Raw genomic sequence first — 57,671 nt, 5'->3', positions numbered from 1 at the left:
GCGGCACGGATGCGCTCGGCGAGGTTGCCCTGCGGCACCAGTTCCAGTTCGATTTCGCCCGCCCGGTAGGCGGTGTCGAAGTGCCAGGAGTCGGACTGGCGCGGGAACGAGCAGATGATCTTCTTGACCCGGCGCTCCTTGATCAGCAGCGCCAACCCGGCGTCTGCCTGGCCGGCGTTGTTGTTCACCACCGTCAGGTCAGTGGCGCCGCAGTCCATCAGCGCGTCGATCAGTTCCATCGGCTGGCCGGCGTTGCCGAAGCCGCCGATCAGGACCGTGGCGCCGTCTTGGATGCCGGCCACGGCGTTCTGGGCAGTAGCAGCAAATTTTGCCATGCTGGCTTACCTCCTTAGTTCTTGGTTGAGTTGACGTTTTCCAGCACGACGGCGAGGCCTTGGCCCACGCCGATGCAGATCGCGGCCACGCCCCAGCGTTCGCCCGATTCCTGCAGCCGGCGTGCCAGCGTGCCGAGGATGCGGATGCCCGAGGCGCCCAGCGGGTGGCCGATGGCCACCGCGCCGCCCCACGCGTTCACGATGGCGGGATCGATGTCCCAGTTGTCGATGCAGGCCAGCGACTGCGCTGCAAAGGCTTCATTGAGCTCGACGGCGGCGACATCCGACCAGCTGATGCCCGCCCGCTTGACGGCCTGGTTCGCGGCCTCGACCGGAGCGAAGCCGAAGAACTGCGGCTCCAGGGCGGAGGCGCCGCGGCCGGCGATCCGGGCCAGCGGCTCGGTTCCCAGCAGCCCGGCGGCAGCCTCGCTGCCCAACCAGGCCGCGGACGCGCCGTCGTTCAGCGGCGATGCGTTGCCTGCCGTCACCGTGCCGCCCTCGGGGCCGTCGGCGACGGGCCGGAAGACGGTCTTCAGCCCGGCCAGCACTTCGGCGGTGCTGGTGGGGCGGATGGATTCGTCGCGGTTCAGGTCGGTGCCCGGGACCTGCACCACCATCGAATCGTATTTGCCTTCGTTCCAGGCGGCGTCGGCCAGGCGGTGCGAGGCCGCGGCAAACTCGTCCTGCCGCTCCCGGCTGATGCCGTGCCGCTCACGCAGCTGCTCGGTGGCCTCGCCCAGGGACACGGTCCATTCCTGCGGCATCTTCTTGTTCACCAGCCGCCAGCCCAGCGTGGTGGACGCCAGGGTCATGTTGCCCGCCGGGTAGGGCTTCTCGGTCTTCGGCAGCACCCAGGGCGCGCGGCTCATCGACTCGACGCCGCCGATCAGCACCAGGTCGCCTTCGCCGGCGTTGATCTGGCGGGAGCCAATGATCGCCGCGTCCAGGCTGGAACCGCACAACCGGTTCACCGTGGTGCCCGGAATGGAGGTGGGCAGGCCGGCCAGCAGCGTGGCCATTCGCGCGACGTTGCGGTTCTCTTCGCCGGCGCCGTTGGCGTTGCCGAAGATCACCTCGTCGATGCGCTCCGGGTCCAGGCCCGGCGCGCGGGCAACTTCCGCCTTGACCACTTCGGCGGCCAGGTCGTCCGGCCGGACGCCGGCCAGCGCACCGCCGAACTTGCCGAACGGGGTGCGGACGGCGTCATACAAATATGCCTGGTTCATTCGAGGCTCCTTCGTGGCGCACTTCTGGCGTGCGCCGTGGGTTACAGCAAACGGCCCGGTCCAGCGCTGTGGCTGGACCGGACCGCTCCATAGACATGATGGGGATCCGCGCAGGAACCCTCCGCGGCGGCTTCACCAGCCCCGGGACAGGGACCCATGAACATCCGCTAAAACCTCGGAAGTGTTCGCTTCACGAACGCATGTACGTTATATGAACTATATCGAGGCGCTGTGATCCTCGTCAAGGCTGGCGAAAACGCCCTTGGCCACCTTGAACGCCACGTTGGCGTCCGGCACGCCGCAGTAGATCGCGGACTGCAGCACCACTTCCTTGATTTCGTCCCGGGTCATGCCGTTGGTCAGCGCCGCACGCACATGCATGGCGAATTCCTCCCAGTGGCCCTTGGCGATCATGGCGGTCAGCGTGATGGCGCTGCGCGTGGTGCGCGGCAGCCCCTCCCGGGTCCAGATGGTCCCCCACGCGTAGCGCGTGATCAGTTCCTGAAAGTCCTGGGTGAACTCATCGATCGAGCTGTTCGCACGGTCTACGTGCGCGTTGCCCAGGACCTGCCGGCGGACGGCCATGCCGTCGTCGTAGACCTCCTGCTGGGTCTTGGCGGGATCGAAGGTGCGGTTGTCGCTCACGGCGGGTACTCCTTGGGTAGTTTCAGTCAAGAATCCGGCTGCTCTCAGGCAGCCAGGAAGAAATCGCGCAGCAGCGCCGCGGTTTCTTCGGGCGCTTCGGCGGGCGCCTGGTGGGCGGCGGAATCGACGACGGCGGAGCTGCCCTGGCGCACGCCGGTGGCCACTGCTTTGGCGAACTCGGGCGGGCAGACCTCGTCCAGTCCGCCGGCGATGGCGATCACCGGGGTGGTGATTTCGCCGAGCCGTTCGCGGACGTCGAAGCCGGCCAAGGCCTCGCAGCAATGCGCGTAGGCGAAGCGGTCGGCGTTCTGCAGTGTGTGCAGCAGCCGGGTGGTGCGTTCGGAGTGCTTCTCGATGAAGCCCGGCGCGAACCAGCGCTGCGCCGAGCCGACCACCATGGTGGGCGTGCCCGCATTGCGGACAGTCTCCGCGCGCTCCAGCCAGCCGGACGGCTCGCCGATTTTGGCGCCGGAGCACACCACGCCCAGCCCGGCGAAGCGGTCCGGATAGTCCAGGCCCAGCTGCAATGCCAGTTCACCGGCCATCGAGACGCCGGCGAAGTAGACCTTTGCCTGGGCGTCGATGTCACCGGCCGTGGCCAGCTTGTCCAGCATGGCCACCACGCCCTGGGCGAGTTCGGCCATCGTAAACGGCTCGGTCGAGGCCGGGCTGGCCCCGTGGCCGGGCAGGTCCACGCCGACTACCTGAAAGTCCTGAAGATGTGGCACGGTGTCGATCCAAAGCGCCTTGGCTCCGGTGCCCAGGCCGGCGCCTGCCAGCAGCACGGGCTTGCCTTTGCCCTCGGACAGCAAGGTGGGGGTGATGTCGGGAACGCTCACGAATGGCTCCATTCTGCATAGTGGGAAGTGATCCGGTCGATCAGTTCGCTGCTCTGGCCGATGTAGCCTGCCGGATCCAGCAGTTCGGCCAGCGCCGCGTCGCTCAGTTCGTCGGTGGGCACCGCATCGCGCAGCAACTGTGCCAACGTGCCCTGGTTGGCCAGCGACTGGTTGACCAGGCTCTGGACCTTGGACTTGCCGGCGCCCGGGGATCCGCCGTCCAGCAGCGGCGCCACGGTGGCCATGATCCGTTCGCTGACCACCAGCTCACCGGTGATCGCCAGGTTGCGGCGCATGCTTTCCGGCTGGACCACCAGGCCCTCGGCGAGTTCGGCCAGCTTGGCGGCTGCCCCGCCGGCCAACCGGAGCAGCTGGCGCAGCGCCTGCCACTCGACGTGCCAGGAACCGTCCGGCCGCTCGTCGATGGCACCGGCGGCCGCGGCCTGGATCTGGGCCAGATGCCCGGGACCGGCCAGTGCGGCACTGCGGATCAGCACAGACAGCACCGGATTCTGTTTCTGCGGCATCGCCGAGGATCCGCCGCGGCCTTCGGCGGCGGGCTCGGAGACTTCGCCGAGTTCGGGCCGGCTGAGCAGCAGCACGTCGTTGGCGACCTTCCCGGCGGCGGCCAGCACGTCGGCCAGCGCCGCGGCCAGCGCGGTGACCGGCAGCCGGTTGGTTTGCCACGGCGCCACCGGGTCGGCCAGCCCCAGCCGTTCGGCGAGGCGGGCCGCCAAAGCCAGCGCACCGCCGTCGTTGTTCGGCGCAGCGCTGCCTGCCGCGGTTCCGGCGGATCCTTCGCTTTCCGCTGCGGTTGTGGCCGCGGGGTTGGCGGGCCGGTTGGCCAGTTCCGTCAGCGCGGCCATGGTGCCGGCCGCACCGCCCCATTGGAGGGGCAGTTCCCCGGCAACCTGCTCCAGCCGGACACCGGCCTGGGCGACGCCGGAGAGCCAGTTGGCGGCCTTGAGCCCGAAGGTGGACGGCAGCGAATGCTGGGTCAGCGTCCGGGCCACGGTGATGGTGCCGCGGTGCTCTTCCGCCTGCCGCGCCAGAGCGGCGGCGGCGGACTTCAGGTCGGTGACAATGCCGGCCAGCGTGCGGCGCGCCATCAGCATCATGGCGCTGTCCAGGATGTCCTGGCTGGTGGCACCCTGGTGGATCGCCGAAGCGGCGGCCGGGTTGTGCTTCTTGGTCTCCGCGCGCAGGTCGGCGAGCAGCGGGATGACCGGGTTGCCGCCGCCCTGGGCACGCTCGGCCAAGCCTGCGGCGTCGTAGAGATCCGCCCGAGAGGCCTGCTCGACGGCGGGAACGGCATCCGCCGGTACCCGGCCGGCGCCGGCCAGCACGCGCGTCCATTCGAGCTCCACGTCGAGCATGGCCTGGATGAATTGGTAGTCGCTGGTTAAACGGGATGCTGCTGTCCCGGCCGAAACCGGAGACAGCAGCCCGAAATCAGCGTGGTCCGCTGGATTCATGGATCCCTAGATTCCCGGGTAGGTCAGGAAGACGGTTTCGCCTTCGCCCTGCAACCGGATGTCGAACCGCAGGTCGCCGTTCGGCTCGCGCTCGGCGATCAACGTCTTCCGCCGCTCTTCCGGCAGCGAGGACAGCAGCGGGTCGTTCGCCAGCGCCTCGGTGTCCTCCGGGAGGTAGATCCGGGTGAACAGCCGGTTCAGCAGGCCACGGGCAAAGACCACCATGGAGATGAACGGTGCCTTGCCCTGCTCGGTGGCGCCCGGGTTCACCGTGGTGAAGGTGTAGTGGCCGACGTTGTCCACGGCTACCCGGCCGAAGCCGGTGAAGGTGTGGTCGTCGCGGACCAGCGAACCGGTCTCCCGGGAGATCTCGCCGCGCTCGTCGGCCTGCCAGATCTCCAGCATGGAGTCGGGAATCGGGCTGCCGTTGCCGTCCGTCACCACGCCGTGCAGCCGGATGGATCCGGTGTGCGCGCGGTGGACCAGCTGGCTGTCCTTCTCATAAGGCAGCGCGAAGCCGTAGAACGGGCCGATGGTCTGGCCCGGGGTAGCTACCAGTTTGGTGGTGGACTCGCTCATCAGTGCTCCTCGCCTTCTTCCATCCAAGTGCGGTTGCTGCCGGAAAGGACGATGTCCCAGCGGTAGCCGGTGTTCCATTCGTGGCTGGTCACCGAATGGTCGTAGGTGGCGACCAGACGGTCGCGCGCATCCTGGTCGGTGATCGCCTGGTAGATCGGATCCAGCGGGAACAGCGGGTCGCCCGGGAAGTACATCTGGGTGATCATGCGCTGGGTGAAGTCGGTGCCGAACAGCGAGAAGTGGATGTGCGCCGGACGCCAGGCGTTGTGGTGGTTCTTCCACGGGTACGGGGCCGGCTTGATGGTGGTGAACTTGTATTCGCCGTTGGGTCCGGTGATGCAGCGGCCCACGCCGGTGAAGTTCGGGTCGATCGGTGCCGGGTGCTGGTCCCGCTTGTGCACGTAGCGGCCGGCCGCGTTCGCCTGCCAGATTTCCACCAGCTGGTTGCGCACGGGGCGTCCGTCGCCGTCCAGGACGCGGCCCTGCACAACGATCCGCTCGCCCAGCGGTTCGCCGTTGTGCTGGATGGTCAGGTCGGATTCCAGGATGTGCACGTCCCGCTCACCGAACGCCGGGCTCCACAGCTCGATCGTCTCCGGATCCGCATGGTGCAGGTCCTTGGTGGGATGGCGCAGCAGCGAGGAACGGTAGGGCGCAAAGTCGATGCGCGGCTGCGTTTCCTGGGCTTCTCCGGCTTCAACGCCCTTGCGGTAGGCCTCGTGGATGTCGGTGATTTCCTGGTTGATCGTCTCCTGCGAATCCGCGGTGGCGGCAGGATCCAGCACGTGGCTGTCGTCAAACGTCTCGCCGTCGAAAGCCTCGTCCTGAGCAGTAGCGTCGCTCATCGAGAACTCCTTTCTGTTTTTCGGGTCTGGTGGTTCAGGGTACGGGCCCGCGTTGGCTGATGCCGCAGGCGGGTGGTGGGTTACTTGTGCGGCCAACCGGTGTAGGACTCGGCCAGGTACTGCTGACCGAAGCGGGACCCGGTCACCGTGGCCAGCTCGCCCAGGGCACGCTTGGTTTCGAACGGTGACGCGTCCTCGCGGGTGTGCAGCATGCTGGTCATCCAGTAGGAGAAGTTCTGCGCCTTCCAGACCCGCTGCAGGGCCAGGTCCGAGTAGCCCTCCAGCAGCGCGTCGCTGCCGGTGGCGTAGAACGAATCGATGGCTTCGAACAGCACCTTGACGTCCGCGAAGGCCAGGTTCAGACCCTTGGCGCCGGTCGGCGGCACCGTGTGTCCGGCGTCGCCGGCCAGGAACATCCGGCCGTGGGACAGCGGCTCACGGACGAAGGACCGGAAGGCCAGCACGGTCTTGTCGAAAATCGGGCCCTGCTTCAACTGGAAGCCGTCCGGGCCGTCCACCCGCTTCTGCAGTTCGGCCCAGATCCGGTCGTCGCTCCAGTCGTTCACGTTCTCGGCCGGATCGCACTGGAAGTACATCCGCTGGACGGTCTCGCTGCGCTGGGAGATCAGCGCGAAGCCGTGCGGGGAGTTGGCATAGATCAGTTCCGGGGCGCTCTTCGGGGCCTCGGTCAGGATGCCGAACCACGCGAACGGATACTCGATCTTGTAGTCCTGCTCCCCCGTCACCGCACGGCGGCAGAAACTGCGGGAGCCGTCGGCACCGACCAGGATGTCGCAGTGCACCTCAAATGCGGCGCCGTCCTTGTCGCTAAAGCGGAACTTGGGCGTGGTGGTCTCCAGGTCAAGCACCTCGGTGACCTCGGCCTCGTAGCGCACGTCGCCGCCGTCGCGCTTGCGGGCAGCGGCCAGGTCCACGAAGACCTCGTTCTGCGCATACAGCGTCACGGTTGCGTCCACCAGGTCCTTGAAGTCCAGCGGGTGCGACTCGCCGTTGAAGCGCAGGTCGATGCCCTCATGCTCGTCGCCCTCGGTGAGCACCCTGCCATCCACGCCGGTGTCGGTGAGCATCTTGACCGAGCCCGCCTCCAGGATGCCGGCGCGATGCGTGTTGCGGATGGTCTCGTGATCGCGGGACTCCACCACAAGGTTGTCGATGCCCTGCTTGGCCAGCAGGTGGCTGAGCATGAGACCGGCAGGTCCTCCGCCGACAATGCCGACCTTGGTTTTGATGATTTGCGCCTGCGCCATATGTAAGTCTCCTGAAGCCATGTTGGTCACGTCTTGATCCAGTGTGACCCGGCCGACAAGCCGAATGCGCCCGCGTTCTCATTGAATGAGAATTACGACGACGGCGGCCATCCTCAGTCCACTCAGGGCAGCGCCACGCCCATCGCGCGGGAGATGCCACGTGCAGCCGTCATGAGCGCCGGGACGACGGCGTTGAAGTTCTCGAAGCCCAGCGGCACCACCACGCCGAGCGCTGCCACCGGCCAGCCGGCAGGACCCGCCACCGGGACGGCCACGCCCGTGGTGTCCACGTCGATACGCCCATCAAACGCGGCATAGCCCCGCTTTCGGATATCGGCCAGGTGCCGGCGCAGGTCGAAGGAGACCGCGTCCGCCGAGGTGACGGCTTCCGGGTGGCGGGAGAGGTAGGACTCCTGAACGTGGTTCGGCGAATTGGCCAGCAGAACCATTCCCATCGAAGTCCGGTGAACCGGCATACGGCCGGCAATCTGCGCCTGGTTGACCACCGAGCCGCGGCTGGAGAGCCGCTCGATGACCAGGACTTCGTCATCGCGCAGCACGGCCAGCTGGGTGTGCTGGCGGACCACGGACTGGATGTCCTCCATGAACGGCATCGCGGCCTGCCGAAGGTCCACGGCGGGCGAACTCCGGTTGGCCAGTTCCCACAGCCGAAGCCCCAACCGGATCTCCCCGGGGCCTTCCTTGGTCAGCAGCCCGTGCCGCGAGAGCTCGTCCACCAACCGGTACGTCGTAGCCAACGGCACATCCGCTCGCCGGGACAACGTGGCAACGTTCATCGCCGGTTTGTCCGGCTCGAACGCTGACAGAATGCGCACCAGCCGGTCCAGCATCGAGTCTCCGGACGGTGAATTGGCCATGTTCCTAGGTTCTCACGCCGGAAGGGACGGTAAGCAGGCCTGCCGGGCATGCCGACGTGTCACGCGTCCACGCCTGCCGCCCATCAGGGCTGCCGCATTGTCCAGGCCTCCCGCACCTCCGGGCTCCCGCATTGTCCAGGCCTCCCGCATTGTCCAGACCTGCCGGGCCGCCGCTTTGTCCAGGCCTGCCGCGAGTGCGGGGCCACCGGGCTGCCGCTTTGTCCACGCCTGCCGCGAGTACGCGGCTGCCGGGCCACCCCCATCCAGTGGAGAGAAATGGCTGAAAGCGGGCCCATATACTGGCCACTTTTCTCCAATGGAAGGTATACGATCCGATTCCCACGACCCGGCTGCCGTTAAACGCCGAACCGCCTCCCGCTGCCCCGGTATCGGGGAGCAGGAGGCGGTTCGGTGCATCAGATCAGGCGCGGAGCGCCCCTAAGCGTAGGGCGCGTGGGCCCCGCCGTGGCGACGAAGTCGCCGGTCCAGGCCTGCCCACAGCACGCAAGCTCGCTGCGGGGCCCTCGGCCTGCACCTTGGCGGGGGCGCCCTACTCGTTAGCGGTAGTCGTTGCCCAGGTCGTAGTCATCCAGCGGGATGGCGTGGAACTCGGGCGTCATCGAACCGTCGCCGCCGGCGTAGTCGAAGTCGCCGAAGGCGCTGGGGCCGGTGAAGAGGTTGGCCTTGGCTTCCTCCGTCGGCTCCACCGACACCTGGGTGTACCGGTCCAGGCCGGTGCCGGCCGGGATCAGCTTACCGATGATGACGTTCTCCTTCAGGCCGAGCAGCGGGTCGGACTTGCCTTCCATGGCCGCCTGCGTCAGGACGCGGGTGGTCTCCTGGAAGGACGCGGCCGACAGCCACGACTCGGTGGCGAGCGATGCCTTGGTAATGCCCATCAGCTCGTCACGGCCGTTGGCAGGCTGCTTGCCCTCGGAAACCGCCTTGCGGTTCTCCGCCTGGAAGCGGCTGCGTTCGGCGAGCTCGCCCGGCAGCAAGTCGGTTTCGCCCGACTCGATGACGGTGATGCGGCGCAGCATCTGCCGCACGATGACTTCCACGTGCTTGTCGTGGATGCCAACGCCCTGGCTGCGGTACACGCTCTGGACCTCGTCCACCAGGAACTTCTGGGCCTGGCGCGGGCCGAGGATACGCAGCACCTGCTTCGGGTCCTTGGCACCGGTGACCAGCTGCTGGCCGACCTCTACGTGCTGGCCGTCTTCGACCAGCAGTCGAGCACGGCGCAGTACCGGGTAGGCGATCTCTTCCGAGCCGTCATCGGGGGTGACGATGACGCGCATCTGGCGCTCGCCGTCCTCGATGGACACGCGTCCGGCCACTTCGGCCATCGGCGCGACGCCCTTGGGCGTACGGGCTTCGAAGAGCTCCTGGATACGGGGCAGGCCCTGGGTGATGTCTTCCGCGGAGGCAACACCACCGGTGTGGAAGGTACGCATGGTCAGCTGCGTGCCGGGCTCACCGATGGACTGTGCGGCGATGATGCCGACTGCCTCGCCGATGTCCACGGTCTTGCCGGTGGCCAGCGAACGGCCGTAGCAGAACGCACAGGTACCGACGGCGGACTCACAGGTGAGCACGGAGCGCACCTTGATCTCGGTGATGCCGGCGTCGATCAGTTCCTGGATCAGCACATCGCCGACGTCGGAGCCTGCCGCGGCCACCACGGTGCCCTCGGAGTTCACCACATCGGTGGCCAGCGTGCGGGCGTAGGCGGAGTTCTCCACCTCTTCGTGCCGGCGCAGTTCACCGTTGTGGTCCGGTTCGGCGATGACCGTGGTCAGGCCGCGCTCGGTGCCGCAATCCAGTTCGCGGACAATCACGTCTTGCGAGACGTCCACCAGACGACGGGTCAGGTAACCCGAGTTGGCGGTACGCAGCGCGGTATCGGCCAGGCCCTTACGGGCACCGTGCGTGGCGATGAAGTACTCCAGCACCGACAGGCCCTCACGGTAGGAGGACTTGATCGGGCGCGGGATGATCTCGCCCTTCGGGTTGGCCACCAGACCACGGATACCGGCGATCTGGCGGACCTGCAGCCAGTTACCACGGGCGCCGGAGGACACCATGCGGTTGATGGTGTTTTCCTTGGTCAGGTTCTTCCGCATCGCGTCGGCAACCTCGTTGGTTGCCTTGTTCCAGATGTCGATCAGTTCCTGGCGCCGTTCGTCGTCGGCAATCAGGCCCTTGCTGTACTGGGACTCGACGCGTGCCGCCTGGGTTTCGTAGCCCTCCATGATGGCGGCCTTCTCGGCCGGGGCGGCGATGTCGGAGATCGCCACGGTGACACCGGAGCGGGTGGCCCAGTAGAAACCGGCGTCCTTGAGGTTGTCCAGCGTTGCCGCAGTGACGACCTTCGGGTAGCGCTCGGCCAGATCGTTCACGATCGCCGAGAGCTGGCCCTTGTCCGCCACCTTCTCAACCCAGGGGTAATCGTCGGGCAGGGTGTTGTTGAAGACGACCTGGCCGAGCGTGGTTTCGATCAGCGCTTCCTGGCCCTCTTCCCAACCTTCCGGTGCGGGCTGGTCGGCGCTCGGCACGAAGCCGGGCACGCGGATCTTGACCACGGAGTTCAGGTGCAGCTCGCCGGCGTCGTGGGCCATGATGGCTTCGGCCGGGCTGGCGAAGACACGGCCTTCGCCTTCTGCGCCTTCGCGCTTGGTGGTCAGGTGGTGCAGACCGATGATCATGTCCTGTGAAGGCAGGGTCACCGGACGGCCGTCCGACGGCTTCAGGATGTTGTTCGAGGAGAGCATCAGGATGCGCGCCTCGGCCTGCGCCTCGGGGCTCAGCGGCAGGTGCACAGCCATCTGGTCGCCGTCGAAGTCGGCGTTGAAGGCTGCACAGACCAGCGGGTGCAGCTGCAGCGCCTTGCCTTCCACCAGCTGCGGCTCGAACGCCTGGATGCCCAGGCGGTGCAGGGTTGGTGCACGGTTGAGCAGCACCGGGTGTTCGGTGATGATCTCTTCCAGCACGTCCCAGACCTGCGGGCGGAAACGCTCGACCATGCGCTTGGCGCTCTTGATGTTCTGCGCGTGGTTGAGGTCAACCAGGCGCTTCATCACGAACGGCTTGAAGAGCTCCAGCGCCATCTGCTTGGGAAGACCACACTGGTGCAGCTTCAGCTGCGGACCGACCACGATCACGGAACGGCCGGAGTAGTCAACGCGCTTACCCAGCAGGTTCTGGCGGAAGCGGCCCTGCTTGCCCTTGAGCATGTCGGAGAGCGACTTCAGCGGACGGTTGCCCGGCCCGGTGACCGGACGACCGCGGCGGCCGTTGTCGAACAGCGAGTCCACAGCTTCCTGCAGCATGCGCTTTTCGTTGTTGACGATGATTTCCGGCGCGCCCAGATCCAACAGGCGCTTCAGGCGGTTGTTGCGGTTGATCACGCGGCGGTACAGGTCGTTCAGGTCGGAGGTCGCAAAGCGGCCACCGTCCAGCTGCACCATCGGGCGAAGCTCCGGCGGGATCACCGGAACGGCGTCCAGCACCATGCCCAGCGGCGAGTTGGTGGTGGTCAGGAAAGCGTTGACCACCTTGAGCCGCTTCAGGGCGCGGGTCTTGCGCTGGCCCTTGCCGTTCTTGATGATGTCGCGCAGGGACTCGGCCTCGGCAGGCATGTCGAAGTTCTCAAGACGGTTCTTGATCGCCTCGGCACCCATGGCGCCTTCGAAGTACAGGCCGTAGCGGTCGCGCAGCTCGCGGTACAGGCCCTCGTCGCCTTCAAGGTCGGCGACCTTCAGGTTCTTGAAGCGGTCCCACACCATGTCGAGGCGCTCGATCTCGGCGTCGGCGCGCTTGCGCACGTTGGCCATCTGGCGGTCGGCGGAGTCGCGGGCCTTCTTCTTCTCGGCGGCCTTGGCGCCTTCGCCTTCCAGGCGGGCCAGTTCGTCCTCGAGGTCCTTGGCGATGGCCGCGATGTCCGAATCGCGGGTATCGCCCAGCTGCTTCTTCTCCAGATCGTGTTCGGCCTGCAGGTTCGGCAGTTCCTCGTGGCGGCGCGCCTCGTCCACGCTGGTGATCATGTAGGCGGCGAAGTAGATGACCTTTTCCAGGTCCTTCGGCGCCAGGTCGAGCAGGTAGCCCAGGCGGGACGGGACACCCTTGAAGTACCAGATGTGCGTGACCGGGGCAGCCAGCTCGATGTGGCCCATCCGCTCGCGGCGGACCTTGGCCCGGGTGACCTCGACGCCACAGCGCTCACAGATGATGCCCTTGAAGCGCACGCGCTTGTACTTACCGCAGTAGCATTCCCAGTCGCGGGACGGGCCGAAGATCTTCTCGCAGAAGAGGCCGTCCTTCTCAGGCTTCAGGGTGCGGTAGTTGATAGTTTCCGGCTTCTTGACCTCGCCGTAGCTCCAGTCGCGGATGTCGTCCGCGGTGGCAAGGCCGATGCGCATGAGGCCGAAGGAGGATTCGCTGGACATATGGTCCCTGTTCTCTCTTGTTCTCTAAATCTGAAAGTCTGTCGGGTTACGGAAAGAGGATGAGCGGCTGGCCGGCCGAAGTGCGCAGGGCGCCTTCGGCCGGCCGGCCCGGCTAGACCTCTTCGACGGAACTCGGCTCGGCCCGCGAAAGGTCGATGCCCAGCTCTTCCGCGGCCCGGAAGACTTCTTCATCCGAGTCACGCATTTCGATCGCGGTGCCGTCGGTGGAGAGTACTTCCACGTTCAGGCAGAGCGACTGCATTTCCTTGATCAGCACCTTGAAGGATTCGGGAACGCCCGGCTCCGGGATGTTCTCGCCCTTGACGATCGCCTCGTAGACCTTGACGCGGCCGTGGATGTCGTCGGACTTGATGGTGAGCAGTTCCTGCAGGGTGTACGCGGCACCGTAGGCCTCCAGGGCCCACACTTCCATTTCACCGAAGCGCTGTCCGCCGAACTGCGCCTTACCGCCCAGCGGCTGCTGGGTGATCATCGAGTACGGGCCGGTGGAGCGTGCGTGGATCTTGTCGTCCACCAGGTGGTGCAGCTTCAGGATGTACATGTAGCCCACGGAGATCGGATCCGGGAACGGCTGGCCGGAACGGCCGTCGAACAGACGCGCCTTGCCGGAGGAACCGATCAGGCGTTCGCCGTCGCGGGTCGGGCTGGTCGAATCCAGCAGTCCGGTGATCTCGAACTCGCTGGCACCGTCGAACACCGGTGTGGCCACCGTGGTGGGACCGGTCTGGCGCGGCAGGTTCGGCAGGTTCTTGGCCCAGTCCGGGTTGCCTTCGATGTTCCAGCCCTGCTTGGCGGCCCAGCCGAGGTGGATTTCCAGCACCTGGCCCACGTTCATGCGGCCGGGAACACCCAACGGGTTCAGCACAATGTCAACCGGCGTGCCGTCTTCCAGGAACGGCATGTCCTCGATCGGCAGGATCTTGGAGATGACGCCCTTGTTGCCGTGGCGGCCGGCGAGCTTGTCGCCGTCGGTGATCTTGCGCTTCTGCGCCACGTATACGCGGACCAGCTGGTTCACGCCCGGGGGCAGTTCGTCGTCGTTGTCACGGTCGAAGATGCGCACACCGATCACGGTGCCGGACTCGCCGTGCGGCACCTTCAGGGAGGTGTCGCGCACTTCGCGGGACTTCTCGCCGAAGATCGCGCGCAGCAGGCGCTCTTCCGGGGTCAGCTCGGTCTCGCCCTTCGGGGTCACGCGGCCCACCAGGATGTCGCCGGCGTCGACCTCGGCACCGATGTGGATGATGCCGCGCTCGTCCAGCTGGGAGAGCACTTCCTCGGACACGTTCGGGATGTCGCGGGTGATTTCCTCGGCACCAAGCTTGGTGTCGCGGGCATCAACCTCGTGCTCCTCGATGTGGATGGAGGTCAGCACGTCGTCGGAAACCACACGCTGGGAGAGGATGATCGCATCCTCGTAGTTGTGGCCTTCCCAGGACATGAACGCCACCAGCAGGTTCTTGCCCAGCGCCAGTTCACCCTGATCGGTGGACGGACCGTCGGCGATGATGCTGCGGGCTTCCAGCCGCTGGCCCTCGGAGACGAGGACGCGCTGGTTGTAGGCGTTGCCCTGGTTGGAGCGGGCGAACTTCATGATCGGGTACCGGGTCTCGGTGCCGTCGTCGTTCAGTGCGGTGACCAGGTCGGCGGAGACCTCGGTGACCACGCCCGGCTTGATGGCAACCACTGAGTCGCCGGCATCAACAGCGGCGTAGCGCTCCATGCCGGTGCCCACGATCGGAGCTTCCGAACGCAGCAGCGGCACAGCCTGGCGCTGCATGTTGGCGCCCATCAGTGCGCGGTTCGCGTCGTCGTGCTCGAGGAACGGAATCAGGGCCGTTGCGACCGACACCATCTGGCGCGGGGAAACGTCCATGTAGTCGACTTCGTCGCCCGGCACCAAAACCGGCTCGCCGCCGCCGCCGCGCTCGCGGCAGAGGACCAGGTCCTCTTCGAAGTGCAGGTCCTCGCTGAGCGGGGCGTTCGCCTGGGCGATCACGCACTCAATCTCGTCGTCCGCGGTCAGGTAGTCCACCTGGTCGGTGACCTGCCCGTTGACGACCTTGCGGTACGGAGTCTCGATGAAACCGAACGCGTTGATGCGGCCGTAGGAAGCCAGCGAGCCGATCAGACCGATGTTCGGGCCTTCAGGCGTCTCGATCGGGCACATGCGTCCGTAGTGCGAGGGGTGCACGTCACGGACTTCCATGCCGGCACGGTCGCGGGACAGACCGCCCGGGCCCAGCGCGGACAGGCGGCGCTTGTGCGTCAGGCCGGCCAGCGGGTTGTTCTGGTCCATGAACTGGGAGAGCTGCGACGTACCGAAGAACTCCTTGATCGCAGCCACCACGGGGCGGATGTTGATCAGGGTCTGCGGGGTGATGGCCTCCACGTCCTGGGTGGTCATGCGTTCGCGGACCACGCGCTCCATGCGGGAGAGGCCGGTGCGGACCTGGTTCTCGATCAGTTCGCCGACCGCGCGGATGCGGCGGTTGCCGAAGTGGTCGATGTCGTCGACCTCGACGCGGAGGTCGTGGTCGGCGCCGTCGCGCTTGCCCGGGATGGTGGCTTCGCCGGCGTGCAGGGCCACCAGGAACTTGATCATGGCGACGATGTCGTCATTGTTCAGGACCGAGGCGTCCGGATCGTTCAGCGGCTTGTCGATGCCCAGCTTGCGGTTGATCTTGTAGCGGCCAACCTTGGCCAGATCGTAGCGCTTCGGGTTGAAGTAGAGGTTGTCCAGCAGGGACTGGGCGGCCTCGACCGTGGGCGGCTCGCCCGGACGCAGCTTGCGGTAAATGTCCAGGAGGGCTTCCTCCTGGGTCTGGGTGGCGTCCTTCTCCAGCGTGGCGCGGATCGAGTCGTACTCGCCGAAGTTCTCGAGGATCTGGCCCTCGGTCCAACCCAGTGCCTTCAGCAGCACGGTCACGGACTGCTTGCGCTTGCGGTCGAGGCGTACGCCGACCTGGTCGCGCTTGTCGATTTCCAGCTCGAACCAGGCGCCACGGGACGGGATGATCTTCGCGGTGAAGATGTCCTTGTCGCTGGTCTTGTCGGCGGTCTTCTCGAAGTAGGCGCCCGGCGAGCGGACCAGCTGGGAGACGACAACGCGCTCGGTGCCGTTGATGACGAAGGTGCCCTTGTCGGTCATCAGCGGGAAGTCGCCCATGAACACGGTCTGCTGCTTGATCTCGCCCGTGTTGTTGTTCATGAACTCGGCCTTGACGTACAGCGGCGCGGAGTACGTGGCGTCGCGGTCCTTGCACTCGGCCATGGTGTACTTCGGATCGGCAAACTCCGGCTCGGAGAAGCTCAGGGACATGGTGCCCTGGAAGTCCTCGATCGGGGAGATCTCTTCGAAGATGTCAGCGAGGCCGGAGGTGGTGGCCAGGCCTTGGCGGCCTTCTTCCTGGGCCTTGGCTACGCGCGCCTTCCAGCGCTCGTTGCCGACCAGCCAGTCGAAGCTGTCGGTCTGAAGGGCGAGCAGATTGGGAACGTCAAGAGGTTCGTGAATCTTGGCGAATGAGAGCCGCCGGGTTGCGCCGTCGTTCGACGAGGCGTCCAGCAGGCTGTTAGCGGTATCGGTATTAGAGGTGCTCGAGGCGACCAAGAGGGATCCTTCCACAGACCTTCAGGCTTGTCCTGCGCTTCCGCACTGCCGGCACCCCTGGTGAGGTCCGGACACAACCTGGATCCGCTATATGATCCTTGCCCGCCGCACGATCTGCAGTTAAATACAGATAGGGCGTGGCGAAGCCCACCGCTATATGAAGGCCAAAGGTTTTGAGGGAAGACGCAAATACTAAGTGTACGGGACCGCGTCGCGGATTGTCCAGCATGGAGGGCAGGACCAGTTACCCGCTCCCCCGTCATCGGGATCGGAGCGGCACGCGTCATGCGAAACGCCGCACGGGGCGTACTGCAAACCGCAGCTTGCCGCGGTGCAAACGCAGTGCGAAAGGCGTCTTCGCGGTTGTCTTCCCCGGGACAACGCCACCAGCATATACCCCGTTGCCAACATTTCCGGCTCTGCGCTTCTGGCGAGTTCCGCTGCACGGGTAATCTGTGAAGCAGATCATACCCATCGCAGCAGCCGCCGGCCGCAGTTTCATGCCCCGGCCGGCGGCGCAGAAAGAGTCAGGTACACCATGGCCCAGAACACCAGCAGTCGCGACGACGTCGTCATCCTGGCCGGCGCGCGCACACCCAACGGGCGGCTGAACGGCCAACTCGCGGCCTTCACCGCCGTCGAGCTCGGGGGCAAGGCCATCGCTGCCGCGCTGGAGCGCGGCGGCGTCGCCGCGGAACAGGTGGACGCGGTCATCATGGGGCACGTCATCCAGGCCGGAGCCGGCCAGAACCCTGCCCGCCAGGCTTCCATCGCCGCTGGATTGGGCTGGAACGTTCCCACCGTGACGATCAACAAGGTGTGCCTCTCCGGGCTCGCGGCTATTAGCGACGCCGCCCGGCTGATCCGCTCCGGCGAGGCGCACGTGGTGGTGGCCGGCGGGCAGGAGTCGATGACCAACGGCCCGCATCTGCTCCCGGGGTCCCGCCAGGGCTGGACGTACGGCAGCATGACCGCCCTCGATGCCACCGCTCACGACGGCCTCACCGATGCCTTCGATCACGAGTCCATGGGTGTCTCCACGGAGCGGCGGAACAGCGAGCTGGGCATCGGTCGCGAAGCGCAGGACGAAGTGGCTGCTGCGTCCCACCAGCGGGCCGCGGCCGCAGCGGAGAGCGGCGTCTTCGACGACGAGATCGTCGCGGTCAAAGTGCCGCAGCGCAAGGGCTCCGACCTGGTGGTGGACCGCGACGAGGGCGTCCGTCCACAAACCACGGTGGAAAGCCTGGCGCCGTTGCGCCCCGCTTTTGCCAAGGACGGCACCATCACGGCCGGGAACTCGTCCCCGCTTTCCGACGGCGCCGCTGCCGTTGTGGTGGCTAGCCGGGGTTTCGCCGAGGACAACGGGCTGGACTGGCTGGCCGTCGTCGGCCGGTCCGGTCAGGTTGCCGGACCGGACACCTCGTTGCAGTCCCAGCCCTCCAACGCCATCTCGCAGGCCCTCCAGCGGGCCGGCTGGAGCACCACAGAGTTGGACTTCATCGAAATCAACGAAGCCTTCGGCGCCGTGGCCGTGCAGTCGCTTCAGGACCTGGACTACCCGCTGGAGAAGTGCAACATCCACGGCGGCGCCATCGCCCTGGGCCATCCGATCGGCGCTTCCGGTGCCCGGCTGGCACTGACGGCCGCCCTTGAGCTGCGCCGGCGCGGGAGCGGCAAGGCTGCAGTCTCCCTGTGCGGCGGCGGCGGCCAGGGCGAGGCGCTGCTTCTGTACCGCGACTAGGAACGCGGGCCGCTTTTTCGGGCGGTCGGGGGCAATGCCGGCCGGGCGGGGAGGGAATACCGGCCGCGCGCCGGGACTTGAACCGGACATGAGCAATGAATCCGGTGCCCCTGTCCTGCCTGCCGGCCTGCAACGTTTTCTGGCCGGCGCCGAAGAGCACTCGCTTCCGGTGGAAGTGGCCGAGCGCTCCGGCGCCCGGAGCCTGGCCGAGGCGGCGGAGCTGCTGGGCATCGCCGAAGCCGACATCGTCAAGACCCTGGTGGTCAAGCACAAGGACGGCTCTTTCTTGTTCGCCCTGATCCCCGGGGACCGGCAGATCTCCTGGCCCAAGCTCCGGTCGCTGCTGGGCGTCAACAAGCTCTCGTTGCCGCACGCCGACGTTGCCTTCGAGGCAACAGGCTACCGGCGCGGCACCATCACCCCGCTGGGCAGCAGCACGGCTTGGCCCGTGTTCGCCGACCAGTCAATCCGCGGCCGGCGGATTTCACTGGGCGCCGGCGAGCACGGCTACTCTGCCTTTGTCGACGCCGATGCGCTCACCTTGGCGCTTGGCGCCACCGTCGCGGATATCTCCGACCCGGCCTGAAACATCTCGCAGTCACCGCCGTCGGTGAGGAACTACGCTGACCACGGCACCGCCGTCGTCCTTTCCTTAATACACAAAGCCCCGCCGCCCAGTGAGGGCAGCGGGGCTTTGAAGAAGCTGAAGAAGCTTACTTGAGGGTGACGGTAGCGCCGGCAGCCTCGAGAACTTCCTTGGCCTTCTCGGCAGCTTCCTTGGTGGCGCCTTCGAGGACGGCCTTCGGAGCGCTGTCAACCAGGTCCTTGGCTTCCTTGAGGCCCAGGGAGGTCAGGCCGCGGACTTCCTTGATCACTGCGATCTTCTTCTCGCCTGCAGCTTCGAGAACGACGTCGAATTCGGTCTGCTCTTCAGCAGCGGCTTCGCCAGCGCCGCCACCGGCGGGGCCTGCAACAGCAACAGCAGCAGCGGTGACCTCGAAGGTCTCCTCGAACAGCTTGACGAACTCGGAGAGCTCGATGATGGTCAGTTCCTTGAAAGCTTCAATGAGCTCTTCGTTGGTGAGCTTCGCCATGGTTGGCGTCCTTCCTGATAAGTGATGCGGCTGGTGTGTCCGCACCAAGAGTTGGGTTGGTGAAGAGTCTTACTGCTCTTCGGCAGCAGCCTCGGCCGGGGCCTCGGTTGCTTCGGCAGCGGGAGCTTCGGCTTCGGCAGCTTCTGCCGGAGCCTCGGCAGCGGCGCCACCGTTCTCCTCCTGCTTGATGCGCAGCGCATCGAGGGTGCGGGCCAGTGCGGACATCGGAGCCTTGAGGACTCCGGCGACGCGGGCCAGCTGGTGCTCGCGGGATTCGAGAGCGGCCAGTGCAGCAACAGCGGATGCGTCCAGGGCCTTGCCCTCGAAGAAACCGGTCTTGATGACGAGCTGCGGGTTGGACTTTGCGAAATCCGTCAGGGACTTGGCGGCTGCAACGGCGTCACCCTTGATGAAGGCAATAGCAGTGGGTCCGGCAAGCTGGCCTTCGAACGCGTCGATGCCGGCTTCCTTGGCTGCAATGCCAGTCAGGGTGTTCTTTACGACCGAGAACTTGGTGTCCTGGCCCAGAGAAACACGCAGCTCCTTGAGCTGTGCAACGGTAAGCCCGCGGTATTCGGTTAGGACTGCAGCGCTGGATTCCTTGAAATCGGTGGTGATTTCTTCAACGGCTGCCACCTTGTTTGGCGTTGCCATAACCCTCCTTCCGGGGAATAGTGCCGGTGGTTCGGGTCGCGTGCATAAAAAACGCCCCATGCAGATGCACGGGGCTTCGGTCCCTCACCGGCAGTCCGGTTGCGGGGCAATGCTTCGTTCACCTGCGCAGGCCGTCCCGAGCACGGGACTTTCGGTTGAAAACGTGGAGGATTTCAACGACCGACGGTCTTTGGTTCTTCAAGGGTACGGGACGCTGCAGCCGGACTCCAAATCGGCGCGGCACGCCGCCGTTTGAACGGCCGGCAGGATGGCCTGCTGCACGTTCTGCTCCGCGTCCCTGGCGAGCGTTCACACGACGGCGGTCTGCTGCCCTTCGGCGGCCTGCTGTCCCCCGGCGGATGTTTCCGGTTGGCCGGCCGCACCGCCGTCGAGGTCATCCTGGATCTGGCCCACATGGTCCTCCATGGCCTGGCGTGCACCTTGCTGGTCTCCGCTTTCGACGGCGGCGAGCACCTTGCGGTGCATGGCCAGCGTGCGGGCGCGCACAGTCGATACGACAAAGGCCCTCGCGCCGTGCGTCGGCCAGCACCCGGCCCATCGGCACGAAGACGGCAGCGAAGAGCGTGTTGCCGGACATTTTGAGGATCATTGTGTGGAACAAGCGGTCGGCTTCGACGAAGGCATCCGCATCGCCCGCCGCGTCGGCTGCCGCCATCGAATCGAGTTCCCCGCGCAGAAGCTCCAGGTCCGTGTCAGTGCGGCGCGCCGCGGCCAGCGCCGCGGCACCGGACTCGACCAAGCGCCGCACCTCCAGCAATTGCCTGGACGCAATGGAATTGCCGGTGCTGTGCGCGGCTGCCCGGACGATCGCCTCGACGGAGGTCCACTGGTCCGGCGGGGTGATGAAGGTGCCGCGGCCCCGCTGCACGCTGATCACATTGATTGTCCGCAGCATCGTGAGGGCTTCCCGGACGGTGAGCCGGCTGACCTGATATTCGGCGGCGATATCGGCTTCGGCCGGCAGTGCGTCTCCAGGAGCCAACCGGCCGGCGACAATGTCCTCCAGCAACTTCTCCGCCACTACGTCCACCAGTGTCCTGTGTTCCATGCGCCCGCTCCTGTCACTCCCGGCGCGGATGCCGGTGCGCAATGATCTTAACCGCGTGCTGACGTTACTGAGGGGTAGCATTACGGCCGCGCGCCACAGGGGCATTTTGACGTCACAGAGGGCCGGATTCCGTTCCGGGCGAGGCGACCGTTTCAGGCGAAAAGAGCGTTCCGGGCGGAGAAACCGCTCCAGGCGGAGCCACCGTTCCGGGCGAAAGGGCCCTCCCGGGCGGGGAGTCCGCTCCCTCGGTTCGCCGAGGTTTTAGCCGGTTCCTGACCCGGCGGTTTCCTCCGCGGGCTTGCGGCGGCCCTTCATGAACGAGGTGGTGTAGGCGAAGGCGACCAGCGCCGTGGCAGCCAACAGCAGGAGTCCGATGGCATAGCTCTTGTCTTCGGCATTGTAGGTAGCGCCCATGACCAGCGGCGGGAAATAGCCGCCAAGCCCACCCGCCGCACTGACGATTCCGGTCACCGACCCGACCCGCTCGGGCGGCGCACTGATCCCCACCCAGGCGAACACACCGCCGGTACCCAAGCCGAGTGCCGCAGCCATACCCAGGAAGGTCAGTCCGGCGGGGATTTCAGCCCCCGGCCTCATGTTGACCACAAAGGCGAGGATGACTACGGCGGCCAGCGAGAAGAGCACCACCGGCTTGGGGCCGATCTTGTCCGCAAGGATGCCCCCAACCGGCCTGAGCAGCACTGCTGCCAGGGCGAAACCGGCGGTACGGGTGCCGGCCCCGGTGGGATCCATTTCGTATACATCCTTCAGGTAGGTGGGCAGGTAGTTGCTGAAGGAGACGAATCCGCCGAACACTATGGCGTAAAGGAAGCACATTTCCCAGGTGGTCCGCAATTTGGCCGCAGCCTTCAACTTGGGGACTACCGGGTTGCGGTTGGCTTCCCAGCTGGGAGCTTCCTCCATGGTGAACCAGATGACGGCTGCCACCGCAACCAGCAGGGCGGCCACCAACAGATGGGTGGGGAAATAGCCAATCCAAGACACCAGCCGCGGCGTGAGGAAAGCGGACAGTGCGGTGCCGCCCATGCCGGCGCCGAAAACGCCGGTGGCGAAACCGCGGCGCGACTTCGGATACCACGGGCTCACGAACGGGATGCCGACAGCAAACACCGTGCCGGCCACCCCGAGGAAGAAGGCAAAAAATACCAGAAGCCCATAGGACTGCAAGGAACCGGCCAGCGCCACCAGAAGCACGGACGGAACCGTGCAGATCAGCACCGCGGTGAACATGATCCTGCCGCCGAAGCGGTCGGTGAGGGACCCGACGACGATCCTGCCCAGTGATCCGACAAAGACCGGCATGGCCACCACGATTGATGTCTGCGACGTGGACAGGTCCATCTGTTGGGTATAGGCCGTGCTCAGCGGCGCGATGATGGTCCACGCCCAGAACGCCGTCACCGAAGCCGCCGTGGCCAGCACCAGGTTCTTGGTTGCGCCCTTGTTCTCTGTCTCCACGTTGTCCCTTCCGTAGTGCCTGCCGGTGCCGTCGCGAACGTGCCGGGATTACCGCCGGTCCCTGTCCCGGGTCCCCACCGGCTGCCATCCCGGCTGGCGGCCGCGGGCGCCGGGAGCGGTGCGGACGTCGCGGCTGCGGTAGACGATGTACGGCCGGAATAGATAGTGGAAGGGGGCCGTGAAGGCGTGCACCAGCCGCGTGAAAGGCCAGAGGGCAAACAACAGCATGCCCACCAGCGTGTGCAGGTGGAAGGAGAACGGGGCAGCTGCCATGGACCCTATGTCCGGCTGGAAGATAAACAGCGAGCGGAACCACGGAGAAACCGTCTCACGGTAGTTATGCCCGTGTCCGCCCAGGAACACACTGGCCAGTGTTGTCCAGAGGCCGAACACGATCGCGGCCACCAGCACCACGTACATCGTCTTGTCGTTCTTGGTAGTGGCCATGAAGACCGGACCGGTGGTCCGGCGTCGGACGATCAGCAGGATGATTCCGCCCAGGGTGCAGATGCCGGCTATGCCGCCGACGAACAGCGCGTTGAAGTGGTAGAAGTCCTGGCTCATGCCGACGGCTTCGGTCCAGCTCTTCGGGATGACCAATCCGAAGAAGTGGCCGGCGATGACGGCCAGGATGCCGAAGTGGAACACCGGCGAAGCGATCCGCAGCAGCTTGGACTCGTACAACTGGGAGGACCGCGTGGTCCAGCCGAACTGGTCGTACTTGTAGCGCCAGACGCTGCCGCCCACCAAAATGGCGACCATGACATAGGGCAGCACGCCCCAGAGCACGATGTCGGTCATTGTTGTCCTCCTGCGAGCGGGAGCAGCCGTGGGTCGTAGGGGTCCAGTCCCACGCTCTCGGTGGGCGGTCCGTAGCCGGCCATTTTCATGATCTCCTGGCGGTCCGTGGGCGATTTGCCCGGCAGTGAGTCGCAGACGGACTGCAACACGGCGGCCTGCGGAAGGTTGTCCTCCAGCAAGGCCAGCCGCAGCATTTCCAGGCTGGCCCGGTAGTCGGTCAGCACCTTGCGGCCGGCGTCCAGATCCACGGTGGCAGCGAACTCAAGCACCATCGGCAGGTAGTCGGGCAGTTCGCCGTGCAGGTCCACCAGCATGCCGCTGTCCCGGTACACCTGCTTGAAACCGGCCAGGACCTCGCCGCGGCGCCGCGTGTCGCCGTCGGTCCAGTAGGACAGGTGAAGTGCATGCCGGCGGCTGAGATCGAATTCCTGCACGTAGCGGGCTTGGGACTCCTCCAGTGGGACTGTGGTGAGCTCCTGCAGCACGTCGTTGAAAGGACGGTCCAGTCCGGGAAACTCGGCGAGCGCCCGGCGGATCAGCGGGATCCGGCCCATCAGTTCCTGGTCCGGGTAGGACAGGCACCAGGACGCCGCCAGATAGGTGACCCGGTTTCGCTGCGTCATGGCCGGCTCTCCAACGGGTTGCCGCTTGGTCCGGCCTGGTCGCTCGGCCCACCGGCGTCCGGGCCGGGGCCGGCGGCGCCGCCCTCATGCGCGGGCGAATCCGGCGACATCTGCGGGTTGTCCTGTTCGGGGAACATCCCGCGCGGCACGCCGCGGCCGTCCCAGTTGAGCAGGTTGACCCGGCCGCGCAGTTCCCCGGGTTCAAAATGCCCGCCGGTGGTCTGGCGTTGCTTCAGCGCGTAGAAGTTCTCCACCGCTACCGGAGTTGGCCGTCCGCTGGCTTCGCCGAAGGCATCCGATGCGTACATGCCGGGCCCGTCCTCAAAATCCAGCGAACAGCCCATCTCCTCCAGGTTGTGGGCCTGTTCAACGTGCGCCTTGGGAATGACATAGCGCTCGTTGTACTTCGCAATCGCCATCAGTCGGTACATTTCATACATCCGCTCGCCGTTCATGCCCACCGATACGGGGATCGATTCCGCCGGATCGTTGCCCAGGCTGATGCCGCGCATGTAGGCGCGCATGGCCGCCAGCTTCCGCAGCACGCCGGTCACGATCTCCATGTCGCCGGCTGTGAACAGTTCGGCCAGGTACTCGACCGGAACGCGCAGTGCTTCGATCGCCCCGAACAGGTTGTCCGCGTCCTCGGCGTCGTGGCCCTGGTCGCTGAGCAGGTCCACCACCGGCGAAAGCGGCGGCACGTACCAGACCATCGGCATGGTCCGGTATTCCGGGTGCAGCGGCAGGGCCACCTTGTAGACCTTCGCCAGGTGGTAGACCGGCGAGCGCCGGGCGGCGTCCAGCCAGTCCTCCGGGATGCCTTCGGCGCGGGCGGCGGCGATGACCTCCGGGTCGTTCGGGTCCAGCATCAGGTCCAGCTGGGCCTGGTAGAGGTCCTTCTCATCCGGTACCGACGCCGCTTCGGTGACCTTGTCGGCGTCGTACAGGAAAATCCCGAGGTACCGCAGCCGGCCCACGCACGTCTCGGAGCACACGGTGGGGATGCCCACTTCGATCCGCGGGTAGCAGAACGTGCATTTCTCGGCCTTGCCGGTCTTGTGGTTGAAGTACATCTTCTTGTACGGGCAGCCCGTGACGCACTGGCGCCAGCCGCGGCACCGGTCCTGGTCCACCAGCACGATCCCGTCTTCTTCGCGCTTGTAGATGGCGCCGGACGGGCAGGAAGCCATGCACGAGGGGTTCAGGCAGTGCTCGCAGATCCGCGGGAGGTAGAACATAAAGGTCTGTTCGAACTCGAACTTGATCTTGTCTTCGGATTCCTTGCGGATTTTCTCCACGATCGGGTCCAGGTGGCCCAGCTGCGAGGTCCCGCCCAGGTTGTCGTCCCAGTTCGCGGACCATTCAATCTTGGTGTCCTCGCCGGTGATCAGGGACTTGGGCCGGGCCACCGGGAAGTCGTCGCCGAGCGGCGCTTCGGTCAGCGTCTCGTAGTCGTAGGTCCACGGTTCGTAGTAGTCGTTGAGCTCCGGCTGGACGGGACTGGCGAAGATGCCCAGCAGTTTCTTGACCCGGCCGCCGGCCTTGAGCTTCAGGCGGCCGCGGCGGTTCAGTTCCCAGCCGCCCCGCCATCGTTCCTGGTCCTCATAGCGCCGCGGATAACCCTGGCCCGGCCGGGTCTCCACATTGTTGAACCAGACGTATTCGGTGCCGGCGCGGTTGGTCCATGCCTGTTTGCAGGTGACAGAGCAGGTGTGGCAGCCGATGCACTTATCAAGGTTCATCACCATGCCGACTTGAGCCATGACTTTCATCAGTACGTGACCTCCTGCGAGCGCTTGCGGATTGTGCTGACCATGTCCCGCTGGTTTCCGGTGGGGCCAAGGTAGTTGAAGGCGTAGGCCAACTGGGCGTACCCGCCGATCAGATGCGTGGGCTTGACCAGCAGCCGGGTCACCGAATTGTGGATGCCGCCGCGGCGGCCGGTGGCTTCGGATTTCGGCACGTCGATAATGCGCTCCTGGGCGTGGTGGACGTAGACGACGCCTCCCGGCATCCGGTGGCTGACGATCGCCCGGCAGACAAACACGCCGTTGGCATTGACGCACTCGACCCAGTCGTTGTCCATGACACCGATGGATGCGGCGTCCTCTCGGCTGATCCAGCAGACCGGGCCGCCGCGGGAAAGCGAGAGCATAAACAGGTTGTCCTGGTATTCGGAGTGGATGGACCACTTGTTGTGCGGGGTCAGGTAACGGACGGTGATCTCCTTGGAGCCGTCCCGGCCCAGCTTCGGCTCGCCGAAGAGCCGGTGCATGTCCAGCGGCGGGCGGTAGATGGGCAGCGCCTCGCCGAGGTCGCGCATCCAGTCATGGTCCAGGAAGAAATGCATCCGGCCGGTCAAGGTGTGGAACGGTTTGAGGCGTTCGATGTTGGTGGTGAACGGTGCGTAGCGCCGTCCGCCGGTCTCCGAACCCGACCACTCGGGGGAGGTGATCACCGGCACCGGCGCCGCCTGGGTGTCGGCGAACGTGATGTGCTTTTCTTCCGACCCCAGGGCCAGATCCACCAGGTCCCGGCCGGTCTGTTTCTCCAGCTCCCGGAAGCCGTGCACCGCCAATTCGCCGTTGGTGGTGCCGGAGAAGGTCAGGATCGCTTCGGCCAGCTTGGCGTCAGTCTCGATGGCCGGACGTCCGTCCCCGGCGCCGCCGAGCATCACGCCGTTCTTCTGGGCCAGCCAGTCCAGGGCGTGATCGAGTTTGTAGGTGATGTTCTTGACCGTGAAGCCGAGCTTGTCCGCCAGTGGCCCGACGGCGGCGAGCTTGTCTGCGATGGCCGTGTAGTCGCGCTCGACGACGGTGAAGTTCGGCATGGTCTTGCCCGGCACCGCCGCCGTGCTTCCGTCCCGCCAGTCCCGGACCACGCCGCCGGGCTGGGCGATCTGGCCCTTGGTGTCGTGTTGCAACGGCACGCTGACCAGGTCCTTGCGCACGCCCAGATGCGTCGCGGCTTGGCGCGAAAACTCTTGGGCCAGGAGGTGGAACATCTCGAAGTCCGATTTGGTCTCCCACGGCGGGTCAATGGCCGGCGTGAAGGCGTGCACAAAGGGATGCATGTCCGTGGAGGACAAATCGTGCTTTTCGTACCAGGTGGCTGCCGGGAACACGACGTCGGAGAGCAGGGTGGTGGAGGTCATCCGGAAGTCGGCCGAACACAGCAGATCCAGCTTGCCCTCCGGCGTCTCGTCATGCCATCTCACCTCCTTCGGCCGGGTCATGCCGGCCTCGGCCTCGTTGCCCATCACGTTGTGGTGGGTGCCCAGCAGGTTCTTCAGGAAGTATTCGTTGCCCTTGGCCGAGGAACCCATCAGGTTGGACCGCCACAGCATCAGCGTCCGCGGCCAGTTCTGCGGCGCATCCACATCTTCGACGGCGGGTTTCAGCGCGCCGTCGGCCAGCCGGGAGGCGACGTAACCGGCGGCGTCGTCCGCTTGGCCCGCGGCGACGGCCGCTTCGGCTTCCTCTGCGACCGTCAAAGGGCTCCGGTCAAACTGCGGGTAGAACGGCATCCAGCCAAGCCGCGCGGACTGCGAGATGGTGTCCGCGGTGTGCATGCCGGCCAGGTTCCCCTCGGCCAGCGGCGAACTCAACGATCCGGCGGAGTAGCCGTCATTGCGCCACTGGCCGGTGTGCATGTACCAGTAGGAGGTTCCCGTCATCGTCCGCGGCGGGCGGGACCAGTCCAGCGCGTTGGCCAGCGACACCCAGCCGGTGATGGGCCGGGTTTTTTCCTGGCCCACGTAGTGCGCCCAGCCTCCGCCGTTGCGGCCCATCGATCCCGTCAGCAGCAGCAGCGAGAGAATCGACCGGTAGGTGACGTCACCGTGGAACCACTGGCAGATGCCGGCCCCCATGATAATCATCGACCGGCCCTTGGATTGTTCCCCGTTGCGGGCGAACTCGCGGGCAATCTTGATGCACTTCTTCGCCGGAACCGAGGTGATCGCTTCCTGCCACGCGGGAGTGTAAGGCGTGGATCCGTCGTCGTAATCCCCCGCCCATTCGCCGGGCAGGCCGTCCCTGCCCACGCCGTACTGCGCCAGCATCAGGTCATAGACGGTGGTGACGAGCTTGTCCCCCACCTGCCGGACCGGCACACCGCGGCGCAGCACGGATCCCGAACCGTCCGGGGCCTCGAAGCAGGGCAGCAACACTTCGCGGGCCTCGGTGCCCGGCGCGTACAGGCTCAGCTGCGGACGGACGCCGGCCAGATCCAGGTTCCATTTGCCCGCATCGGTCTTGTTGTAGCGGAAGCCCATGGAGCCGTTCGGCACCACCGGTTCACCGCTGACCTCATCCAGCAGCACGGTCTTCCACTCGGCATCCTCCGCCGCAGAGTGTTCCGGAAGGTCCGCCGCGGTGAGGAACTTCCCGGGCACCAGCGACGAACCGTCCGGCGAGGGCGTCAGCGTGATCAGGAACGGCAGGTCGGTGTACTTCTTGACGTAGTCGGTGAAGAACGGGACCTCGCGCTGCACGAAGAATTCCTTCAGCACCACGTGTCCCATGGCCATGGCCAGTGCTGCGTCGGTGCCAGCCTGCGCGGGCAGCCAGTCGTCGGCGAACTTGGTGTTGTCCGCGTAGTCCGGGCTCACGGTGACCACCTTGGTGCCCCGGTAGCGGACCTCCGCCATCCAGTGCGCGTCCGGCGTGCGGGTCACGGGAACGTTGGAGCCCCACATCATCAGGTAGGTGGAATCCCACCAGTCACCGGATTCGGGCACATCCGTCTGGTCGCCGAAGACCTGCGGGCTGGCCACCGGGAGGTCCGCGTACCAGTCGTAGAAACTGGTCATCACCCCGCCGATCAGCTGGATGAACCGGGTGCCGACGCAATGGCTGACCATGGACATTGCCGGGATCGGCGAGAACCCGGCCACCCGATCCGGGCCGTACGTCTTGATGGTGTGGATGTGCGCCGCGGCCGCGATTTCCACCGCTTCGGCCCAGCTGGTGCGCACCAGTCCGCCCTTGCCGCGGGCCTGCTGGTAGCGGCGCCGGCGCTCCGGGTCGGCCTGAATGTCCGCCCAGGCCAGCACCGGGTCCTTCAGCCGTTCCTTGGCTTCCCGGTACATCTGGACCAGCACACCGCGCACGTACGGGTACCGCACCCGCGTGGGCGAATAGGTGTACCAGGAAAAAGCAGCCCCGCGGGGGCAACCGCGGGGCTCGTATTCGGGACGGTCTGCACCGACCGAGGGGTAGTCGGTCTGCTGCGCCTCCCACGTGATGATGCCGTCCTTGACGTATACCTTCCAGGAGCAGGAGCCGGTGCAGTTCACGCCGTGTGTGGACCTGACCACCTTGTCATGGCTCCAGCGGTCGCGGTAGAAAACGTCGCCCGCGCGGCCGCCTTGGCGGAAGACGGCCCGGCCGTCGTCGGATTCCTCCCAGCGGGTGAAGAATTTGCCCACGGCCAGCATCGCATCGGATGCGCTGCCGTCTGTACCTGGTTTGATCGGTCCGGCTGCCATGCGGCCCACCCTAGGGAACCGACGTGACTATGACCACCCTTGACGCGGCACCCCCGGCGGATTCCGCTGGCATTGTTTCGGACCTATGGGCGGGCGGCGTGCAGCTTCTTTTGCCAGGCGGCCTCGTAGCCTGCCGGAGTGAAGCCAAGGGCAATGTTGATGTCCAGCATGTTGCTGTTCTCCGCGGCGTTCCAGGTGTACAGCCGGCGTCCCTGCGGCCATGCCTCCGCTACCCGCTGCAGGTTGCGGGCCTTAATCCACAGGCCCAGGTTGTGGCCGCGATGGGCACGCAGCACCAGCGTGTCCTCCTGGAACACCACCTCGGGCTGCTCCGGAAACCACTCGAGCACGGTATGCCCCACCAAGCCGCCGGAGGGGACGTGCCGGGCTGCAACCACCAGGCTCCGACCGTTCATGCGCTGGAGGTTCGCTTCCTTGTGGCGCACCCGGGCCGCGTCCCAGGCTTCTTCCTCGTAGTCCAGCTCTCCGAGGGGAACGTCGGTGCTCATCCGCTGGCGGAGGGCAGCATAGTGGTCCAGATACTCCGCCGGGCAGTTGTCGGTCCACTCCACCAGCCGGTAGCTGCCGCCGGCTTTCGCCGCGGCCCCGGCCAACTGATCGGCGAGAAGGCCGGGGTCGGCGGGTATCGGCATGCTGCTGCGCCGCTCCACTTGCTCCAGCCGGAAGCCGCTCGCCGTGGCGAACCGGACGGCAGGTGATGCCGCAGGCAGTGAGCCGATGCCCGTTTCGGCCTGGACGACGTCCGGGCCCTCCAGCTCGAAACCGGCAGGGTGCTCACTCCAGGCCTGCAGTGTGGTCCGCCCCAGACTGCCGGCAAACGCCTCCGCTTCAGCCAGGAGCCGCCGGCCGATCCCCCGGCGGCGGTACTCCGGGTGGACTGCCACAAAGACATAGCCGTTCTGTTCGTTGTCTTGCAGCGACAGTTCCAGCAATGCACGGCCGACGTGCCGGTCGCCGTCCTTGGCAGCCCAGAGATAGGTGACCGCGTAGTCGTTGGCGCGGGAACCCTCCAGCTTGGCCGCCGGGCTGACCCAGAAATCGTTGTTCCCCCAGATCAGGCAGGTGACCAGGTTGGCCAGCTCCACGGATGCGGTGAAGTCCGCACCGGCTGGACCATGTAGTGTCTCCGGGATCGGCAGCGGCGCGATGGTGATCGACGTGGTGGGCATGCCTGCTCCTCGGCCTCCGCAAGTGATTGAGTCTTGCCAATCACCTTACGGCATGGCGTCCGGCCAGCACCAGAGCCGGTGGTTCGGCTACCAGCCCGGCCTACCTGCAGCACGCGAATCGCGGCTCTACCGCAACAGGATGGAAGGGCCGGGCGGTCCGGCGTAGGCTGACCAGACACAGGACCGGCCCGGGGCCGGATAGAGGCCTGCGCCAGAACACCACAGCGGACACAAGGATCGGAGACAGCCATGGCCAGCGACAGCGCTAGCGGCACAGTCGTCGTCGGAGTCGATGGCTCCGACGCTTCCCTCGAGGCCCTGCGTGAGGCCCAACGCCTGGCCGAACCGCTCGGCGCCGACGTTGAAGCCATCGCCGTCTGGGAGTTTCCACAGATGTACGACGGCTATACGGTCATGGGAATTGACGGGTTCAAAGAGCGAGCCGGCCAGATCCTGCAGGAATCCGTGAACAAGGCGCTCGGCCCGGACAACAACGTCCGGACACGTCTGGTGCGGGGTGCCGCCCGGCAGGCCCTAATCGAGGCCAGTAAAGGTGCCCGGATGCTGGTGGTCGGGCGCCGCGGGCACGGCCGCTTCGGCGGCTTGCTGATCGGCTCGGTCAGTTCGGCCTGCGTGGCACACGCACATTGCCCGGTCGTGGTCGTGCACACTCCGGAGCCCGATAAGACGCACTGAAGCTCCGCCGACGCCTGCGGTTCAAACGGCAGTTGGTTTAAAAAGGCAATGGCCGCAGCGTGATGCTGCGGCCATTGCCGACGGACGCCGTTGCCGGCGAACGTGAAGTCCTGACTAGGCCTCCACGGCCACCTTGGTCACGTTCGGGTCCACGGAGATGCCGGGGCCGAAGGTGGTGGCGACCGTTGCCTTCGAGATGTACCGGCCCTTGGAAGCGGACGGCTTCAGGCGCAGCACCTCTTCCAGGGCGGCGGCGTAGTTCTCCACCAGCTTGTTGGCGTCGAAGGACACCTTGCCGATGATGAAGTGGAGGTTGGCGTGCTTGTCGACGCGGAAGTCGATCTTGCCGCCCTTGATGTCGTTGACAGCCTTGGCCACATCCGGGGTCACGGTACCGGTCTTCGGGTTCGGCATCAGGTTGCGCGGACCCAGGACCTTGCCCAGGCGGCCGACCTTGCCCATCAGTTCCGGCGTCGCCACGGCGGCGTCGAAGTCGGTCCAGCCGCCCTGGATCTTCTCGATCAGGTCGTCCGAGCCAACGAAGTCGGCGCCGGCGGCGATTGCGGCCTCAGCCTTGTCGCCGGTGGCGAAGACCAGCACGCGGGCGGTCTTGCCGGTGCCGTGCGGCAGGTTGACCGTGCCGCGGACCATCTGGTCGGCCTTACGCGGGTCAACGCTCAGGCGGAAAGCCACCTCAACGGTCGCGTCGAACTTGGAGGGGTTGGTCTCCTTGGCCAGAGTGATTGCCTCGACCGGGGCGTAAAGCTTGTCCGCCTCGATCTTGGCTACAGCTGCCTCATATGCTTTGCTGCGCTTTGCCATCTGCTTTTTCTCCTTGTGCAGTTGTGGTCTGCGGACCGCGCTCGGCCCTGCCACAACGACGGCGGTGTTCCCACCTTTGGCGAGCCATGTCGCCGTCGTTTTTTTGAATTGTCTTGGTGGGGCCGAAACAGGACGTTTGTCCTGGACGACCACCGGGTTGAGGTGCTTAGCCCTCCGACAGTGCTCGATTGTGGAGCAGCTGCGGTGCCAGCTTCCGGCGAGTGCCTTGTTCCTCGGCCCTCACCGTACGCGAGCTCCTCGCTACTCGACCTCGATGCCCATGGAGCGGGCGGTGCCGGCGATGATCTTGGCAGCAGCCTTGATGTCGTTGGCGTTGAGGTCATCCATCTTGGTGGTGGCGATCTCGTCGACCTGGGCCTGGGTCAGCTTGGCAACCTTGTTGGTGTGCGGGGTAGCCGAACCCTTCTGCACGCCTGCGGCCTTCTTGATCAGCTCGGCTGCCGGCGGGGTCTTGGTGATGAAGGTGAAGGAGCGGTCTTCGTAGACCGTGATTTCAACCGGGATCACGTTTCCGCGCTGGGATTCCGTGGCGGCGTTGTACGCCTTGCAGAATTCCATGATGTTGACACCGTGCTGACCAAGCGCCGGACCGATCGGCGGTGCCGGGTTGGCGGCGCCTGCCTGGATCTGCAGCTTGATGAGGCCGGTGACCTTTTTCTTGGGGGCCATATCGGGTCCTTCTCTCACATTACGTACCGCGGCACAGGAGCGTGCCTGCGGTGGTGGGCCGCCATGGCGTGGCGGCCGCCCGTGCGGATCCGGACAAAGCGGGTCCGTATCCGCACGAAGTCTTTGGTTACTGGATCTTGGTGACCTGGCTGAACGAGAGCGTTACCGGGGTTTCGCGCTCGAAGATGGTCACCAGCACCACCAGCTGCTGGGATTCCGGCTTGATCTCGGAGATCGTCGCCGGCAGGGTCTCGAACGGCCCGTCGTTGACGGTCACCGATTCGCCGACCTCGAAGTTGACGGTGATCGGCGTGCTCGAGGCTGCGGCCTTGCCACCTGCCTTGCCACCGGCCTCCGGCTTGGCGCCGGTGATGGCGTGCTCCAGCATGGAAGCAACTTCCTTGAGGCTCAGCGGCACCGGGTTGTGGGCGTTGCCCACGAAGCCGGTCACGCCCGGAGTGTGGCGGACCGCGCCCCAGGAGGCGTCGGTCAGGTCCATCCGGACCAGCACGTAGCCGGGGATGCGCACGCGCTTGACCAGCTTGCGCGTGGTGTTCTTGATCTCCACGACCTCTTCCATGGGGACCTGGATTTCGTAGATGAAATCCTCCATGTTCAAGGTCTGGATACGGGTCTCCAGGTTGACCTTCACGCGGTTTTCGTAGCCGGCGTAGGAGTGGATGACGTACCAGTCGCCGGGCTGGCGGCGCAGCTTGGCGCGGAACGCTTCCAGCGCTTCCTCTTCGGTCTGCTCGACCTCTTCTGCGGCCTCGTCGGCTGCGGCGGCTTCGGTCATGCCTGCCTCGGCGGCGGCTTCGGCCGCCTCGTCGAGAACCGGAGCGTCTTCGGCGGCCTGGTCAAGCTCGCTGGCCAGATCGGTACCGGCAGTCTCTTCGGCTTCAACGCCAGAAGCCGCCACCTCGTCGGTGCCGGTCTCGGTAACCTGCTCGTCTGCTTCCAGCTCCACGTTCTCTTCGGAGTTCTGGGCTTCGAGTTCCTGGTCGGACACTTGGCTTCCTGCTTTCTTCTTCAGCTCACTTGGCTCGCGCCGGCTTTTGCGCCGTCGTCGTCGTCCATCCGGACGGCTGCCGCATACACGGGCGTTACTGTTCGGGTATGCCGTCTCCGAAGACGAAGAACGCGGCCTGGCCGAAAACCAGATCCAGCAGCGTAACGAGCAGCATCATGATGGCCACGAAAGCGATCACCACCAGCGTGTAGTTCACCAGTTCCCTGCGGGTCGGAGTCACGACCTTTTTGAGTTCTGCGATGGTCTGGCGGACAAACAAAATGATCCGGGCGATGAAACCGCGCTTGTCGGTCTTTCGTCCGGTGGGGCGTCCCTGGGGACTACTGGCAGCCGTATCGGTCAACCTGGCCTCACTCATTCTGTCCGGTGTCCGGCCCCGGACGGCCTCGGCCGGCCTGAACCACTGCTTCGTGCTGGGATGCTGAACTGCTGCAGTCATATCTGCGACGGTTCTGCGCAGGGCAGACAGGACTCGAACCTGCAACCTGCGGTTTTGGAGACCGCTGCGCTACCAATTGCGCCACTACCCTATGGAGCCGAATAGCGCCTGATGCTCCCGCCGGGCGGGCATGAAACATCATGGCGTTTTCAACACCGGAGATCTAGTTTACGCCAGCGATGCGCCGACGTCGAACCGGACCCCGTTTGCCACCTCCATGAGACGACTGATCCATTATGCAACATTTCCGCCCGCCCATTGACCACCGGGGGTTTCCGGGCCGCCACTGCTGGCGTGCAGCCGGCCGCGGCGCCTCGTCGGACAGGACATGGCCGACGGCCTGCACCTAGACTATGGAACAGTCCTAACACTGCTACTGAAGACGGGAATCCCATGCCTGCCAACGCCCGCGTCTCCCGGCGCATCGCGTCCATCGCCGAATCCGCCACCCTCGCCGTCGACGCCAAGGCCAAGGCGCTGAAGGCTGCCGGACGTCCGGTGATCGGTTTCGGGGCGGGCGAACCGGATTTCCCCACGCCTGACTACATCGTGGAGGCCGCTATCGAAGCCGCCCGGCAGCCGCGTTTCCACCGCTACTCCCCCGCCGGCGGGCTGCCTGAACTGAAGCAGGCCATCGCAGAGAAGACGCTGCGTGACTCCGGCTACCAGGTGGATCCGTCCCAGGTGCTGGTGACCAACGGCGGCAAGCAGGCCGTCTACGAATCGTTCGCCACCTTGCTGGATCCGGGTGACGAGGTCCTGGTCCCCACCCCGTTCTGGACCACCTACCCGGAGGCCATCCGGCTGGCCGGCGGCGTCCCGGTGGAAGTTTTCGCCGGACCGGAGCAGGGCTACCTGGTCACTGTCGACCAACTCGAGGCCGCCCTGACCGCGAACACCAAGGTGCTGCTGTTCGTCTCCCCGTCCAATCCGACCGGCGCGGTCTATTCGCCGGAACAGGTGGCCGAGATCGGCCGCTGGGCCGCCGCGAAGGGCCTGTGGGTGATCACCGACGAGATCTACGAGCACCTCACCTACGACGGCATGCCGTTCACTTCCATCGCCACTGCGGCGCCGGAGCTGGGCGACAAGGTGGTCATCCTCAACGGCGTCGCCAAGACCTACGCGATGACCGGCTGGCGCGTGGGCTGGATGATCGGCCCGAACGACGTGGTCAAGGCCGCCACCAACATGCAGTCGCACGCCACCTCCAACGTGGCCAATGTGTCCCAGATGGCCGCGCTTGCCGCCGTGTCCGGACCCCTGACCGCGGTGGACGAAATGAAGGTCGCCTTCGACCGGCGCCGCAAGGCCATGGTGGACGGCCTGAACGCCATCGACGGCGTGGAATGCCCGACGCCGAAGGGCGCGTTCTACGCCTACGCCGACGTTCGCGGGCTGCTGGGCAAGGAATTCCCGACGGCGGACGGCACCATCCGTCCGGCGACCTCCGCCGAACTGGCCGCCCTGATCCTCGATCAGGTCGAGGTCGCCGTCGTCCCGGGTGAGGCTTTCGGGCCCTCCGGCTTTGTGCGGCTGTCCTACGCCCTCGGCGACGACGACCTGGCCACCGGCGTCGGCCGACTGCAGGAGTTCCTGGCCAAGGCCAAATAAGTCGCCCCGGCCGACCGCCTGCGCGGGGAAGCGGCAGTCGTTCAAAGGGCCCTCGTCTTCGATTCCTGCGAAGACAAGGGCCCTTTTGCGTGCTCCAGAGAAGTCCGGGCTCGAGAGCCCGGGGCCCGCGGGTCGCGCCCCTTAGCCCCGGCAGACCCGGGCCCGGCCCCTGCCGCAGCCGGATGGTCCTGGGCTTGTAAGGCACAGGTTCGTCCGAGGCCTAGGGTCCAATGCTTCGCTATCCCGCCTATGCGACTGCCACAGCATTGCAGGTGAAGTACCGGTCAACTGGCCGCAATACGGACTCTGGATCATCGAGAATGTCTCTGGCAGGCAACACCAGCAGGTCCCGGCCGAGGAGTGTCAGTTCGTTCCAGCGGCGCCGGTCCTCGATGAAGGACGCCTCGTCGGAGTGATAGGCCTTGCCGTCGATTTCCAGCAGCAAGCGGTCCTCAACTTCCAGATCGATCCTGCCGACACCTTCGATCCGTCGCTGACAAACCACCTTGTAGCCAGACGAACGCAGTACATAACGGGCGAGTGTTTCAGGGACTGACATGGATGCCGGATCAATGGCATCAATGACCTCGTCGGCCCGTTTGCTCCCCCGCCCACGGCTGAGCCGGCGCACGTCCTCAACTGTCATGCGGCCTTGGACGACGGCAGACTCGACGACGACCAGTGCTTCTCTCAGTGGGAGGCAATTCAGGACCTGCCGGAGGCAAACGTCAATCGGAACGACTGTGCCGTGTGATTCACGTGTTCGATGCACCTTGCCGAATCGCGGCTTGGCAACGGTGCGCGGAGCACTCACATGGAGCCCGCGGTAAGGCCGGTGCACCCACAATCCGTGGAACGCCGCAGCGCTGAAACACCCGACGGAGGCACCGATCGCCTGGGCTTGAGCGTATTCAGCGACAACATCAGGAACAGCGTAAAGACCAAATCGGATCCGTTGGATAGTCCCCGCGTCAACCGCTTCCTTCATGCTTCGAGCTTTCACACCTGAGTCCCGCAGCCGACGCCAACGTGCAATTCCGCCTTGCTCACGCAGAGCCATCACCGGGTCCATGGCTTTAGCCTGCTATGTGGCGCGAAGTTGCGGCGATTCCAGCCGGAAGGTGTGGATAACTGCTGATCAGTTGTAACGATGCGACGCCAACACTTTGTTTTCCGCCGTCCGGTCGGGAGCGAAGTACCGTATACGCCACATTGCCCCGGCGGATAATCCAGCGCTGCCGCATCTGCACGAGGGGAGCCCTGAAAGTTCCGCAAATGCGAACGCCCGCCAGATCCGGAAGCGCGTCCCGCCAGCAATGTGGCGTATCGCGTACACGGCAGCCTAGGGCAACCCCACACCTAGCGTGCACCGGCCACTAGGTGTGGCCCGGGGGTCGCGCCCTTGTGGCCCCGATGGCCCGCGAGTCGCGCCCCAGTTGGCGCTACAGGATCCGGCGGTCGACGGCCCAGCGGGTCAGCTCGTGCCGGGAGGAGAGCTGCAGCTTGCGCAGCACGGACGAGACGTGGGTTTCAACCGTCTTGATGGAGATGAACAACTCCTTGGCCACTTCCTTGTACTGGTAGCCGCGGGCGATCAGCCGCATAACTTCCAGTTCACGGGCCGAGAGCTTGTCCAGTTCGTCGTCGACGTTGGCCACCGCCGCCGTGCCGAAGGCGTCCAGCACGAACCCGGCCAGCCGCGGTGAGAAGGCGGCGTCGCCGCCTGCCACGCGCTGGACGGCGTCGGAAATCTCCGCCCCGGACACGGTCTTGGTGACATAGCCGCGGGCGCCGGCCCGGATGACAGTGACCACGTCTTCGGCGGAGTCGGAAACGCTCAGGGCCAGGAACTTGGTCTCGCCCAGCAGGGCAGCACAGCCGGCAACCACCTCGGCACCGCCGCCGCCCCGGCCGCCGGGCAGATGCACGTCCAGCAACACCACGGCAGGCCGCTGCTCATGGATGGCCGCGATCGCCTGCTCCACGGTCGCCGCCTCGGCGACCACCTCGATCCGCTCGTCCAGATCGGCCTTCAAGCCGGAACGGAAGATGGCGTGGTCGTCCACGACGACCACGCGGATGGGTTCGGTCACGATGCGGTTCCTTCCTGAGGGTGTTCCAAGCTGAGGTGGACTTCGGTGCCGCTGCCGGTATTGCGGATCCGCGCCTGACCGCCGTGGCGTTCCATCCGGCCGATCAGCGATTCGCGCACGCCCATTCGGTCCGGCGGCACGGACGCCAGTTCGAACCCGGGACCACGGTCGCGGACAAAGACTTCGCTGCGCCCCGGTGTGCACTCAACATAGACCGAGATGCCGCCCCCCGCATGTTTGGCCGCGTTCTGCACCGCTTCCCGGGTGGCATGCACCAGAACCTCGTGCCGGTCGGACATCTCCGCATCGCCAACGGCCACCACGTCCACCGGGTGCCCGTAAGCATCTTCGATTTCCGCGGCCACTGCCTTCACCCGGTCCACCAGGTTGCCTTCTTCCTGCCGCTTGTCCCGGTACAGCCATTCCCGCAGTTCGCGTTCCTGCGCGCGGGCCAAGCGGGTGACGTCCTGCTCCGACCCGGCACGGTTCTGGATCAGCGCGAGCGTCTGCAGCACTGAATCATGCAGGTGCGCGGCGATTTCGGCGCGTTCCGTCTCCCGGATTCGGCCGGAACGCTCGGTCTCCAAATCGCGCCAATACTTCAGCACCCACGGCGCCAGGACCAACAGGACCCCGGCCAGCACGGCCAGTGAGGCGAACAAGGTGGGCCACATGGCCTCCCACGTGATCGACCCGGACACCATGGTGACGATGCCGGCCACCACCAGGACAAGCCCGGCCAGCAACCGCACGGCGCCCTGCGCGCCGGTGGCACCGGCGCGGTCCATCAGTCCGCTGCGCCGGGAATCGTCCAGCTGCATCCAGGCGATCACCGCCCCGGCCGCAATGGCGAGGACGGGCAGCCAGGTGCCCCACGGCAGGTTGATGCCCGCGATCTGTGCGACGACGGCGCCGCCCGCCAGCACCAGGGCCGCGCCGATCAGGATTTCCTTGCCGCCGCGCTGCAGCAGCCGGCGCGTGCCGGTGCCTTCGACGTTCGGTGCAGGGGTCCCGGGTTGCGGGAGAGGTTGGCTAACGGGTCGGCGGGCGGGCGGGGCGGCCTGTCCGTTGCCGTCCCGGTTGGCTGATGCGCCGAATCCCCGGGCGAAGTTCTCCGCAATGTCGCGCGGGTTGAAGGCGCGCTCGGCGGCCAAGGCTTCATCGGCGGCGGTCGGCACCAGCAGCCAGAGCCAGATATAAAGCAGCACCCCCGCACCGCCGGCGAGCGCCAGGGCCACCATGCCCACCCGGACGATTCCGACCGAGACGTTCAGATGCCGGGACAGGCCCACGCACACGCCCGCAATGATGCGGTCCTCGGTCGACCGGATGAGTGGTTCTCGCATGGGTTAATCCAAGCATGCGCCGCAGCCCCCGACCTACCATCGGGCGCGAAATCAGGGGAACCCCGGCCGGGCGGTCAGGGAAGGGTCAGGGTGGCACCCCATAGAGGAAGGTGTGGCCAGTTGGAATGATCTAACTATGACCTCACACGCACCGACCCCGTCCGAGAATGACGGCACCGACCGCACAGACGAACCGGACCAGCAGCCGGCCGTTCCCGAACCTACTCCCGAGCCGACGCCGGCACCCGCATCCGGCGATCCGGAGATCGTCGAAGCAGATGCCGCACAACCGGCGGCCGTGGAAGCCGACGCTGCCGAGCCTGACTCCGCACCTGCCGCCGCTACACACGCCGACGACGCTGCACGCTACGACGACGCTGAGCCCGGCGAGGCACAACACCCCGACGACGCTTCCCGCGATGACTCTCGCGATGCTTCCCGCGATGACCGTGGGACCAACCCCACCGAACCCCTTGCCTCGGGAACGTACCCGACGACGCCGATCGGGTCCGGCTACTCCGGAGGATCGGCAGGCTCCGGCTACGCCGGCGGACCAGGGTTTGACAGCGGCAACGGTGGCTTTCCGCCGCCTCCGCCGTCGGGCGCTGCCGGCGCTTTCCCTCCCCCGCCGCCCGGTGCACCGCTTCCGCCGCCGAGCAACCCGTTTTTCAGCTGGTTTCGCAACCTCGGCATGCCCCGCGGGCAGGACCGCTGGATCGGCGGCGTCGCTTCCGGCATCGGGCACCGGATCGGGCTGGACCCGATCCTGGTCCGCGGGCTGTTCATTCTGCTGGCCGTCTTCGGCGTCGGCGTGCTGCTCTACGGCATTGCCTGGGCGCTGCTGCCCGAGCCGGACGGGCGCATCCATGCCGAAGAGGCAGGACGCAGCAGCTGGACGGCCGGCATGACCGGCGCGGTGATCTTTACCGTGCTGGGCGTGTTCAGCCGGCCCTTCGGCTGGTTCACCAACGACTGGGGCTGGGGCTTCGGCGGGTTCGTCTGGGCGGCCATCTGGATCGGGGCAGTGGCGTTCTTCGTATACTGGCTCGCCACGCGCAACAAGGACGGCGCTCCCGCCGGCGCACCGCAGCACGGCACCGAGGGCTTCCCGCCTGCGCCATCTGCTGCCGGGCCAGGTACGTCCGCGTTCACCAACTCCGCCGGCCCCAGCGACTCCGCCGCTCCGGCCCCGGGCAGCCACTCCGGCCCGTCCCGCTCCACCGGCACCGGCTACGGCACGACCTCCAGTTACAGTTCGACGCCCGCCGCCGGGACCGGATACGGCCACGGCAGCCCCAGCGGTTTCCAGGGCCCGCCGCGTCCGATGTATCCGCAGCCGCGCCCTTACCCGCAGCCCGCACCGGTTCCGCCCAAGATTGGCCCCCGCGGCCCCTCCGGCGCAGCCATCGCGCTGACCTTGGGCGCCGCCATGCTGGCCGCCGGCGCCGTGCTGGGACTGAACGCACTGGAATTCGTTGAGCTGGGCCTGAACGTTGTCCCCGTCGCGATTGCCTCCGCGCTGATCGTGATCGGCATCGGCGTCGTCGTCACGGGCGCCCTGGGCCGCACGTCCGGGATCCTCGGGTTCCTGGCCGCCGTAGGACTCGTGCTGTCGCTGGTCTTCTCCGCCGGAATGCAATGGACCGCGAACAACTTCGCCATCGCCTCCAACCGCACCTGGACCTCCGCTTCCGCCCCGGCGGAGGGCGACGGCTACAGCGTGGTGGCCGGCAACGGCACCGTGGACCTGCGCAGTGTGTCCGGTTCCCGCGTCGGCGGGCCGGCCGTCGTCCCGGTCAACGCGGTCGCCGCGTCCGTCACCGTCATCATTCCCGACGACGTGCCGGTGAAGGTTGAAACACAGATGGCACTGGGCAACGTCGAATACGCCACCCCCGAGGACAGCGGACGGCAGTCCGGTGTCTGGCAGCCCGGAACCTACATCATCAACGACGACGGCGGCGCGCCGGAGATCATCCTGTCCGTCAGAGGCGTGGTCAGCAGCGTCGACATCCTGACCGTTAGCGAACTGGAGCAGACCCGATGAGTACTGAACTCAATCACGACAACGATCGCCGGCCCCGCGTGGGCACCATCATCTGGGGACTGATCGCCGTGGTCGTCGGCCTGCTGGTGGTCGCCGGAACGTGGTGGAACATCAGCTTCAACTGGGCCTACGTCATGATTGCCCTGCTGATCGGTTCCGGCATCGCCCTGGTGGTCGCCGGCGTGCTGAGCGCCACCCGCAACCGCGGCCGGTAGCTCAGGGCGACCCGCGATAACTCCGGGCTGCCGGTTCCGGCTCCCGGCTTCCGGTTCCGGCTCCCGGCTGCCGGTTCCGGCTCGCGGCAGCAATTTGACCAGGACAGCCGAATCCCCGAGTGACAACAGCTCCCGAACACGAAAGCATGGTTCCATGGAAACTTTTTACCGAGCGCTCCGCTCCAGCCCTGTCCGTCGCGGCCCCGACCGCTGGGTAGCCGGCATCTGTGGTGGCATCGCGGCAAAGTTCGGCTGGGACGTGACGTGGGTGCGAATCGCCACCCTGCTGATCTTCCTGTTCCCCGGCATTGGCATCGGCACCTACCTGGTGCTGTGGCTCCTGCTGCCGAAATACGATGGCAGCATCGCGCTGGAGAATCTGCTCCGCAAGTTCTGATCCGCGCGAGCATCGACAACCACATACCGGAGCCTCCGCGGAAGCGGGGGCTCCCGTCCGTTAAGGGGGCTCCAGTCCGTTAAGCGGCCGGGACAGACGGCTCATGCTGGACGGCTTCCGGCGACACCCAGCTGACCGGCCCGGCAACACCCAGCCGACGGCTCGGCGACACCCTCGCCGTCGTTCTTGTGACTGTGGTGAGGTTCCTACGTAGAATCGAGGCGGGCTCAATGGGGTGCTCGCACTGACCGGCCAAGCACCGAGAAGGAGTACCCATGAGGATCGGCATCATGACCAGCGGCGGGGATTGTCCCGGCCTGAACGCGGTCATCCGCGGCATCGTGCTCAAAGGCATCACCGTGCACGGGCTCGAATTCGTTGGCTTCCGCGACGGGTGGCGGGGTGTGGTCGAGGGCGACTTCATGGAGCTGCCTCGGCATCAGGTGCGGGGTATTTCCAAGCAGGGCGGCACGATCCTGGGCACCTCGCGCACCAACCCGTACGACGGCCCCAACGGCGGGCCGGAGAACATCCAGCGGACGTTGGACAAGCTGGGCGTCGACGCGGTCATTGTGATCGGCGGCGAGGGCACTCTGGCCGGTGCACACCGGCTCACCGAGGCCGGACTGAAGATTGTGGGCGTGCCCAAGACCATCGACAACGATCTGGAAGCCACCGACTACACCTTCGGTTTCGACACCGCCGTGCAGATCGCCACCGAGGCGATCGACCGGCTGCGCACCACCGGCGAATCCCACCACCGCTGCATGATCGCCGAGGTCATGGGCCGAAACGTCGGCTGGATCGCGCTGCACGCGGGCATGGCTTCCGGCGCGCATGCCATTTTAATTCCGGAGCAGCGCGTCACCATGGACCAGGTCTCCGAGTGGGTGCTGCACGCGCAGAAGCGCGGCCGCGCACCGTTGGTGGTGGTGGCAGAAGGGTGGGTTCCCGACGGCGAGCTGGGCCCGCACGCCGAGCGCGGGCTGGATCGGTTCGGCCGGCCTCGGCTGGGCGGCATCGGCGAACGGCTGGCCCCGGAGCTGGAAGCGCGCACCGGCATCGAGACCCGGGCCACCACGCTGGGCCACATCCAGCGCGGCGGGGTTCCCTCCGGCTACGACCGCGTGCTGGCCACCCGGCTGGGCATGGCTGTAGTGGATTCGGTGGTGGAGGAACGCTGGGGCACCATGGTGGCGCTGCAGGGCACGGACATTGCGCACGTTGGATTTGAGTCCGCTTTGAACAATTTAAAAACGGTCCCGCAGCACCGATACGACGAGGCAAGGGTTCTCTTCGGCTGAGCCTTCAGTAATCTGGCCGGTATGCGATTGGACGCAGGAACCTCCGACATTGTGCTGCTGGCGTGGGCGCGGTTGCTGGGATTTGCCGACAACGCCTTCGCCTCCGGTGGAGGCCGGCTGACCAAAATCAACAACGACGCCGGTGCGCTCACCTTCGTGCGCCTGTTCGAGCGATCCGCGCTGGTCGGGCCGGAATGGGCGGTGGAGGCGGCAGCCCCGTACTCGGACGACGAGCTGGCGGAGCACCAGACGCTGATGCAGGTGAGCCGGGAGCATGGCGGCCACGGACTGGGCAGGGCGGTGCTGTCCTACGCCGACGATCTACCCGTGGTGCAGCCCGAACGGGAGGTTACCGTTTCCACCGCGGGCAGCGACGTGGCCCGTCTGGAGGGCATGTGCCCGCCGGATGACATCCACGAAGTGGGGCTGGCCGGAATGGACAAGTCCTTTGTGCTGCTTGACGGCAGCACACCGATGGCCGGCGCCGGCTACAAGGAGTGGCAGCAGATCCTCGCCAACGTGGGGGTGCTGACCGCACCCAGCTATCGGCACCGCGGTGCCGGTGCGCTGATCGCGGCGATCGCCGGCCACGAGGCGCTCTCGTCCGGGCTCATCCCGCAATGGCGCTCACACGAATCCAACGAAGCCTCGCGGGCGCTGGCCGCGAGCCTGGGTTTCTGGGACGCCGGAACCCAGACGTCGGTGATCCTACCGAAGGACTAGCCCTGCCAAAAACTCCCGGGGCGAAACTTCCGCGCGAAGGTCTCAGCGCGGCAAGGCCTCAGCGCGGCGCGCGCAGGAACCCGGTCTGCCGACCGACCACCTGGCCGGCGTCGGTGGTGACAATGACTTCCTGGGCGGCGTCATAGCTCTCGTCGCCGTCCACCACCGTCAGCTGGGCCTGCGGATCGGCCGAGCGCTTGACCACGGCCAGGGCGATCGGACCCATTTCGTAGTGCTGCGCCGCGGAGGTAATGGCCCCCACTCGCTTGTCGCCGAGCAGCACGTCGCTGCCCGGGGCAGGCAGCGTGTGCTGGGAGCCATCCAGCTGCAGGAACACCAGCCGCCGCGGCGGATGGCCCAGGTTGTGCACGCGGGCGATGGTTTCCTGGCCCTTATAGCAGCCCTTGGACAGGTGCACGGCGGTGCGGAGCAGGTCCAGCTCGTGCGGAATGGTCTTCTCGTCCGTCTCAGCGCCGAACCGCGGGCGCCAGGCCGCGATCCGCAGCGCCTCGGCCGCCCAGACACCGGCCAACTGCAGGCCGGAAACGGCGGATTCCAGTTCGGCGGCCGGCAGCAGATACTCGTACCAGGTCCGTTCCAGGCCGGGATGCTGCGGTTCCTCGATCCCGGTATAGGCATAGCCGCCGGCGCCGATCTGCGGCCACGGGTCCTGCCAGACGGTCCTACCGTCGAACTCCGGCACCGGCTTGACCGAACCGACCACCGCCCAGTCGGCGGAAAAATCCGCAATGTCCACCCGCAGCATGAACTTCATCGACTCCAGCCACGCGGCCAGCGGCGCTGCCTCGAAGGATTCGACAATCAGCCAGGTACGTTCGCCGTCGTCCACAATGCGGGCGTCGTATTCGATCCGGCCCTGCACGGTGAGCAGCAGCGCCTCGCTGGACTGGCCCGGCTGCAGGTTCAGCAGCAGCTGCGAAGAAAGGGTGTTGAGCCAGCTCAGCCGGTCTTCACCGGCCACGGTCACCACGCCGCGGTGGGACAGGTCCACCACTGCTTCACCGCGGGCCAGCGCACGCTGTTCGCGCAGCGGATCGGAGTAGTGGGCGGCAACGCCGGCGTCGGCCCCGGAGGCTTCGACACCGCCGGGCTGCAGGAGCAAGGGGCTGCGATGGGTCATATTGGGGTCAACTCCTGACGGCGGTGCCGAATTCCCGGTAGACCGCCCCGCGGGTGGCGCCGGGAGGCCCGGTGAGCCGTTCCGGCTGGTTTACGGGCGCTTAGTGAGGATCGCCGAGGCATGCGGGGCCAGATCCTTGCCCTTGGCTGCGGCCACGTCCCAGCGCCAGTACAGGTCATTGTTGACCAGACCGAAAATCCGGGTGGCCGCGCTGTAGTCCTTGGACTGCGATCCGCGCATCACCATGTCCGTGCTCAGCTGTACGCGCGGTCCCTTGATCTGGCCGTAGTAAAGCTCCGAGATGCCGCCGGGGTGCACGATGGTGGCGGTGATGTCAAAACCGCCGTCGGCGTTGCGCAACTCTTCGACCTCGTCGGCCGACTTCAACGCCGGCACGATGTCCGCCGGGACCAGGCCCGGTCCGACGTCGGCGTCGTTGAGCTTGCGGTCCAGGGCCCAGAAGCCGGTTTCCACCGTCAACGGCCGCAACCGATTGCCGTCCTCGTCGGTGAGCCAGCTTTCGGCGGTGTACTGCAGGTAGGGCAGGCCGTTCTGCGTGAACGTGGCCTTCTGGACGAATTGCTCGTCCTCATCCTCGCCCGCACCCAGCCGGCCAGCGCCTTCCCAGGTGCCGAGCAGCCATGACAGCGGCACCAGCTCCGGGGTCAGTTCGGTGGGGAGTTCAATCGGCATGATGAAGAGAGGGGCCGCTTACTTCTGGCCCTTGAACAGGCGGACAACCACCAACGAGGCGACGGCCGCGATGGAGAGGCCGGCGAGGACCAGCAGGGAAAGGAAGGCGATTTCAAGACCGAGATACGACATGGCTCCATAGTAACGGCCCGGACGGAAGGATGCCTGCTTGCTACGTAACCACCCGCTGTGACCTCGATCAACAACCGGGCGAACATCCCGGCGCCCGGGTACGGCACCTTCCCGCGCCGCTTTGGGTCGGCACAGCAGCCCGGATCAGCAGCAGCCCGATCAGCGCCTCGCGCAGGATCAGTGCCTCACGCAGATCAGCACGCCAGCCGGATCAGCGCAGCAGCATCCGTTCCAGGAAGTAGACCAGCGAGCCGGCGGACATGACCGGTGCCGCGCCGGCAGCGAGCATGGCCGGCAGCCGGGTGGGGCCGCCGTCGGCCAGGATCAGCCGCCGGAAGCACACCAGGATGATGCCGACGACGGCGCCCACTACCGCGGCGGGGAACATCGGCACGTTGGAGAACAGCGGGGCGGCCAGCGTTCCGGCCAGCGTCGCCAGCAGCACGCCCAGCGGCGCCACTATGCGGTCCGGCCAGGGCAGCAGGCAGGCGGCGATGGCCACCAGCATGCTGATGCCTGTCACCAGCATCATGCCCGTGTTGGCGGTATTGGCCGAGAGCCGCTCGGCCGCCACCCAGCCGGCGCCCAGCGAGGTCAGCACCAGGCCGGCGCTGGCGCCGAAGGTGGACTCGAGCCGGTGTGGCTGCCCGGTGCCGCGGATCAACTGGATCAGGAAGACGGCCATCACGCCGAGCGCAATCACCACCGCCATCCACAGCAGCGGCATGCCGGCGGGCGCCACGCTGGCGAGCACCGCCGTCGCAATTCCTGCCAAGGAGATGACCACGGCCAGGGTCTTTTTGGCCGGCACCTCCAGCAGCACCGGCCATCCGATGCCGATCACCACAGCGGCAACGCACACCACGGCAGTCAGCGCGGGAAGGGACAGGTAGGAGGCACCGACGACGGCGCACAGTACGGCGGCCGCGGCTACGGCGACGATCCACGTTTTCACGCTAGTCATACTGCCCTATGACGCAGGGGCGGTGCGAGAAGCCGCGGCACCGCAGGCTGCGGGCGCTATACTTGTGCCACCGTCCGGCAGGAGTCTCCTGCATAGTGAGGACCTTCCGGGCCCAGCCCGATGATGTGCGCCGCAAACCCCTTGGAGGAACCATGCCGCACATTCTGCTGTTGACCAACAGCCCCGGCTCGTCGATTGGCGTCCTGCCGGCCCTCGAACTGCTGAACCATAAGGTCCACATTCTGCCGGCCGAACCCACGGCACTGCTGGAAACCGACCCGGCCGACGTCGTCATGGTCGATGCCCGCAAGGACCTGGTCGGCGCGCGCTCGCTCACCCAACTACTGAAAGCCACCGGGCTGAGCGCACCGCTGGTGCTGGTCCTCACCGAGGGCGGCATGGCCGCCGTCAGCGCCAACTGGCTGGCCGACGACGTGGTCCTGGACACCGCCGGCCCGGCCGAAGTGGAGGCGCGGCTGCGGCTGGTGATCGCGCGGGCGCACGCCGGCGATGCGGAAACCAGCACAGAGATCCACGCCTCCGGGGTGGTGATCGACGAGGCCAGCTACACTGCACGCGTGGGCGGGCAGCCGCTGAACCTGACCTACAAGGAATTCGAACTGCTCAAGTACCTGGCCCAGCATCCCGGCCGGGTTTTCACCCGAGACCAACTGCTGCACGAAGTCTGGGGCTACGACTACTACGGCGGCACCCGGACGGTGGACGTGCACGTGCGGCGGCTGCGGGCCAAGATGGGCTCCGACCACGAACAGTTGATCGGCACCGTCCGCAACGTCGGCTACCGCTTCACCCTGGTCCGCGCTTCGGACGAAGAACCGGCCGACGTCACCGGTTGACCCGGCCTCCCCGGTTCTTCCCCGGGGTCCGGCCGCCGCCGTTCTGCCCCGGGCCCGAGGACCCGAAGCACGCGGCGGCGTGCTTGGCGGCGATTCCGTCAGGCGGCGGGCCGCGCTACCCCGCCGTCGTTGCCTGCTCGGATAGTCTGTGCTCATGACTGCATCGGATTCCGACCTGTGGCCCGTGCTGACCATCAAGGGCGCCCCTGACACCGAGACCCTCGCGGACATCAAGGCGCTCGCCGCCGCCGCCGAAGAATCCGACGGGAACCCGCCGCTCTCCGAGCAGACCTGGGTCAACCTGCGCGCCGCGGACTCCGCCGATCTGCTGGTGCTGGCTACCTACGCCGGCGAAGAGCGCTCCGATCCCGCCACCGCGAGCGCGCTGGCCGGCGTCGCCGTCGTCAGCCTGGCCACCGCCGCCGGCGCCGACAACGTGCTGGAACTCGTAGTGCACCCGTCCTACCGCGGCGAAGGTGTGGGCCTGCGGTTGGCCGAGGCCGTGCAGCACCACACCGAACTGCCCAATCTGAAGGCCTGGTCGCACGGCGGCCACGAGGCAGCGGGACGGCTGGCCGCCCGCTTCGGCTTCGCACCCGTGCGCGAGCTGTGGCGGATGCGGTTGACCCACCCCGCGGGAATGCCCGACGCCGAACTGCCGGCCGGCGTCGTCATCCGCGCCTTCGTGCCCGGCCAGGATGAAGAAGCCTGGCTGGCCGCCAACGCCGCAGCTTTTGCCGACCATCCTGAACAAGGCGCCATGACGCTGTCCGATTTGCGGGCCCGAATGGCCGAGGACTGGTTCGATCCGGCCGGGTTCCTGCTGGCCGAGCGCCGGGACGGCGGCGGTTTGCTCGGTTTCCACTGGACCAAAATCCATCCGCGGACCGGCAGCCACCCGTCCATCGGCGAAGTCTACGTGGTCGGAGTGACGCCGCAGGCGCAGGGCACCGGGTTGGGCAAGGCCCTGACCATCGCCGGCATCAAGCACCTGCAGGACGCCGGCGAACACGCGATCATGCTCTACGTGGACGCGGACAACGAGCCCGCCGTGGGGCTCTACCGCAAGCTCGGCTTTACCCGCTGGGATGTGGACGTGATGTATGCAGCGCAGGCTCAGGCTGATCGGCAGGAGTCGGTAACCTTATAGGTAACCGGCGCCTCGATGAGAGGTAAGTCCCGGCCCGCCGACGTCAGCAGGAGAGAGCATGGTTACCGAACCTGAAGCCGCAGCCATTCCGCGCTTAGGGTCCTCCGAGATGGTTCCTGCCCGCGCCACCCAGGACCGCATCGACATTCCGGAGTTCGCCCCCTCGCTGGCACCCGACGGGGACTTTACCCTGGAACGGTTCCTGGACCGGGAAATCAGCTGGCTGGACTTCAACGCACGCGTCCTGGAACTGGCCGAGGACGAGGACCTCTACCTGCTGGAACGGCTGAACTTCCTCTCCATCTTTGCCTCCAACTTGGACGAGTTCTTCATGGTCCGGGTGGCCGGCCTGAAGCGCCGGATCGCCACCGGACTGGCCGTGCCGTCCGCCGCCGGCCTCTCACCCAGCGAGCAACTGGAACAGATCAAAGTCGCCGCGCACAAGCTGCAGCACCGCCATGCCCGGATCTTCGCCGAGCAGATCCGCCCGGCATTGGCGTACGAGCACATCCACATTGTGCGCTGGGATGAGCTGGACGAGGCGGCCCGTACCGAGCTGTCCGTCATGTTCCGGGAGCGGGTGTTCCCGATCCTGACCCCGCTGGCGGTGGACCCGGCCCACCCGTTCCCCTACATCTCCGGACTTTCGCTGAACCTGGCCGTGATTGTGCGCAACCCGGTGAGCGAGAAGGAACTCTTCGCCCGGCTCAAGGTCCCCGACCAGCTCTCCCGGCTGATCTCCGTGGACGGCCCCCGCGCCGGCTCGGTCCCCGGCCGCACCGCGCGGTTCATCCCGCTGGAAGACGTCATCGCCCAGCACCTGGACCTGCTCTTCCAGGGCATGGAGGTGCTGGAGCACCACACCTTCCGGGTCACCCGCAACGAGGACCTGGAAGTCGAAGAGGACGACGCCGAGAACCTGCTGCAGGCGCTGGAAAAGGAACTGCTGCGCCGCCGCTTCGGCCCGCCCGTGCGGCTTGAAGTGGCCACGGACATCAACCCGAGCGTGCGCGAACTGTTGGTGCGCGAACTCGGCGTGGAGGAATCCGAGGTGTACGCGCTGCCGGCGCCGCTGGACCTCCGCGGCCTGGAAGCCATCTACCGGATCGACCGGCCGGACATGAAGTACCCCAAGCAGCTGGCGCACACCAGCCGCTTCCTGAACGAGAGCGAAACGTCCAAGGCCGCGAATGTGTTCGCTGCCATGCGCCGGCGCGACATTCTGCTGCACCATCCCTACGACTCGTTCTCCACCTCGGTGCAGGCCTTCCTGGAGCAGGCCGCCGCAGACCCGAAGGTACAGGCGATCAAGCAGACGCTGTACCGGACCTCGGGCGATTCACCGATCGTGGACGCGTTGATCGACGCCGCCGAAGCCGGCAAGCAGGTGCTGGCCCTGGTGGAGATCAAGGCCAGGTTCGACGAGCAGGCCAACATCGACTGGGCCCGGAAGCTGGAGCAGGCCGGCGTCCACGTGGTCTACGGCATCGTGGGCCTGAAGACCCACTGCAAGCTCTCGCTGGTGGTGCGCCAGGAGGGCGACGGACTGCGCCGCTACTGCCACATCGGCACCGGCAATTACCACCCGCGCACGGCCCGCTACTACGAGGACCTGGGCCTGCTGACGGCCAATTACCAGGTGGGCGAAGACCTCTCCAAGCTGTTCAACCAGCTCTCCGGCTACGCCCCGAAGTCCACCTTCAAGCGCCTGCTGGTGGCACCGCGTTCGGTCCGTTCGGGCCTGATAGACCGGATCGAGAAGGAAATCGCCAACAGCAAGGCCGGCCTGGCCGCCCGCGTGGTGATCAAGCTGAACTCCATGGTGGACGAGGCCATCATCGACTCGCTCTACCGAGCCTCGCAGGCCGGCGTGACGGTGGACGTCATTGTCCGCGGCATTTGCGCCGTCCGCCCCGGAGTACCGGGGCTCAGCGAGAACATCCGCGTCCGCTCCATCCTCGGCCGGTTCCTGGAGCATTCACGCGTGTTCGGCTTTGCCAACGGCGGCGACCCGGTGGTCTACATCGGGTCCGCCGACATGATGCACCGCAATCTGGACCGCCGCGTGGAGGCCTTGGTGCAGCTGAACTCGCGCGAGGACATCAACGACCTGTTGGCCGTGCTGGACCGGTACATGGACCCGGGCACCGCCAGCTGGCATCTGGACAGCGACGGCGACTGGACCCGGCGCCACAAGGACGACGACGGCAACCCCCTCTCGGATATCCAGTCCTGGCTGCTCGCATCCCGGTCCCGCCAGCGCACCCTCAGCCGCCGCTGATGACGCAGAACAAAACCGACGACGCCGGTGCTCCCCCGGGCGTCAGAGTCACCGCTGCGGGGGCTCTGTGCTGGCGCGTCCGCCAGGGCCGCCTCGAAGTACTGCTGATCCACCGGCCGCGTTACGACGACTGGTCCTGGCCCAAGGGCAAGCTGGACAGCGGCGAAACGACGCCCGAGTGCGCCGTCCGCGAGGTCGACGAGGAAATAGGCGTGCAGATCCGGTTGGGCATTCCGCTGCCCACCATCTACTACAAGGTGAACCCCGGGCTCAAGCAGGTGCTGTACTGGGCTGCCAAGCTGGACAAACAGGAACCGGTTCCGGACGGCAACGAGGTGGACCGCGTGCTCTGGTGCCCGCCGGCCAAGGCCCGCGAACTGCTGACCAACCCTTCCGACGTCGAACCACTGGACGCGCTGGAGGCCGCGCACCGGCGGGACGAGCTCGATACCTATCCGTTCGTCGTCGTCCGCCATGCCAAGGCCAAACCGCGGTCCGCGTGGTCCCAGGCCGAGGGCGAGCGCCCGCTGGTGGCCACCGGACGGCGGCAGGCACTGGCGGTCTGCCGGATGCTCTCCGCGTGGAAACCCAAGCGGATTGTTTCCAGCCCGTGGCTGCGCTGCGTGCAGACCGTCACCCCGTATGCCATGCACACCCAGACGAAGCTGCGGACCGTCGACGCCATCACCGAACACAACAACGAACGCAACCCGAAGAAGGCCAGGGCCGCGCTGTTCCAGATGCTGGAGAAGGGCAAGCCGACCGCCGTCTGCACCCACCGGCCCGTGCTGCCGAACCTGTTCAAGGTGCTGGCAGCCCGGATGGATCCGCTGCTCGCCGCGAAACTGCCCACCGAAGACCCCTATCTGCGGCCCGGGGCCGTGCTGGTCTGCCACATCTCCAAGAAGCAGCGCGGCAAGATTGTGGCCATGGAGATCCTCGACGCCTACGACGACTAGCGGCACCGGGCGAGTGCTCGTGCTGCCCGGCAACCCCAACCTATTGACCCCTTGCTGCTTTGTATCAAATACTTGATCCATTGATACAGCACGAGGGGAATAGTGGACTTACTGACCAGCACCATCACCGGCCTGCTGTTCGGCGCCGTCATCATCTACGGTGCGCTGCGGATTATCGCCGGCAGAGCGGGCGCAAGTGCAGCCACCCTCGCGGCGCCAGGTTCAGGCGTGGACCCGGGTACATCGGACGAGGCCGGACGGGATGCCGCGCGGAGGCATGCGTTCTGGACGACCCTCATCGCGTTCTTCGCCAGCGGGCTGGCCGCGGCTTCGGAAGTCGGGAGCATTCCGGCCGCGTACTACGCCGGACAGGCGCCAGGGCCTTCCTGGCTGGCGGGCCTGCTGACTGTCTTGGTTCCGCTGGTCAGCTTGGCTGGAATCTACATCATCGGCCAATACACCTGGCCCAAGCCCCGCGGCAGGGTCCGCCGTGCCGACGTCACCATCCGGCGCACCCGCGACTACATCCCCTCGGCGCTGCTCTCAGTCATGATTGCGGCGGCCGTGCTGGCCGTGACCGCGGCGATCGCCGTCTGGGAGCTGCCGGGGATCGAAGGTTTCAGCGGTTCCCAATCCTTCGACGGTGTTCAAGTCACCGGCGAGCACAACGGCCGCCAGCCCGGCAGCTATTTTGCGCCGATCCTGCTGATCGGCATCCTGACGCTCGCGGCCGGCGTCGCCACGGCGACCACGGTGATCGTGCGCAGACGCTCCGTGGACTCGCTCAACCGCGAAGACAACGACATCCTGCGGCGCATCCTGATCAACCGTCTGTTCCGCACGGCCGCCTTGCTTTTCGCTTCACTCGGCACCATGGCGGTCAGCTTCGCCAATCAACAGGTGCCGGCCATCATCCTCGACGGACCGGCACCGGCCACCGGCTGGGAACCCGCCCAGCAACTGGCAGGCTGGCTCGCGGTCACTCTGATGATCGCCATGGCCCTGTGGCGCCCTCCCCTGCTGGCTCCGGACGGCACCCCGGGCCGTCCGGTCATCTACCGGGGCAGCTACGCCGCGGGGCAGGAGATCACGGAGTCCATGCATACTGCCGCGATGGTCTTCACCGCAGTGGCGCTGGTTGCTGTGGGTGGGTGGGCCAGTTTCGTTGTTCAGCCGGCCACCGTCCCTGACAACGGGAACCCCGTCTTCCCTACTTCGCCCCAACTCTTGCTGCCTCTGGCGTTTGCCGTTCCGGTGGCCGTGTTTTTGGCCGTTGTTGCAGCCGGGGAAGTTCGGCTGTGGCGCGGCCACACCAGATCGTCCGACGCTTCCGGCTCGCCCAGTTACGGCCGGCCGGTGCCTGTGACCCGGCTGATTTCGAGCCCGCTCCTTGCCGCCGTTGCCGGCGGCGCGGTGCTGCTGGCCGCCGCCATCGGTTTCAATGCTGCCGCCCCGGGCCGACAGCCCGACCTGCTGGCAGCCTTCGCCGTGGCCGGTGCTGCCCTGCTCCTGCTCGGCGCAGCCGCCATCCTGTTGGTGCACCGCCGTCCCCGGCTGTTCGAGGCAACCCCGGAGGCGGACAACCTGCTCCGCCGCGTTTCCGGCTTCCGCGTTGCGCGGATGACCGCCGCCGGGATGTTCGCTCTGACCGCCCAACTGCTCCACGCACATCCCGCTGCCTGGGGTTGGTTCCTGGACAGCACCGTCTCGTGGAGCGTGTATCAGCTATCCCCTGGCGTGCATACAGCGCTCCGCATCACCACGGCGGTGCTCTACCTGAACGCCATCGTGCTGGCACTTCTCCCCGGAGCATCGCGACCGCGCCGATCCGTGGCCAGCTATATTGGCCACCCCGTGACTCGCCACTCCGACCACGCTGTCAGCGGCCCTCCCGGCCTTGGCCCGAACCACGACCAGTCCGCTGTCCGCAAGGACCGCACGCCATGAGTACCCAGATCCGGGTGGACCTGGCGGCACCGACTCCCCCGTACGAACAGATCCGCAGCCAGGTAGCCTCGCTCATTGCGGTGGGCACCCTGGCCGCCGGACAACGCCTGCCCCCGGTGCGCAGCCTGGCCGCAGACTTGGGTGTGGCCGCGGGCACCGTGGCCCGGGCGTACAAAGAGCTCGAGGCCGCGGGCCTGCTCATCAGCCGCCGGCGCCATGGCACCACGGTGGCCGATACTGCAGTCGCCCCGCACAAAACCGCAGCCGGCTCGGCCGAGGTGGGCCTCGCCGTCGCACATTTGGTGCGCGCCGCCCGGGAAGCGGGACTGGATGATGAAACAGTTCTGAACCTGGTCCGCGGCCAGCTGCAGCGCCCGCGCGGGAACGCACCGGACGGGCCGTGAGCCTGCACTCCGCCGGCGGCCGCCTAAGCACCCCTGAACTACACTGGACGCTGTGAACGCGATTCCCACCCCGTATGAAGACCTGCTTCGCGACGTCATGGCCAACGGGACGGCCAAATCGGACCGGACCGGCACCGGCACCCGTAGCGTCTTCGGCCGCCAGATCCGCTATGACCTGGCCCAAGGCTTCCCGCTGATCACCACCAAGCGCGTGCATTTCAAGTCCGTGGCGCTGGAGCTGCTGTGGTTCCTGCGCGGCGACTCGAACGCGAAATGGCTTCAGGAACGCGGCGTCAAGATCTGGAATGAATGGGCCGACGCCGACGGCGAGCTCGGTCCGGTCTACGGAGTTCAGTGGCGCTCCTGGCCCACGCCCGACGGCGGTCATATCGACCAAATCGCCAATCTGGTGGAAGACCTGAAGAACAATCCCGACTCGCGCCGGCACATCGTCTCGGCGTGGAACGTGGCGGAGATCAAGAACATGGCGCTGCCGCCGTGCCACGCGTTCTTCCAGTTCTACGTGGCGGACGGCAAACTCTCCTGCCAGCTGTATCAGCGCAGCGCGGATATGTTCCTGGGCGTGCCGTTCAACATCGCCTCCTACGCACTGCTCACCCTGATGTTGGCGCAGCAGGTGGGGCTGGAGCCGGGTGAATTCATCTGGACCGGCGGGGACGTTCATGTCTACGACGACCACGTGGACCAGGTCCGCGAGCAGTTGTCGCGCGAGCCCTACCCTTACCCCACGCTCAACATCCTGCGGAAGCCGGAGAGCATTTTTGACTACTCGCTGGAGGACTTCGACGTGGCGAATTACCAGCACCATCCGGCCATCAAGGCACCGGTGGCCGTATGAGCGCCGACTACAACGCCGGCCCCGCCGCTGCAGCCAGCCCCGCCGCCGCCGCCGACGCTGCACCTGCCGTCAGCGCAGCCGGCCGCGCCGCCGACGGCCCGCGCCCCTATCCGGGCAGCGTCGCCGAGGCCGTGACTGCCGCGGCGGCCGCCACCGACGACCGGCAGCAGCTGCCGGCGCCAGTGGTCGGCATGATCTGGGCCCAGACCACCAACGGCGTGATCGGCCGCGACGGCGGCATGCCCTGGCATCTGCCCGAAGACCTGGCGCACTTCAAGCGAACCACGCTCAACCATCCGGTGATCATGGGCCGCAAGACCTGGGAGTCCTTCCCTGACAAGTACCGGCCGCTGCCCGGGCGCACCAACATTGTTATCAGCCGCAGGCCGGAAATGCGCGACCAGCTCGTGGCCGAGGGCGCCGTAGTGGTCGATTCCGTGGAGGACGCGATGTCCGAGGCCGCAGCCAGTCCGGGCGGCGACGAAATCTGGGTCCTTGGCGGCGGCGAGATCTTCAACCTCACCACACAGCATTCCAACGCGGCCTCGGTCACCGTCATCGACATGGAGACCGACGGCGACACCTACGCCCCGCAGCTGGGCCCGGGTTGGAAGCTCGACGGCGTCTCCCCCACCGAGGGCTGGAGCACCGCAGCCAACGGCACCCGCTACCGCATCTCGCTCTGGGTCCGCGGGGAGGACAGCCGGGTGCAATAGCCCGGGCCTCGCTGCAAGAGCAGAAAGCATAGGACCTCGGCGCCGCCGGGCCGCACCAACGCTGCACGGAGGCAGCCAAGGGGAGCCCCGCCGTCGTACACGTCCCCTAGATGTGCTCGGAGAGGCACGTAACTCACCGCAGCCAAATTGACCCTGCCCGTAAACTAGATGGCATGACTTCACCCGCAGCCACTTCCTCTACACAGTCCGTCGGCCTGATCGGTTGGCGCGGCATGGTCGGCTCCGTCCTGATGCAACGCATGCAGGATGAAGGCGACTTCGACCTGATCAACCCCGTCTTTTTCTCCACGTCGAACGCCGGCGGCGACGCCCCGGCCTTCGCTGGTGCTGCCGCGGGCGACGCAGGCAAACTGCAGGACGCGTACGACGTCGAGACGCTGGCCAAGCTGCCGATCATCGTCACCGCGCAGGGCGGGGACTACACCTCCGAGGTCTACCCCAAGTTGCGCGATGCCGGCTGGGACGGCCTCTGGATCGACGCCGCTTCCACGCTGCGGATGCAGGACAGCTCCATCATCGTGCTGGACCCGGTAAACCGGGACGTGATCGACGCCGGCCTGGCGCGCGGCGTCAAGGAATTCATCGGCGGCAACTGCACCGTTTCCTGCATGCTCATGGGGCTGGGCGGGCTGTTCAAGAACGGCCTGGTGGAGTGGGGAACCTCCATGACCTATCAGGCAGCCTCCGGCGGCGGTGCCCGGCACATGCGCGAACTGCTGAACCAGTTCGGTTCGCTCAACGCCGCAGTATCCGCCGAGCTCGCAGACCCTGCCTCTGCCATCCTGGAAATCGACCGCAAAATCTTGGCACAGCAGCGCAATCCCGAGCTGGATTCCTCCCAGTTCGGCGTGCCGCTGGCCGGTTCGGTGATCCCGTGGATCGACAAGGACCTGGGCAACGGACAATCCAAGGAAGAGTGGAAAGCGCCGGCCGAGACGAACAAGATTCTGGGGCTCAGCGATGACCAGCGCATCCCCTTCGACGGTCTGTGCGTGCGCATCGGCGCCATGCGGTCCCACTCGCAGGCACTGACCCTGAAACTCACCGAAGACCTCCCGGTGGCCGAAATCGAGCGGATCATCGACGCCGACAACGAGTGGTCCCGCGTGGTGCCGAACACCAAGGAAGCCACCATGGAGCACCTCACCCCCGTGGCGGCCAGTGGCACCCTGGAGATCCCGGTTGGCCGCATCCGCAAGCTGGAAATGGGCCCAGAGTACATCAGCGCCTTCACCGTCGGCGACCAGCTCCTGTGGGGCGCTGCCGAGCCGCTGCGCCGCATGCTGCGGATCGCCACCGGCAACCTTTAAGGAAGCCAGCCCCGTTAGGCAGCCAGCATTGCCGGTGGCCTAACGCTCATGGAGTCCGCCCCTTCGCGGGGCGGGCTCCTGCTGTTAAGTCCCTCGGACCGCCGTGCACGCGTTACCGAGCGAGACGGCGGCTCCGCCGTTAGCCCCGCCTGCTCCTGCCATCGCCCCTTGCTTGGATCATCGGCGGCCGTTGTCTGCTCCCTCACCGGACTGCCCCTGTCCTTCCAGGTCTGCCTCCTCTTCTACAAGCCGGATTTGCCCTCCACAGGCCGCTTCCCGCCTCCGCCACCCGTCTTGTCCTACACAGGGCCGTGTCCCCTGGCGTTTGTGCACATACGTCGAACACCCGTTCTACCCGGAGCTTGCGCTGCGTAGCGTTGAAGTATGGCGGCGGAACCGTTGGACGAGGCACAGGAGCCGGAGGATCCCTCCGGCCACGCCGCCATGCCAGACGATGTCGCAGGCTCCCATGACGCCGCCGCGGCCCCGGGTACTGGCGACCACTCAGAC

The 57,671-nt window shown here is 66.5% G+C and carries 50 protein-coding genes and 1 tRNA gene (2 of these 51 running past the window's edge); 19 read left to right on the top strand and 32 right to left on the bottom strand.

What is annotated here, in order from left to right:
- The 11 genes from MNQ99_RS05180 to rpoB form a co-directional block, all read right to left on the bottom strand.
- Positions 1–335 carry the start of a 3-oxoacid CoA-transferase subunit A gene (locus tag MNQ99_RS05180; protein WP_241914683.1) on the bottom strand. Its footprint begins 352 nt before the window's first position, so the window shows 335 of its 687 coding nt (coding positions 1–335); the start codon lies at positions 333–335; its stop codon lies beyond the left edge, outside the window.
- Positions 336–349: 14 nt separating this feature from the next.
- The gene (locus MNQ99_RS05175; protein WP_241914682.1) at positions 350–1,561 is read right to left on the bottom strand and encodes a thiolase family protein; all 1,212 of its coding nucleotides are present in this window, start codon (positions 1,559–1,561) and stop codon (positions 350–352) included.
- 216 nt (positions 1,562–1,777) lie between these two features.
- Entirely contained in the window at positions 1,778–2,206 is a 429-nt protein-coding gene (gene pcaC, locus MNQ99_RS05170) for a 4-carboxymuconolactone decarboxylase (RefSeq protein ID WP_277883599.1), read from the bottom strand.
- 44 nt (positions 2,207–2,250) lie between these two features.
- Entirely contained in the window at positions 2,251–3,045 is a 795-nt protein-coding gene (locus MNQ99_RS05165; protein WP_241914681.1) for an alpha/beta fold hydrolase, read from the bottom strand.
- On the bottom strand, positions 3,042–4,520 hold the full coding sequence (locus MNQ99_RS05160) for a lyase family protein (protein WP_241914680.1): 1,479 nt from the start codon (positions 4,518–4,520) through the stop codon (positions 3,042–3,044). The genes MNQ99_RS05165 and MNQ99_RS05160 overlap by 4 nt, the downstream gene beginning before the upstream one ends.
- Before the next feature lie 6 nt (positions 4,521–4,526).
- Positions 4,527–5,099 (bottom strand): protocatechuate 3,4-dioxygenase subunit alpha, encoded by a 573-nt coding sequence (pcaG, locus tag MNQ99_RS05155; RefSeq protein ID WP_127511047.1) that lies wholly within the window; start codon positions 5,097–5,099, stop codon positions 4,527–4,529.
- On the bottom strand, positions 5,099–5,944 hold the full coding sequence (gene pcaH / locus MNQ99_RS05150) for a protocatechuate 3,4-dioxygenase subunit beta (protein ID WP_241914679.1): 846 nt from the start codon (positions 5,942–5,944) through the stop codon (positions 5,099–5,101). The genes pcaG and pcaH overlap by 1 nt, the downstream gene beginning before the upstream one ends.
- A gap of 80 nt (positions 5,945–6,024) precedes the next feature.
- On the bottom strand, positions 6,025–7,212 hold the full coding sequence (locus tag MNQ99_RS05145; RefSeq protein WP_127511045.1) for a 4-hydroxybenzoate 3-monooxygenase: 1,188 nt from the start codon (positions 7,210–7,212) through the stop codon (positions 6,025–6,027).
- 122 nt (positions 7,213–7,334) lie between these two features.
- Complete coding sequence (locus MNQ99_RS05140) at positions 7,335–8,090, bottom strand: IclR family transcriptional regulator (RefSeq protein WP_241914678.1); 756 nt, start codon at positions 8,088–8,090, stop codon at positions 7,335–7,337.
- A gap of 557 nt (positions 8,091–8,647) precedes the next feature.
- On the bottom strand, positions 8,648–12,538 hold the full coding sequence (locus MNQ99_RS05135; RefSeq protein ID WP_127511043.1) for a DNA-directed RNA polymerase subunit beta': 3,891 nt from the start codon (positions 12,536–12,538) through the stop codon (positions 8,648–8,650).
- Positions 12,539–12,650: 112 nt separating this feature from the next.
- Complete coding sequence (gene rpoB, locus MNQ99_RS05130; protein WP_127511042.1) at positions 12,651–16,169, bottom strand: DNA-directed RNA polymerase subunit beta; 3,519 nt, start codon at positions 16,167–16,169, stop codon at positions 12,651–12,653.
- Between the two features lie 538 nt (positions 16,170–16,707).
- On the opposite strand from rpoB, the gene MNQ99_RS05125 reads away from it, so the two are divergent.
- Both MNQ99_RS05125 and MNQ99_RS05120 read left to right on the top strand, forming a co-directional pair.
- On the top strand, positions 16,708–17,910 hold the full coding sequence (locus MNQ99_RS05125) for an acetyl-CoA C-acetyltransferase (RefSeq protein WP_241914677.1): 1,203 nt from the start codon (positions 16,708–16,710) through the stop codon (positions 17,908–17,910).
- An 88-nt stretch (positions 17,911–17,998) separates the two neighbouring features.
- A complete protein-coding gene (locus MNQ99_RS05120) occupies positions 17,999–18,496 on the top strand; it encodes an aminoacyl-tRNA deacylase (RefSeq protein ID WP_241914676.1) in 498 nt (165 codons plus the stop codon).
- 127 nt (positions 18,497–18,623) lie between these two features.
- Here MNQ99_RS05120 and rplL read toward each other — a convergent pair whose 3' ends face one another.
- From rplL to MNQ99_RS05075, 10 genes are all read right to left on the bottom strand, one after another.
- Positions 18,624–19,004, bottom strand: coding sequence for a 50S ribosomal protein L7/L12 (gene rplL / locus MNQ99_RS05115; protein WP_127511039.1), 381 nt, complete (start codon positions 19,002–19,004; stop codon positions 18,624–18,626).
- A 69-nt stretch (positions 19,005–19,073) separates the two neighbouring features.
- Positions 19,074–19,658 (bottom strand): 50S ribosomal protein L10, encoded by a 585-nt coding sequence (gene rplJ / locus MNQ99_RS05110; protein WP_127511038.1) that lies wholly within the window; start codon positions 19,656–19,658, stop codon positions 19,074–19,076.
- A gap of 309 nt (positions 19,659–19,967) precedes the next feature.
- The gene (locus MNQ99_RS19140; protein ID WP_422387497.1) at positions 19,968–20,132 is read right to left on the bottom strand and encodes a hypothetical protein; all 165 of its coding nucleotides are present in this window, start codon (positions 20,130–20,132) and stop codon (positions 19,968–19,970) included.
- Positions 20,053–20,727, bottom strand: coding sequence for a FadR/GntR family transcriptional regulator (locus tag MNQ99_RS05105; protein WP_241914675.1), 675 nt, complete (start codon positions 20,725–20,727; stop codon positions 20,053–20,055). The genes MNQ99_RS19140 and MNQ99_RS05105 overlap by 80 nt, the downstream gene beginning before the upstream one ends.
- 261 nt (positions 20,728–20,988) lie before the next feature.
- A complete protein-coding gene (locus tag MNQ99_RS05100; RefSeq protein WP_241914674.1) occupies positions 20,989–22,206 on the bottom strand; it encodes a nitrate/nitrite transporter in 1,218 nt (405 codons plus the stop codon).
- 48 nt (positions 22,207–22,254) lie between these two features.
- Complete coding sequence (narI, locus tag MNQ99_RS05095) at positions 22,255–23,007, bottom strand: respiratory nitrate reductase subunit gamma (protein WP_127511035.1); 753 nt, start codon at positions 23,005–23,007, stop codon at positions 22,255–22,257.
- Positions 23,004–23,630, bottom strand: coding sequence for a nitrate reductase molybdenum cofactor assembly chaperone (gene narJ / locus MNQ99_RS05090; RefSeq protein ID WP_241914673.1), 627 nt, complete (start codon positions 23,628–23,630; stop codon positions 23,004–23,006). The genes narI and narJ overlap by 4 nt, the downstream gene beginning before the upstream one ends.
- Entirely contained in the window at positions 23,627–25,402 is a 1,776-nt protein-coding gene (narH, locus tag MNQ99_RS05085; protein WP_241914672.1) for a nitrate reductase subunit beta, read from the bottom strand. The genes narJ and narH overlap by 4 nt, the downstream gene beginning before the upstream one ends.
- Positions 25,402–29,121 carry a nitrate reductase subunit alpha gene (locus tag MNQ99_RS05080; protein WP_241914671.1) on the bottom strand — a complete coding sequence of 1,240 codons (3,720 nt, stop codon included), beginning with the start codon at positions 29,119–29,121 and terminating at the stop codon, positions 25,402–25,404. The genes narH and MNQ99_RS05080 overlap by 1 nt, the downstream gene beginning before the upstream one ends.
- A gap of 83 nt (positions 29,122–29,204) precedes the next feature.
- Entirely contained in the window at positions 29,205–30,311 is a 1,107-nt protein-coding gene (locus MNQ99_RS05075; RefSeq protein ID WP_241914670.1) for a GNAT family N-acetyltransferase, read from the bottom strand.
- Between the two features lie 249 nt (positions 30,312–30,560).
- Here MNQ99_RS05075 and MNQ99_RS05070 point away from each other — a divergent pair, with 249 nt between their 5' ends.
- A complete protein-coding gene (locus MNQ99_RS05070; protein WP_241914669.1) occupies positions 30,561–31,007 on the top strand; it encodes a universal stress protein in 447 nt (148 codons plus the stop codon).
- Between the two features lie 114 nt (positions 31,008–31,121).
- On the opposite strand, the gene rplA is transcribed toward MNQ99_RS05070, so the two are convergent.
- The 5 genes from rplA to MNQ99_RS05045 all read right to left on the bottom strand — a co-directional run bounded on the left by rplA (position 31,122) and on the right by MNQ99_RS05045 (position 34,079).
- Positions 31,122–31,829 carry a 50S ribosomal protein L1 gene (rplA, locus tag MNQ99_RS05065; RefSeq protein WP_127511029.1) on the bottom strand — a complete coding sequence of 236 codons (708 nt, stop codon included), beginning with the start codon at positions 31,827–31,829 and terminating at the stop codon, positions 31,122–31,124.
- A gap of 261 nt (positions 31,830–32,090) precedes the next feature.
- Entirely contained in the window at positions 32,091–32,519 is a 429-nt protein-coding gene (gene rplK, locus MNQ99_RS05060; protein WP_127511028.1) for a 50S ribosomal protein L11, read from the bottom strand.
- A gap of 127 nt (positions 32,520–32,646) precedes the next feature.
- Entirely contained in the window at positions 32,647–33,528 is an 882-nt protein-coding gene (nusG, locus tag MNQ99_RS05055; protein ID WP_241914668.1) for a transcription termination/antitermination protein NusG, read from the bottom strand.
- A gap of 94 nt (positions 33,529–33,622) precedes the next feature.
- The gene (gene secE / locus MNQ99_RS05050; RefSeq protein ID WP_241915277.1) at positions 33,623–33,907 is read right to left on the bottom strand and encodes a preprotein translocase subunit SecE; all 285 of its coding nucleotides are present in this window, start codon (positions 33,905–33,907) and stop codon (positions 33,623–33,625) included.
- A 99-nt stretch (positions 33,908–34,006) separates the two neighbouring features.
- Positions 34,007–34,079: transfer RNA gene (locus MNQ99_RS05045), tRNA-Trp, on the bottom strand.
- A gap of 302 nt (positions 34,080–34,381) precedes the next feature.
- On the opposite strand from MNQ99_RS05045, the gene MNQ99_RS05040 reads away from it, so the two are divergent.
- The gene (locus MNQ99_RS05040; RefSeq protein ID WP_241914667.1) at positions 34,382–35,602 is read left to right on the top strand and encodes a pyridoxal phosphate-dependent aminotransferase; all 1,221 of its coding nucleotides are present in this window, start codon (positions 34,382–34,384) and stop codon (positions 35,600–35,602) included.
- A 247-nt stretch (positions 35,603–35,849) separates the two neighbouring features.
- On the opposite strand, the gene MNQ99_RS05035 is transcribed toward MNQ99_RS05040, so the two are convergent.
- From MNQ99_RS05035 to MNQ99_RS05025, 3 genes are all read right to left on the bottom strand, one after another.
- Positions 35,850–36,674, bottom strand: coding sequence for a type IV toxin-antitoxin system AbiEi family antitoxin domain-containing protein (locus MNQ99_RS05035; protein ID WP_241914666.1), 825 nt, complete (start codon positions 36,672–36,674; stop codon positions 35,850–35,852).
- A gap of 370 nt (positions 36,675–37,044) precedes the next feature.
- Complete coding sequence (locus tag MNQ99_RS05030; protein WP_127511024.1) at positions 37,045–37,695, bottom strand: LuxR C-terminal-related transcriptional regulator; 651 nt, start codon at positions 37,693–37,695, stop codon at positions 37,045–37,047.
- Positions 37,692–39,041 (bottom strand): ATP-binding protein, encoded by a 1,350-nt coding sequence (locus MNQ99_RS05025; protein ID WP_241914665.1) that lies wholly within the window; start codon positions 39,039–39,041, stop codon positions 37,692–37,694. Before MNQ99_RS05025 ends, MNQ99_RS05030 begins: the two co-directional genes overlap by 4 nt.
- Positions 39,042–39,177: 136 nt before the next feature.
- On the opposite strand from MNQ99_RS05025, the gene MNQ99_RS05020 reads away from it, so the two are divergent.
- From MNQ99_RS05020 to MNQ99_RS05000, 5 genes are all read left to right on the top strand, one after another.
- On the top strand, positions 39,178–41,088 hold the full coding sequence (locus MNQ99_RS05020; RefSeq protein WP_241914664.1) for a PspC domain-containing protein: 1,911 nt from the start codon (positions 39,178–39,180) through the stop codon (positions 41,086–41,088).
- Complete coding sequence (locus MNQ99_RS05015; RefSeq protein WP_127511021.1) at positions 41,085–41,303, top strand: hypothetical protein; 219 nt, start codon at positions 41,085–41,087, stop codon at positions 41,301–41,303. Before MNQ99_RS05020 ends, MNQ99_RS05015 begins: the two co-directional genes overlap by 4 nt.
- A gap of 154 nt (positions 41,304–41,457) precedes the next feature.
- Entirely contained in the window at positions 41,458–41,700 is a 243-nt protein-coding gene (locus tag MNQ99_RS05010; RefSeq protein ID WP_241914663.1) for a PspC domain-containing protein, read from the top strand.
- 275 nt (positions 41,701–41,975) lie between these two features.
- Positions 41,976–43,004, top strand: a complete 1,029-nt coding sequence (locus MNQ99_RS05005; protein ID WP_127511019.1) for a 6-phosphofructokinase — start codon at positions 41,976–41,978, stop codon at positions 43,002–43,004.
- A gap of 21 nt (positions 43,005–43,025) precedes the next feature.
- Positions 43,026–43,727 carry a GNAT family N-acetyltransferase gene (locus MNQ99_RS05000; RefSeq protein ID WP_127511018.1) on the top strand — a complete coding sequence of 234 codons (702 nt, stop codon included), beginning with the start codon at positions 43,026–43,028 and terminating at the stop codon, positions 43,725–43,727.
- A gap of 58 nt (positions 43,728–43,785) precedes the next feature.
- Here the strand turns inward: MNQ99_RS05000 and ygfZ are convergent, their stop codons facing one another.
- The 3 genes from ygfZ to MNQ99_RS04985 all read right to left on the bottom strand — a co-directional run bounded on the left by ygfZ (position 43,786) and on the right by MNQ99_RS04985 (position 46,657).
- Positions 43,786–44,868 carry a CAF17-like 4Fe-4S cluster assembly/insertion protein YgfZ gene (gene ygfZ, locus MNQ99_RS04995; protein ID WP_241914662.1) on the bottom strand — a complete coding sequence of 361 codons (1,083 nt, stop codon included), beginning with the start codon at positions 44,866–44,868 and terminating at the stop codon, positions 43,786–43,788.
- A gap of 90 nt (positions 44,869–44,958) precedes the next feature.
- On the bottom strand, positions 44,959–45,561 hold the full coding sequence (locus MNQ99_RS04990; protein WP_241914661.1) for a nitrobindin family protein: 603 nt from the start codon (positions 45,559–45,561) through the stop codon (positions 44,959–44,961).
- 343 nt (positions 45,562–45,904) lie between these two features.
- Positions 45,905–46,657, bottom strand: a complete 753-nt coding sequence (locus MNQ99_RS04985; RefSeq protein ID WP_241914660.1) for a hypothetical protein — start codon at positions 46,655–46,657, stop codon at positions 45,905–45,907.
- A 152-nt stretch (positions 46,658–46,809) separates the two neighbouring features.
- Here MNQ99_RS04985 and MNQ99_RS04980 point away from each other — a divergent pair, with 152 nt between their 5' ends.
- The 10 genes from MNQ99_RS04980 to MNQ99_RS04935 all read left to right on the top strand — a co-directional run.
- Positions 46,810–47,514: a winged helix-turn-helix transcriptional regulator gene (locus tag MNQ99_RS04980; RefSeq protein ID WP_127511015.1), complete on the top strand. Its 705-nt coding sequence runs from the start codon at positions 46,810–46,812 to the stop codon at positions 47,512–47,514.
- Positions 47,515–47,668: 154 nt separating this feature from the next.
- Positions 47,669–48,664: a mycothiol synthase gene (mshD, locus tag MNQ99_RS04975; protein ID WP_241914659.1), complete on the top strand. Its 996-nt coding sequence runs from the start codon at positions 47,669–47,671 to the stop codon at positions 48,662–48,664.
- 58 nt (positions 48,665–48,722) lie between these two features.
- Entirely contained in the window at positions 48,723–50,945 is a 2,223-nt protein-coding gene (locus MNQ99_RS04970) for an RNA degradosome polyphosphate kinase (protein WP_241914658.1), read from the top strand.
- Positions 50,945–51,904, top strand: a complete 960-nt coding sequence (locus MNQ99_RS04965) for an NUDIX hydrolase (RefSeq protein ID WP_241914657.1) — start codon at positions 50,945–50,947, stop codon at positions 51,902–51,904. The genes MNQ99_RS04970 and MNQ99_RS04965 overlap by 1 nt, the downstream gene beginning before the upstream one ends.
- 102 nt (positions 51,905–52,006) lie before the next feature.
- Positions 52,007–53,851: a hypothetical protein gene (locus MNQ99_RS04960; protein WP_241914656.1), complete on the top strand. Its 1,845-nt coding sequence runs from the start codon at positions 52,007–52,009 to the stop codon at positions 53,849–53,851.
- Positions 53,848–54,255, top strand: a complete 408-nt coding sequence (locus MNQ99_RS04955; protein WP_241914655.1) for a GntR family transcriptional regulator — start codon at positions 53,848–53,850, stop codon at positions 54,253–54,255. Before MNQ99_RS04960 ends, MNQ99_RS04955 begins: the two co-directional genes overlap by 4 nt.
- Positions 54,256–54,352: 97 nt before the next feature.
- On the top strand, positions 54,353–55,114 hold the full coding sequence (locus tag MNQ99_RS04950) for a thymidylate synthase (protein WP_241915276.1): 762 nt from the start codon (positions 54,353–54,355) through the stop codon (positions 55,112–55,114).
- A 191-nt stretch (positions 55,115–55,305) separates the two neighbouring features.
- On the top strand, positions 55,306–55,830 hold the full coding sequence (locus MNQ99_RS04945; RefSeq protein WP_422387517.1) for a dihydrofolate reductase: 525 nt from the start codon (positions 55,306–55,308) through the stop codon (positions 55,828–55,830).
- A 173-nt stretch (positions 55,831–56,003) separates the two neighbouring features.
- Complete coding sequence (asd, locus tag MNQ99_RS04940; protein ID WP_241914653.1) at positions 56,004–57,161, top strand: aspartate-semialdehyde dehydrogenase; 1,158 nt, start codon at positions 56,004–56,006, stop codon at positions 57,159–57,161.
- Between the two features lie 384 nt (positions 57,162–57,545).
- Positions 57,546–57,671, top strand: the beginning of a protein-coding gene (locus MNQ99_RS04935) for an HNH endonuclease signature motif containing protein (protein WP_241914652.1). The gene runs 1,605 nt beyond the window's last position; 126 of the gene's 1,731 nt are visible here — the first part of the coding sequence; the start codon lies at positions 57,546–57,548; its stop codon lies beyond the right edge, outside the window.

The sequence above is a fragment of the Arthrobacter sulfonylureivorans genome, assembly GCF_022637435.1.
Lineage (GTDB): Bacteria > Actinomycetota > Actinomycetes > Actinomycetales > Micrococcaceae > Crystallibacter > Crystallibacter sulfonylureivorans.
The sequence above is the reverse complement of the archived record's forward strand: the minus strand, read 5'-3'. Positions and strand labels throughout refer to the sequence as shown.

Bases quoted from the DNA above. Each gene is read 5' to 3' on its own strand.
- MNQ99_RS05175 (WP_241914682.1), bottom strand. From the start codon at position 1,561: ATGAACCAGGCATATTTGTATGACGCCGTCCGCACCCCGTTCGGCAAG.
- MNQ99_RS05160 (WP_241914680.1), bottom strand. From the start codon at position 4,520: ATGAATCCAGCGGACCACGCTGATTTCGGGCTGCTGTCTCCGGTTTCG.
- pcaG (WP_127511047.1), bottom strand. From the start codon at position 5,099: ATGAGCGAGTCCACCACCAAACTGGTAGCTACCCCGGGCCAGACCATC.
- pcaH (WP_241914679.1), bottom strand. From the start codon at position 5,944: ATGAGCGACGCTACTGCTCAGGACGAGGCTTTCGACGGCGAGACGTTT.
- MNQ99_RS05145 (WP_127511045.1), bottom strand. From the start codon at position 7,212: ATGGCGCAGGCGCAAATCATCAAAACCAAGGTCGGCATTGTCGGCGGA.
- MNQ99_RS05140 (WP_241914678.1), bottom strand. From the start codon at position 8,090: ATGGCCAATTCACCGTCCGGAGACTCGATGCTGGACCGGCTGGTGCGC.
- MNQ99_RS05135 (WP_127511043.1), bottom strand. From the start codon at position 12,538: ATGTCCAGCGAATCCTCCTTCGGCCTCATGCGCATCGGCCTTGCCACC.
- MNQ99_RS05125 (WP_241914677.1), top strand. From the start codon at position 16,708: ATGGCCCAGAACACCAGCAGTCGCGACGACGTCGTCATCCTGGCCGGC.
- MNQ99_RS05120 (WP_241914676.1), top strand. From the start codon at position 17,999: ATGAGCAATGAATCCGGTGCCCCTGTCCTGCCTGCCGGCCTGCAACGT.
- rplL (WP_127511039.1), bottom strand. From the start codon at position 19,004: ATGGCGAAGCTCACCAACGAAGAGCTCATTGAAGCTTTCAAGGAACTG.
- rplJ (WP_127511038.1), bottom strand. From the start codon at position 19,658: ATGGCAACGCCAAACAAGGTGGCAGCCGTTGAAGAAATCACCACCGAT.
- MNQ99_RS05105 (WP_241914675.1), bottom strand. From the start codon at position 20,727: ATGGAACACAGGACACTGGTGGACGTAGTGGCGGAGAAGTTGCTGGAG.
- narI (WP_127511035.1), bottom strand. From the start codon at position 23,007: ATGACCGACATCGTGCTCTGGGGCGTGCTGCCCTATGTCATGGTCGCC.
- narJ (WP_241914673.1), bottom strand. From the start codon at position 23,630: ATGACGCAGCGAAACCGGGTCACCTATCTGGCGGCGTCCTGGTGCCTG.
- narH (WP_241914672.1), bottom strand. From the start codon at position 25,402: ATGAAAGTCATGGCTCAAGTCGGCATGGTGATGAACCTTGATAAGTGC.
- MNQ99_RS05080 (WP_241914671.1), bottom strand. From the start codon at position 29,121: ATGGCAGCCGGACCGATCAAACCAGGTACAGACGGCAGCGCATCCGAT.
- MNQ99_RS05075 (WP_241914670.1), bottom strand. From the start codon at position 30,311: ATGCCCACCACGTCGATCACCATCGCGCCGCTGCCGATCCCGGAGACA.
- MNQ99_RS05070 (WP_241914669.1), top strand. From the start codon at position 30,561: ATGGCCAGCGACAGCGCTAGCGGCACAGTCGTCGTCGGAGTCGATGGC.
- rplA (WP_127511029.1), bottom strand. From the start codon at position 31,829: ATGGCAAAGCGCAGCAAAGCATATGAGGCAGCTGTAGCCAAGATCGAG.
- rplK (WP_127511028.1), bottom strand. From the start codon at position 32,519: ATGGCCCCCAAGAAAAAGGTCACCGGCCTCATCAAGCTGCAGATCCAG.
- secE (WP_241915277.1), bottom strand. From the start codon at position 33,907: ATGAGTGAGGCCAGGTTGACCGATACGGCTGCCAGTAGTCCCCAGGGA.
- MNQ99_RS05040 (WP_241914667.1), top strand. From the start codon at position 34,382: ATGCCTGCCAACGCCCGCGTCTCCCGGCGCATCGCGTCCATCGCCGAA.
- MNQ99_RS05035 (WP_241914666.1), bottom strand. From the start codon at position 36,674: ATGGACCCGGTGATGGCTCTGCGTGAGCAAGGCGGAATTGCACGTTGG.
- MNQ99_RS05025 (WP_241914665.1), bottom strand. From the start codon at position 39,041: ATGCGAGAACCACTCATCCGGTCGACCGAGGACCGCATCATTGCGGGC.
- MNQ99_RS05020 (WP_241914664.1), top strand. From the start codon at position 39,178: ATGACCTCACACGCACCGACCCCGTCCGAGAATGACGGCACCGACCGC.
- MNQ99_RS05015 (WP_127511021.1), top strand. From the start codon at position 41,085: ATGAGTACTGAACTCAATCACGACAACGATCGCCGGCCCCGCGTGGGC.
- MNQ99_RS05010 (WP_241914663.1), top strand. From the start codon at position 41,458: ATGGAAACTTTTTACCGAGCGCTCCGCTCCAGCCCTGTCCGTCGCGGC.
- MNQ99_RS05005 (WP_127511019.1), top strand. From the start codon at position 41,976: ATGAGGATCGGCATCATGACCAGCGGCGGGGATTGTCCCGGCCTGAAC.
- MNQ99_RS05000 (WP_127511018.1), top strand. From the start codon at position 43,026: ATGCGATTGGACGCAGGAACCTCCGACATTGTGCTGCTGGCGTGGGCG.
- ygfZ (WP_241914662.1), bottom strand. From the start codon at position 44,868: ATGACCCATCGCAGCCCCTTGCTCCTGCAGCCCGGCGGTGTCGAAGCC.
- MNQ99_RS04990 (WP_241914661.1), bottom strand. From the start codon at position 45,561: ATGCCGATTGAACTCCCCACCGAACTGACCCCGGAGCTGGTGCCGCTG.
- MNQ99_RS04985 (WP_241914660.1), bottom strand. From the start codon at position 46,657: ATGACTAGCGTGAAAACGTGGATCGTCGCCGTAGCCGCGGCCGCCGTA.
- MNQ99_RS04980 (WP_127511015.1), top strand. From the start codon at position 46,810: ATGCCGCACATTCTGCTGTTGACCAACAGCCCCGGCTCGTCGATTGGC.
- mshD (WP_241914659.1), top strand. From the start codon at position 47,669: ATGACTGCATCGGATTCCGACCTGTGGCCCGTGCTGACCATCAAGGGC.
- MNQ99_RS04970 (WP_241914658.1), top strand. From the start codon at position 48,723: ATGGTTACCGAACCTGAAGCCGCAGCCATTCCGCGCTTAGGGTCCTCC.
- MNQ99_RS04965 (WP_241914657.1), top strand. From the start codon at position 50,945: ATGACGCAGAACAAAACCGACGACGCCGGTGCTCCCCCGGGCGTCAGA.
- MNQ99_RS04955 (WP_241914655.1), top strand. From the start codon at position 53,848: ATGAGTACCCAGATCCGGGTGGACCTGGCGGCACCGACTCCCCCGTAC.
- MNQ99_RS04950 (WP_241915276.1), top strand. From the start codon at position 54,353: ATGGCCAACGGGACGGCCAAATCGGACCGGACCGGCACCGGCACCCGT.
- MNQ99_RS04945 (WP_422387517.1), top strand. From the start codon at position 55,306: ATGATCTGGGCCCAGACCACCAACGGCGTGATCGGCCGCGACGGCGGC.
- asd (WP_241914653.1), top strand. From the start codon at position 56,004: ATGACTTCACCCGCAGCCACTTCCTCTACACAGTCCGTCGGCCTGATC.